The 48,044-nt window shown below is 35.1% G+C and carries 48 protein-coding genes and 1 tRNA gene; 30 read left to right on the top strand and 19 right to left on the bottom strand.

What is annotated here, in order from left to right; translation table 11 throughout:
• Window positions 1-177: 177 nt before the first annotated feature.
• Window positions 178-441 (bottom strand): hypothetical protein, encoded by a 264-nt coding sequence (locus tag CLV62_RS18315; protein ID WP_110312225.1) that lies wholly within the window; start codon window positions 439-441, stop codon window positions 178-180.
• A gap of 392 nt (window positions 442-833) precedes the next feature.
• Between CLV62_RS18315 and thrS the strand changes: the two genes are divergently transcribed.
• The 18 genes from thrS (at window position 834) to CLV62_RS18225 (ending at window position 18,197) form a co-directional block, all read left to right on the top strand.
• Window positions 834-2,780 carry a threonine--tRNA ligase gene (gene thrS / locus CLV62_RS18310; protein WP_110312230.1) on the top strand — a complete coding sequence of 649 codons (1,947 nt, stop codon included), beginning with the start codon at window positions 834-836 and terminating at the stop codon, window positions 2,778-2,780.
• A 176-nt stretch (window positions 2,781-2,956) separates the two neighbouring features.
• Window positions 2,957-3,622 (top strand): translation initiation factor IF-3, encoded by a 666-nt coding sequence (gene infC, locus CLV62_RS18305; RefSeq protein ID WP_394337213.1) that lies wholly within the window; start codon window positions 2,957-2,959, stop codon window positions 3,620-3,622.
• Between the two features lie 74 nt (window positions 3,623-3,696).
• A complete protein-coding gene (rpmI, locus tag CLV62_RS18300) occupies window positions 3,697-3,894 on the top strand; it encodes a 50S ribosomal protein L35 (protein WP_110312224.1) in 198 nt (65 codons plus the stop codon).
• A 112-nt stretch (window positions 3,895-4,006) separates the two neighbouring features.
• Window positions 4,007-4,351, top strand: coding sequence for a 50S ribosomal protein L20 (rplT, locus tag CLV62_RS18295; RefSeq protein ID WP_050708470.1), 345 nt, complete (start codon window positions 4,007-4,009; stop codon window positions 4,349-4,351).
• Window positions 4,352-4,672: 321 nt separating this feature from the next.
• A complete protein-coding gene (locus tag CLV62_RS18290; RefSeq protein ID WP_110312223.1) occupies window positions 4,673-5,350 on the top strand; it encodes a succinate dehydrogenase/fumarate reductase cytochrome b subunit in 678 nt (225 codons plus the stop codon).
• A 112-nt stretch (window positions 5,351-5,462) separates the two neighbouring features.
• Window positions 5,463-7,421 carry a fumarate reductase/succinate dehydrogenase flavoprotein subunit gene (locus tag CLV62_RS18285; RefSeq protein WP_110312222.1) on the top strand — a complete coding sequence of 653 codons (1,959 nt, stop codon included), beginning with the start codon at window positions 5,463-5,465 and terminating at the stop codon, window positions 7,419-7,421.
• 74 nt (window positions 7,422-7,495) lie between these two features.
• Window positions 7,496-7,861: a four helix bundle protein gene (locus tag CLV62_RS18280; protein ID WP_110312221.1), complete on the top strand. Its 366-nt coding sequence runs from the start codon at window positions 7,496-7,498 to the stop codon at window positions 7,859-7,861.
• 90 nt (window positions 7,862-7,951) lie between these two features.
• Window positions 7,952-8,707: a succinate dehydrogenase/fumarate reductase iron-sulfur subunit gene (locus CLV62_RS18275; protein WP_110312220.1), complete on the top strand. Its 756-nt coding sequence runs from the start codon at window positions 7,952-7,954 to the stop codon at window positions 8,705-8,707.
• A 99-nt stretch (window positions 8,708-8,806) separates the two neighbouring features.
• Entirely contained in the window at window positions 8,807-9,394 is a 588-nt protein-coding gene (locus CLV62_RS18270) for a Crp/Fnr family transcriptional regulator (protein ID WP_245904122.1), read from the top strand.
• Window positions 9,395-9,475: 81 nt separating this feature from the next.
• A complete protein-coding gene (locus tag CLV62_RS18265) occupies window positions 9,476-10,066 on the top strand; it encodes a hypothetical protein (protein WP_110312219.1) in 591 nt (196 codons plus the stop codon).
• A gap of 270 nt (window positions 10,067-10,336) precedes the next feature.
• The gene (gene ilvD, locus CLV62_RS18260) at window positions 10,337-12,166 is read left to right on the top strand and encodes a dihydroxy-acid dehydratase (protein ID WP_110312218.1); all 1,830 of its coding nucleotides are present in this window, start codon (window positions 10,337-10,339) and stop codon (window positions 12,164-12,166) included.
• Between the two features lie 15 nt (window positions 12,167-12,181).
• Window positions 12,182-13,108 carry a glycosyltransferase family 8 protein gene (locus tag CLV62_RS18255; protein WP_110312217.1) on the top strand — a complete coding sequence of 309 codons (927 nt, stop codon included), beginning with the start codon at window positions 12,182-12,184 and terminating at the stop codon, window positions 13,106-13,108.
• Window positions 13,109-13,118: 10 nt separating this feature from the next.
• A complete protein-coding gene (gene ilvB / locus CLV62_RS18250; RefSeq protein ID WP_110312216.1) occupies window positions 13,119-14,816 on the top strand; it encodes a biosynthetic-type acetolactate synthase large subunit in 1,698 nt (565 codons plus the stop codon).
• Between the two features lie 4 nt (window positions 14,817-14,820).
• Window positions 14,821-15,489: a class I SAM-dependent methyltransferase gene (locus tag CLV62_RS18245; RefSeq protein ID WP_110312215.1), complete on the top strand. Its 669-nt coding sequence runs from the start codon at window positions 14,821-14,823 to the stop codon at window positions 15,487-15,489.
• Window positions 15,490-15,562: 73 nt separating this feature from the next.
• Window positions 15,563-16,111, top strand: a complete 549-nt coding sequence (gene ilvN, locus CLV62_RS18240; RefSeq protein ID WP_110312214.1) for an acetolactate synthase small subunit — start codon at window positions 15,563-15,565, stop codon at window positions 16,109-16,111.
• 14 nt (window positions 16,112-16,125) lie between these two features.
• Entirely contained in the window at window positions 16,126-16,857 is a 732-nt protein-coding gene (locus CLV62_RS18235) for an acyl-[acyl-carrier-protein] thioesterase (protein WP_110312213.1), read from the top strand.
• Window positions 16,858-16,923: 66 nt separating this feature from the next.
• Complete coding sequence (gene ilvC / locus CLV62_RS18230; protein WP_110312212.1) at window positions 16,924-17,970, top strand: ketol-acid reductoisomerase; 1,047 nt, start codon at window positions 16,924-16,926, stop codon at window positions 17,968-17,970.
• 153 nt (window positions 17,971-18,123) lie between these two features.
• Window positions 18,124-18,197, top strand: a tRNA-Ile gene (locus CLV62_RS18225).
• A 655-nt stretch (window positions 18,198-18,852) separates the two neighbouring features.
• Here the strand turns inward: CLV62_RS18225 and CLV62_RS18220 are convergent.
• The 4 genes from CLV62_RS18220 to CLV62_RS18205 are packed head-to-tail and all read right to left on the bottom strand — an operon-like array spanning window position 18,853 to window position 23,131.
• Entirely contained in the window at window positions 18,853-19,587 is a 735-nt protein-coding gene (locus tag CLV62_RS18220) for a GLPGLI family protein (protein WP_110312211.1), read from the bottom strand.
• Window positions 19,588-19,602: 15 nt separating this feature from the next.
• Complete coding sequence (locus CLV62_RS18215) at window positions 19,603-22,197, bottom strand: carboxypeptidase-like regulatory domain-containing protein (protein ID WP_110312210.1); 2,595 nt, start codon at window positions 22,195-22,197, stop codon at window positions 19,603-19,605.
• Window positions 22,194-22,787: an HAAS signaling domain-containing protein gene (locus CLV62_RS18210; protein ID WP_110312209.1), complete on the bottom strand. Its 594-nt coding sequence runs from the start codon at window positions 22,785-22,787 to the stop codon at window positions 22,194-22,196. Before CLV62_RS18210 ends, CLV62_RS18215 begins: the two co-directional genes overlap by 4 nt.
• A gap of 17 nt (window positions 22,788-22,804) precedes the next feature.
• A complete protein-coding gene (locus CLV62_RS18205; RefSeq protein ID WP_110312208.1) occupies window positions 22,805-23,131 on the bottom strand; it encodes a PadR family transcriptional regulator in 327 nt (108 codons plus the stop codon).
• Window positions 23,132-23,276: 145 nt separating this feature from the next.
• Here CLV62_RS18205 and CLV62_RS21795 point away from each other — a divergent pair, with 145 nt between their 5' ends.
• From CLV62_RS21795 to CLV62_RS18180, 5 genes are all read left to right on the top strand, one after another.
• Complete coding sequence (locus tag CLV62_RS21795; protein ID WP_170120095.1) at window positions 23,277-23,450, top strand: hypothetical protein; 174 nt, start codon at window positions 23,277-23,279, stop codon at window positions 23,448-23,450.
• Between the two features lie 142 nt (window positions 23,451-23,592).
• Entirely contained in the window at window positions 23,593-24,528 is a 936-nt protein-coding gene (locus tag CLV62_RS18195) for a DUF6895 family protein (RefSeq protein WP_110312206.1), read from the top strand.
• Window positions 24,503-25,297: a hypothetical protein gene (locus CLV62_RS18190; protein ID WP_110312205.1), complete on the top strand. Its 795-nt coding sequence runs from the start codon at window positions 24,503-24,505 to the stop codon at window positions 25,295-25,297. Before CLV62_RS18195 ends, CLV62_RS18190 begins: the two co-directional genes overlap by 26 nt.
• Before the next feature lie 4 nt (window positions 25,298-25,301).
• Window positions 25,302-26,366 (top strand): M48 family metallopeptidase, encoded by a 1,065-nt coding sequence (locus CLV62_RS18185; protein WP_110312204.1) that lies wholly within the window; start codon window positions 25,302-25,304, stop codon window positions 26,364-26,366.
• Entirely contained in the window at window positions 26,344-28,065 is a 1,722-nt protein-coding gene (locus CLV62_RS18180; protein WP_110312203.1) for an ABC transporter ATP-binding protein, read from the top strand. Before CLV62_RS18185 ends, CLV62_RS18180 begins: the two co-directional genes overlap by 23 nt.
• 180 nt (window positions 28,066-28,245) lie before the next feature.
• On the opposite strand, the gene CLV62_RS18175 is transcribed toward CLV62_RS18180, so the two are convergent.
• Window positions 28,246-29,133 carry a HEPN domain-containing protein gene (locus CLV62_RS18175; protein WP_110312202.1) on the bottom strand — a complete coding sequence of 296 codons (888 nt, stop codon included), beginning with the start codon at window positions 29,131-29,133 and terminating at the stop codon, window positions 28,246-28,248.
• 222 nt (window positions 29,134-29,355) lie between these two features.
• Here CLV62_RS18175 and CLV62_RS18170 point away from each other — a divergent pair, with 222 nt between their 5' ends.
• Entirely contained in the window at window positions 29,356-29,751 is a 396-nt protein-coding gene (locus tag CLV62_RS18170) for a hypothetical protein (RefSeq protein ID WP_110312201.1), read from the top strand.
• Between the two features lie 59 nt (window positions 29,752-29,810).
• On the opposite strand, the gene CLV62_RS18165 is transcribed toward CLV62_RS18170, so the two are convergent.
• From CLV62_RS18165 to CLV62_RS18135, 7 genes are all read right to left on the bottom strand, one after another.
• The gene (locus CLV62_RS18165; protein ID WP_110312200.1) at window positions 29,811-30,503 is read right to left on the bottom strand and encodes a hypothetical protein; all 693 of its coding nucleotides are present in this window, start codon (window positions 30,501-30,503) and stop codon (window positions 29,811-29,813) included.
• Window positions 30,457-31,491 carry a relaxase/mobilization nuclease domain-containing protein gene (locus CLV62_RS18160; protein WP_110312199.1) on the bottom strand — a complete coding sequence of 345 codons (1,035 nt, stop codon included), beginning with the start codon at window positions 31,489-31,491 and terminating at the stop codon, window positions 30,457-30,459. Before CLV62_RS18160 ends, CLV62_RS18165 begins: the two co-directional genes overlap by 47 nt.
• A complete protein-coding gene (locus tag CLV62_RS18155) occupies window positions 31,457-31,834 on the bottom strand; it encodes a plasmid mobilization protein (RefSeq protein WP_110312227.1) in 378 nt (125 codons plus the stop codon). The genes CLV62_RS18160 and CLV62_RS18155 overlap by 35 nt, the downstream gene beginning before the upstream one ends.
• A gap of 398 nt (window positions 31,835-32,232) precedes the next feature.
• The gene (locus CLV62_RS18150; RefSeq protein WP_110312198.1) at window positions 32,233-32,574 is read right to left on the bottom strand and encodes a helix-turn-helix transcriptional regulator; all 342 of its coding nucleotides are present in this window, start codon (window positions 32,572-32,574) and stop codon (window positions 32,233-32,235) included.
• Between the two features lie 310 nt (window positions 32,575-32,884).
• Entirely contained in the window at window positions 32,885-34,309 is a 1,425-nt protein-coding gene (locus CLV62_RS18145; RefSeq protein ID WP_110312197.1) for an RNA-binding domain-containing protein, read from the bottom strand.
• A gap of 27 nt (window positions 34,310-34,336) precedes the next feature.
• Window positions 34,337-35,140 carry a hypothetical protein gene (locus CLV62_RS18140; protein ID WP_110312196.1) on the bottom strand — a complete coding sequence of 268 codons (804 nt, stop codon included), beginning with the start codon at window positions 35,138-35,140 and terminating at the stop codon, window positions 34,337-34,339.
• On the bottom strand, window positions 35,133-36,395 hold the full coding sequence (locus tag CLV62_RS18135) for a site-specific integrase (RefSeq protein ID WP_110312195.1): 1,263 nt from the start codon (window positions 36,393-36,395) through the stop codon (window positions 35,133-35,135). The genes CLV62_RS18140 and CLV62_RS18135 overlap by 8 nt, the downstream gene beginning before the upstream one ends.
• Window positions 36,396-36,821: 426 nt before the next feature.
• Between CLV62_RS18135 and CLV62_RS18130 the strand changes: the two genes are divergently transcribed.
• Together CLV62_RS18130 and CLV62_RS18125 are read left to right on the top strand one after the other, a co-directional pair.
• Window positions 36,822-37,187, top strand: a complete 366-nt coding sequence (locus tag CLV62_RS18130; protein WP_110312194.1) for a hypothetical protein — start codon at window positions 36,822-36,824, stop codon at window positions 37,185-37,187.
• 100 nt (window positions 37,188-37,287) lie between these two features.
• On the top strand, window positions 37,288-38,133 hold the full coding sequence (locus CLV62_RS18125; protein ID WP_110312193.1) for a hypothetical protein: 846 nt from the start codon (window positions 37,288-37,290) through the stop codon (window positions 38,131-38,133).
• A gap of 73 nt (window positions 38,134-38,206) precedes the next feature.
• Here CLV62_RS18125 and CLV62_RS18120 read toward each other — a convergent pair whose 3' ends face one another.
• From CLV62_RS18120 to CLV62_RS18105, 4 genes are read right to left on the bottom strand one after another with little or no spacing between them, the layout of a single operon-like run.
• Window positions 38,207-38,395: a hypothetical protein gene (locus CLV62_RS18120; RefSeq protein ID WP_110312192.1), complete on the bottom strand. Its 189-nt coding sequence runs from the start codon at window positions 38,393-38,395 to the stop codon at window positions 38,207-38,209.
• A gap of 5 nt (window positions 38,396-38,400) precedes the next feature.
• Entirely contained in the window at window positions 38,401-39,897 is a 1,497-nt protein-coding gene (locus tag CLV62_RS18115; RefSeq protein ID WP_110312191.1) for a glycosyltransferase, read from the bottom strand.
• Window positions 39,898-39,950: 53 nt separating this feature from the next.
• Window positions 39,951-40,949 (bottom strand): ATP-grasp domain-containing protein, encoded by a 999-nt coding sequence (locus tag CLV62_RS18110; protein ID WP_110312190.1) that lies wholly within the window; start codon window positions 40,947-40,949, stop codon window positions 39,951-39,953.
• A gap of 16 nt (window positions 40,950-40,965) precedes the next feature.
• Complete coding sequence (locus CLV62_RS18105) at window positions 40,966-41,937, bottom strand: PIG-L deacetylase family protein (RefSeq protein ID WP_110312189.1); 972 nt, start codon at window positions 41,935-41,937, stop codon at window positions 40,966-40,968.
• Between the two features lie 163 nt (window positions 41,938-42,100).
• Between CLV62_RS18105 and CLV62_RS18100 the strand changes: the two genes are divergently transcribed.
• Window positions 42,101-42,562: a low molecular weight protein-tyrosine-phosphatase gene (locus CLV62_RS18100; protein ID WP_170120094.1), complete on the top strand. Its 462-nt coding sequence runs from the start codon at window positions 42,101-42,103 to the stop codon at window positions 42,560-42,562.
• Window positions 42,563-42,685: 123 nt separating this feature from the next.
• On the opposite strand, the gene CLV62_RS18095 is transcribed toward CLV62_RS18100, so the two are convergent.
• Window positions 42,686-43,069, bottom strand: coding sequence for a helix-turn-helix domain-containing protein (locus tag CLV62_RS18095; RefSeq protein ID WP_110312187.1), 384 nt, complete (start codon window positions 43,067-43,069; stop codon window positions 42,686-42,688).
• Between the two features lie 434 nt (window positions 43,070-43,503).
• Between CLV62_RS18095 and CLV62_RS18090 the strand changes: the two genes are divergently transcribed.
• The 3 genes from CLV62_RS18090 (at window position 43,504) to menB (ending at window position 47,198) form a co-directional block, all read left to right on the top strand.
• Complete coding sequence (locus CLV62_RS18090) at window positions 43,504-44,610, top strand: isochorismate synthase (RefSeq protein WP_110312186.1); 1,107 nt, start codon at window positions 43,504-43,506, stop codon at window positions 44,608-44,610.
• 8 nt (window positions 44,611-44,618) lie between these two features.
• On the top strand, window positions 44,619-46,292 hold the full coding sequence (menD, locus tag CLV62_RS18085; RefSeq protein ID WP_110312185.1) for a 2-succinyl-5-enolpyruvyl-6-hydroxy-3-cyclohexene-1-carboxylic-acid synthase: 1,674 nt from the start codon (window positions 44,619-44,621) through the stop codon (window positions 46,290-46,292).
• Between the two features lie 81 nt (window positions 46,293-46,373).
• A complete protein-coding gene (gene menB, locus CLV62_RS18080) occupies window positions 46,374-47,198 on the top strand; it encodes a 1,4-dihydroxy-2-naphthoyl-CoA synthase (RefSeq protein WP_110312226.1) in 825 nt (274 codons plus the stop codon).
• Between the two features lie 226 nt (window positions 47,199-47,424).
• Here the strand turns inward: menB and CLV62_RS21790 are convergent, their stop codons facing one another.
• Window positions 47,425-47,601 (bottom strand): hypothetical protein, encoded by a 177-nt coding sequence (locus CLV62_RS21790; RefSeq protein ID WP_170120093.1) that lies wholly within the window; start codon window positions 47,599-47,601, stop codon window positions 47,425-47,427.
• Window positions 47,602-48,044 lie beyond the last annotated feature (443 nt).

Raw genomic sequence — 48,044 nt, 5'->3', positions numbered from 1 at the left:
CTAAGATACGTAAAATCAAGGTCTTTTCAAAATGAAAAATCACTTATTATCAATAAATTACCTGATTTATTGCTCTTTTTTTGTCATGTACTGAGCAAAAGTAACACTTTTTTGCCTGCTGTTTTTCTTGTTACCTTTTTCGTTGTTGTAAGTTGTTTATGCGAATCAGTATTTGGATTATACAAAACACTTTTTTCCTGCCGCACCCTTATCGGGTTTGTCTTTCATTTTGCCTTGATGCAAAACGAAACAAAAGATCAAGACTGTGCCTTTTGCCCGACCCGATAAGTGCTCCGAAAGCGAAAACAAAAAACTACTTTCGACTTTGATTACTTTTTGTTTTTTGCGCTTTCCTCTCACATCGGGTGCCCCGTGCAACCGCCAAGGTCGGAAGCCTGACGGGCGTAAGCAAAGCCGACGTTTACTTCGGGGGTGAGGCATCCGTTCAACGAAGCAGTCGAAAAGAATAAAATACAAAGAGTCCGACAGGACGGCTTATTTTATTCCGACGGCAAGTTGCTAACGGATCACCACCGTAGTGGTCGGCAAAGACTTTTTGGTTCCTTTTGCGGATTTGGGCAAAAGGAACACAAGCAATCTGTGATTGCGCGTAGTATAAATAACTTAAAAGAGCGTTTATTACAGACAATCCAAATACTGATCAACATAACTAATAACACCTCCTTTTATAGAATATAAGCACCCATATTTAAACAGAGGAATTACTTTTTTACGATAACCGATTGTAGAATCTATAAAATGTTTACTTTTGCAAGTTAAAATCATAAAACATTATCTTCGCTTGTATGGAGATAAATAAAACAAGTATACTAATGATTAAAATTACATTTCCTGATGGTTCTGTGAGGGAATTTCCCAAAGGAACAACTTCGATGCAGATTGCAGAAAGTATTAGCTCAAGATTGGCTCAAGATGTATTAGCATCCAGCGTCAACGGACAAACATGGGATTTAACCCGTCCGATAGAAGAAGATTCTACGGTAAGTCTTTTGAAATGGGATGATACGGAAGGAAAGCACGCATTTTGGCATTCTTCAGCACACTTAATGGCCGAAGCTGTACAGGAATTGTATCCTCATGCTAAATTCGGAATTGGTCCTGCCATTGAGAATGGTTTCTATTACGACATTGATTTTGGAGATACTCCCGTCAAAGATGCAGAGTTTGCTGCTATCGAAAAGAAAATGAAGGATCTTATCGCCCAAAAAGAAGAAATAGTTCGCAAAAGCATTTCTAAGAACGATGCTCTAAGATTATTTGGCGATCGTGACGAAGGCTATAAAGTAGAGCTTATCAACGATTTGGAAGACGGAACTATCACAACATATACACAAGGATCGTTCACTGACTTATGTCGTGGTCCTCACTTACCTAATACTTCTTACATCAAAGCTGTAAAAATACTAAGTGCAGCTGGTGCATATTGGCGTGGTGACGAAAAGAGAAAACAATTGACCCGTCTATATGGAATCACTTTTCCAAAACAAAAAATGCTGGATGAATATCTGGTATTATTGGAGGAAGCTAAAAAACGTGATCATAGAAAAATAGGAAAAGAACTTGAACTGTTTGCATTCTCTGAAAATGTAGGAAAAGGGCTACCTCTTTGGTTACCTCGCGGCACACAGTTACGCCTGCGTTTAGAAGATTTCTTAAAGCAAATACAAAAGAAATTCGATTACCAACAGGTTATGACTCCGCATATCGGAAGCAAACAGCTATATGTAACATCGGGTCATTACGCTAAATACGGAAAAGACTCTTTCCAACCGATAAATACTCCGGAAGAAGGAGAAGAGTTTCTTCTGAAACCGATGAACTGCCCTCACCATTGTGAGATATACAAAGTAGTACCCCGTTCATACAAAGATTTACCTCTTCGCCTAGCTGAATTTGGTACAGTATACCGTTACGAGCAAAGCGGAGAGCTTCATGGCTTGACCCGTGTAAGAGGGTTTACTCAAGACGATGCGCATATTTTCTGTACCCCCGATCAGCTTAAAGCTGAATTTTTGAAAGTGGTGGATATTATCTTTATCATTTTCAAGGCTCTGGATTTTGAGAACTTCGAAGCTCAAATCTCATTGAGAGATCCAAATAATAGAGAAAAATACATCGGGACTGACGAAAACTGGGAAAAAGCAGAACGCGCCATCATAGAAGCTTGCGAAGAAAAAGGTTTACCAGCAAGAGTTGAACTGGGAGAAGCTGCATTCTATGGGCCAAAACTAGACTTCATGGTAAAGGATGCTATCGGCAGACGCTGGCAGCTTGGAACAATACAGGTAGACTACAATCTACCCGAACGTTTCGGACTTGAATACAACGGAGCTGATAACCAAAAGCACTGCCCTGTAATGATTCACCGTGCACCATTCGGTTCTATGGAACGTTTCATTGCTGTACTTATAGAACATACTGCCGGAAAATTCCCTCTTTGGCTTACACCCGATCAGGTAGTGATTTTAGCGATCAGCGAAAAATTCAACGACTATGCACACAGAGTATCTGCATTTTTGAAAAGTAAAGACATTCGTTCGCAAGTTGATGACAGAAACGAAAAAATCGGTAGAAAAATTCGCGATAACGAGTTGAAAAGAATCCCATATTTACTCATTGTTGGAGAGAAAGAAGCAGAGAGTGAAGAAGTTTCAGTAAGAAAACAGGGTGAAGGTGATAAAGGTTCAATGAAATTTACTACCTTTGCCGATCAAATTACTGAAGAGGTTGATAAAATGATGAATGCATGGAATCATTGATTCATTGATTCACTGGTAATTACAAATAATTTTAATTATTTATTGCTACATTTCAAACTATAACTTACTATTGTTGTTATAGTTACCAAAGCAATAAAAAGGTCTTAGACCTTAAATAAACAGATAATCGATAAGATAAAATAAGAAATAAAACAGAAAGGAAATAATCTTTTTTAATGAGGAACAACAGAATAAATAACAACAAAAAAGAAGAACTTCACAGAATTAATGAAAAAATTCGTGTGCCTCAAGTTCGTCTGGTTGGAGAAAACATTGAGCAAGGAGTTTACTCAACACATGAAGCTTTGAAAATAGCCGATGAAAAAGGCTTAGACTTAGTCGAAATCTCTCCAAGTGCAGATCCTCCTGTTTGTCGAATCACTGATTATCAGAAGTTCTTATACCAACAAAAGAAAAAACTGAAAGAGCAAAAAGCAAAAACAGTTAAAGTGGTGGTAAAAGAAATTCGTTTTGGTCCTCAAACTGATGATCATGATTTCAACTTTAAATTAAAACATGCCAAATCTTTTTTGGAAGAAGGTTGTAAAGTAAAAGCTTACGTGTTTTTCAAAGGTCGTTCGATCTTATTTAAAGAACAAGGAGAAGTTTTACTACTACGCTTCGCTACTGAATTAGAAGATTATGCAAAAGTGGATCAACTACCTCAATTAGAAGGTAAGAAAATGATCATCATGCTATCTCCTAAAAAAGTGCAGCCAAAACCAAAGCCTGTAGAAGATAAGCCACATAAGGTGAAAGAGGCAAAGCCTAAAACCGAGGAGCAAGCAACAGCTGAACCCGAGGGAGAAACTCAGACTCAGGATACACCCGCAGCAGAGTAATCTCAAAGAAAAGAGAATAGAGGAAAACACCAGACAATGGTGCTATTTTAAATAATTAAATTAAGTTTAATAAGATGCCAAAAATGAAGACTAATTCCGGTGCCAAAAAAAGGTTCAGCCTTACCGGATCAGGAAAAATCAAAAGAAAACATGCTTTCAAAAGTCACATCCTGACTAAGAAAACTAAAAAACGCAAAAGAAATCTAACTCACTCAGCTACTGTTCACAAGTCTGACGAGAACAATGTTAAGCAAATGCTTAGATTGAAATAATTTCAACGTTTTTTAAAGCAAATTTTCAATTAGGTTTATTAACCGAATGTACGCATCAAAAGAGTTCTTATTATAAAAGGAGAACCGCTAACATTCAAAACATCTTACAATTATGCCAAGATCAGTCAATCATGTTGCCTCGCGCAACCGCAGAAAAAAAGTATTAAAACTAACAAGAGGTTACTACGGTGCCCGCAAAAATGTTTGGACAGTTGCCAAAAATACTTGGGAAAAAGGTCTGACATATGCATTCCGCGACCGTCGTGCTAAAAAACGTAACTTCCGTGCACTTTGGATACAACGTATCAACGCTGCTGCACGTGCAGAAGGAATGTCTTACTCTCGTTTAATGGGTGCTCTTCACAAAGCAGGAATCGAGATTAACCGCAAAGTTCTAGCTGACCTTGCCCTTAATCATCCGGAAGCATTCACAGCTATTGTAAATAAAGTGAAATAAGGCTGGTCTTTTTTCAACTTCTTACATATAAAAAAGCCGAACATTCATTTGTTCGGCTTTTTTATTGTTCAAAATTTATCTATTATGGTAAATAGCAAACTCCATTTTCCATGTTGTTACATTTCGCATCTATTATAGATGAAAAAATAATTAACCCTGATAACACACAAGCACACACAAAAAAGTCTCATTTTACTTTCTTTACTAGGTTATTTACTCTATTTTTGCACTTCGGATCATTGATAAAAAAGATGCACTATTACTTTTATTTATAAGAGTCTAATCAATAACCATTAAATAACTAAAAAACTATTAAATCTTATGAGTTGGTTACTTAATTCTTCTATTGGCCGCAAATTCATCATGGCTTTGTCCGGCTGTGCGTTGATTTTGTTCCTACTATTCCACATGAGCATGAACTTAGTTTTGATCTTTTCGGTCGAAGCCTATGACATGATTTGTGAACTTCTCGGAACAAACTGGTATGCGATTGCAGCTTCTATGGGTTTAGCTGCCTTGTTTATCGTACATATTCTGTATGCAGTTGTACTAACATTGCAGAACAGAAAAGCACGTGGTAGCGACGTATACGCATCATCTAACCTTTCTCCTGTAGAATGGTCCTCTAAAAACATGCTGGTATTAGGGCTGGTAATTGTTGCTTTCCTTGTATTGCACCTTTACGACTTCTGGTACAAAATGCAATTCTCCGAACTTTTCCATTTAGAAGGCGCTGAACCTCACGGATCGGTAATCGCCATCGATTTGTTCAGTAATCCTGTGCACGTGCTTATCTACCTTATCGGTATCACAGCACTTTGGTTTCACCTTGCACATGGTTTCTGGAGTATGTTCCAGTCAGTAGGTATCAACAACAGAATATGGTTACCTCGTTTCAAAGTTATCGGATATGCAGTAGCAACTATCATTTGTGTAGGCTTTGCTATAGTACCGATTTTCTTCCTGGCGAAGCATTTCCTTTGTTCTTCTTGTATGTAAGTAGGTAAAAAAAACGTATTTACATCTAAAAATATAACAGGTTTTAGCTTTTATAATTACCAAAGAAATAAAAAGGTCTGAGACCTTAACCGCTAAAAGAAAAAAAACAGATATGGCTACTATATTAGATCCAAAAAAAGATTCTAAAATTCCTGACGGCCCTTTGGCTGATAAATGGAAAAACTATAAAGACCATCAAAAACTGGTGAATCCTGCTAACAAGCGTCGTCTTGATGTAATTGTTGTAGGTACAGGTTTAGCAGGAGGTTCTGCTGCTGCATCTCTTGGAGAAATGGGATTCAATGTCCTTAACTTCTGTATTCAGGATTCTCCTCGCCGTGCACACTCTATTGCTGCTCAAGGTGGTATTAACGGGGCGAAAAATTATCAAAATGACGGTGACTCCGTTTACCGTTTATTCTACGATACAATCAAAGGTGGTGACTACCGTGCACGTGAGGCAAACGTATATCGTATGGCTGAAGTGTCGAATAACATCATCGACCAATGTGTGGCTCAAGGTGTACCTTTTGCTCGCGAATACGGAGGTCTGCTAGACAACCGCTCATTCGGAGGATCTCAGGTATCACGTACTTTTTACGCTAAAGGACAAACAGGGCAACAACTTTTACTTGGCGCATACTCTTCACTGAGCCGTCAGGTACAAAAAGGTTCTGTAAAACTATACACACGTTACGAAATGCTCGACCTTGTTATCATTGATGGCAAAGCTCGTGGTATTATCGCACGTAACTTAGTAACAGGTAAGATCGAACGTTTCTCGGCTCACGCAGTAGTTGTTGGAACAGGTGGATACGGAAACGCATTCTTCCTTTCTACAAATGCAATGGGATCTAACGGTTCGGCTGCTATCCAATGCTACAAAAAAGGAGCTTATTTTGCGAATCCTTGTTTCGCGCAGATTCACCCGACTTGTATTCCTGTTCACGGAGAATTCCAATCAAAATTAACTTTGATGTCAGAATCTCTTCGTAATGACGGACGTATCTGGGTACCTAAGAAAAAGGAAGATGCTGAAGCTATCAGAGCAGGTAAACTTAAACCTACTCAATTGAAAGAAGAAGATCGTGACTACTATTTGGAAAGACGCTATCCTGCGTTTGGTAACCTTGTACCTCGTGACGTTGCATCTCGTGCTGCTAAAGAAAGATGTGATGCAGGTTTCGGTGTAGGTGGTACCGGTTTAGCTGTGTACCTTGACTTCTCTGACGCTATCAAGCGTTTAGGTAAAGATACTGTAGAAGCTAAATATGGTAATTTGTTCCAAATGTATGACAAGATTGTAGATGACAATCCATACGAAACTCCTATGATGATTTATCCTGCTATCCACTATACTATGGGTGGTGTTTGGGTTGATTATGAATTGATGACTTCAATCCCCGGATGTTTCTTCATCGGAGAAGCTAACTTCTCGGATCACGGAGCTAACCGCCTTGGAGCATCAGCTCTTATGCAAGGTCTCGCTGATGGATATTTCGTATTACCATATACTATTCAAAACTATTTGTCGGATCAGATTACTGTACCTCGTTTCAGCACTGAACTTCCTGAATTCCAACAAGCAGAAGACGATGTAAATAAAAAGATCGCTAAGCTTATGAGTATCAAAGGAACTCGGTCTGTAGATTCTATACATAAGGAACTTGGTCTTATTATGTGGGATTTCGTAGGAATGGGACGTACTAAAGAATCTTTGGAAAAAGCTATTGAGGATATCAAGAAAGTGAAAAAAGAATTCTGGAGCAATGTACGCATACCGGGTGAAGCTAGTACGTTAAATGTTGAATTAGAAAAAGCTCTTCGTGTAGCTGACTTCCTTGAAATTGGCTATTTAATGGCAATTGACGGATTGAGCAGAAACGAATCTTGTGGTGGACACTTCCGTGAAGAGTACCAAACACCGGAAGGTGAAGCTCTTCGCCGTGATGATGAATACGCTTACGTTTCATGTTGGAAGTTTACAGGTGAAGATCAAGAACCTGAGTTAATTAAAGAACCTCTTGACTACGAATTTGTAGTTAGACAACAACGTAACTATAAAGCGTAAAATCAGTTACGAGTTACTAGTTACGAGTTACAAGATAACAAGTTTTGACTAGTAAATTTAGAAAATAATTAGAGATGAATCATCGTGATCTGACCATTTGGCAAAAAGGTATTGTTTTAGTAAAAAAGATTTACGAGCTAACAAGCCAATTTCCACAATCTGAACAATTCGGGTTGATTTCACAAATGAGAAGATCAGCAGTTTCAATCCCCTCAAATATAGCAGAGGGTTGTGGTCGAAATTCGCATAAAGAACTGATACAGTTTTTGTATATAACTTTAGGTTCTGCTTCCGAATTAGAAACACAGGTTATTATATCCGTCGAACTGAGTTTTCTTTCTAAAGAAAATGCTGATTCGGTTCAAAATATAATAAGTGAAATAATTAAGATGGCGTCGTCATTAATAAAATCTCTAAAAGCTCGTATTGAAGTTATTTGATTTATAAATAAAGTTATAGTATTTACTAATAAAAGATTACAGCATACAGTTCTTGTAACTCGTAACTCGTAACTTGTAACTTATATAAAAATGGATAAGACAATAAATATAACATTAAAGGTTTGGCGTCAAAGAGGTCCTAAAGAAAGAGGAGCTTTTGAATCATACAAATTGGACGGAATATCGGTAGACACTTCTTTTCTTGAAATGTTAGACATTCAAAACGAAATACTTATCAATCAAGGACAAGAGCCAATCGTATTCGATCACGATTGTCGCGAAGGAATCTGCGGTATGTGTAGTTTGTATATTAACGGACACCCTCACGGACCAGACGAAGATATCACCACATGTCAATTACACATGCGTAAATTTAAAGATGGCGAAACTATCACAATCGAGCCTTGGCGTTCAGCAGGATTTCCTGTTATCCGCGATTTGATGGTAGATCGTACTGCTTTTGATAAAATTATTCAGGCAGGTGGATATACTTCAATCAATGCAGGTGGCGCACAGGATGCTAATGCAATTCCAATTTCGAAAGAAGATGCAGACGAGGCTATGGACTCAGCATCATGTATCGGTTGCGGAGCTTGTGTGGCAGCTTGTAAAAATGGATCGGCAATGCTATTCCTTTCGGCTAAAGTAAGTCAACTTGCTTTATTACCTCAAGGACGTGTAGAGGCTGCAAAACGTGCAAAATCAATGGTTGCTAAAATGGATGAATTAGGCTTCGGTAACTGTACCAATACAGGTGCTTGTGAAGTGGAATGTCCTAAGAACATTTCAATCAGCAATATCGCTCGTTTGAATCGTGAATTTATCACAGCTAAATTCAAAGATTAATAAATATCTTAAGATATCTCTTATAAAAGCGGCTACTTATTGAGTAGCCGCTTTTATTTGTAGTATATTCGTTACCACAAATAAACTCAATAAAATATTTTGCAAAAAGTCATTGATATACAAGAATATATTAATTCGATTATCTCACTAGAAGATGATCAATGGAAGTTAATATTGGAAGTATTGGAAAGCAAAGTATTAACTAAAGACACTTATCTGCTAAAAGAGGGAGAGGTATCCGATTCTATTGCTTTCATAAGTAGTGGAGCGCTGATTTATTATAAGGATCTGGAAAATGGAGATCAGATGACTACCGATTTTGCCTTTGAAGGCGATTGGGTAACTGATAACTACAGCCGATTGAACAATTGCCCTTCACTAATGAATATCAAAACTATAGAAGAATCTCACTTATACATTCTAAGAAATAAAGACTTAACAAAACTTTATAATAAAATTCCACCATTAGAGAGATTGGGACGGATAGCCATAGAACGTTTCTTTTTAAAAATGGTAGAACATAATATTGATTTGCAAACACTCTCAGCAAAAGAGCGATACCTGAAGTTACTTAAAAATCATCCTGAGATATTTCAACGAATACCTCAATATCATATTGCCAATTATTTAGGCATAGTTGCCAAATCACTGAGTAGAATTCGGGGCGAAATTTTCAATAAAGACTAATTAGGTAACAAATGTGGATTAATTGATCTTCATTCTATTCTGACCTTTGCAGAAACAATAACTGTAAAATTCAGAATAAAAATGAAACTTAATTTATTATCTCTTCTTTTATTTTTCGCACTACCTACCACACTGTTCTCGCAAGATCAATCAACACCAATAACTAAGCCACATAGCTACGACGTAAAACAAGCTTTTGAAATAGAAAGCCTTGTACCTATGTTTTTCACTGGAGGTTATCACTTCGCTGTTGGATATCGATATGGAAAATTCAGAGTACGGGCAAGCGTTATAAACGGCGGAACCTACGACGCAGAAACGGCAGGTATAAATAACAACTCTTCCGAATTCAAGCGTTTTTACAAAACATCACCGGGAATCTTCTTTGGTTATAGTGTATGGAAAAATCTCGAACTTTATGGTTTTGCCGAATTCCACACATTCAGCATAGAACAAAAAAGCACCAAAATAGAAAAAGATATTCATAGTATTGACCTTGGAGGAGGCCTAGGCTATCAATTCTTCATCGGACGGTATTTTTACATACAACCTGCTCTGCATATTTATTGTAGAAAAGATCATAGTTTAAACTTTGAAGGTCGTAAATACAATATTTCGAATATTGACTTCTCTCCTGTCCTTCGTTTGGGTGTAAGGCTTTGGAGTAAATAGAAACCTCTATTTTTAAAAGCAAAGAATAAAATATTATCCAAATAGCTTGTTTATAAAAAAACATTTATATCTTTGTGAAATACACAGTATCAATATATATGTCAAATTGTATTTTACATGTCCTCATTCTTGATATTCTGCTCGTCGGACAGAGTAAATGAGGAAGGTATGTATAACGATAATCGTGTACTAAAATAGCTAAATGTAATCACTAGATATAAACCTTTCTCATTAGATGAGAAAGGTTTTTTTTATCAAAAAACTATCAAGATGGCAATAGAATTAAGAAGTTCTACCAGCACACAAGGCAGAAGAATGGCAGGAGCCAGAGCTCTTTGGAGAGCAAACGGTATGAAAGAGGAACAGTTGGGTAAACCAATCATTGCGGTGGTGAACTCGTTTACTCAGTTCGTACCCGGGCATATGCATTTACATAATATAGGTCAGCAAGTAAAAGCGGAAATCGAAGCATTGGGTTGTTTTGCAGCCGAATTCAATACAATAGCCATTGACGATGGTATTGCAATGGGACACGATGGTATGCTTTACTCACTACCCTCTCGTGATTTGATTGCAGATAGTATCGAATACATGGTAAATGCTCACAAAGCAGATGCTATGGTATGTATAAGCAATTGCGATAAAATTACTCCCGGAATGCTTATGGCAGCCATGCGATTGAATATCCCGACGATATTTGTATCGGGTGGTCCAATGGAAGCCGGAGAATTAGACAACAAACATCTCGACTTGATAGATGCTATGATAAAGGCCGCAGACAGCAATGTTTCGGATAAAGAAGTATCAGCTATCGAACGAGCAGCCTGTCCAACGTGCGGATCGTGCTCAGGAATGTTTACTGCAAATTCGATGAACTGCCTAAACGAAGCCATAGGATTAGCACTACCCGGAAACGGAACTATTCTTGCTACCCATGCAAACAGATTGAAACTGTTTCAGGATGCAGCCAAAAAGATTGTTGAAAGCACTTACAAATATTATCGTGATGGCGATGATACTGTACTTCCTCGCACAATAGCTACAAAACAGGCCTTCCTTAATTCAATGACATTGGATATAGCCATGGGAGGTTCTACTAATACAATACTTCACTTACTGGCAATAGCTCACGAAGCTGAAGTAGACTTCACAATGACCGATATAGACCAACTTTCGAGAAAGACTCCATGTCTTTGTAAAGTAGCACCCAACACCGACAAATATCACATACAGGATGTAAACAGAGCCGGAGGTATTATGGGCATTATGGGAGAATTGGCAAAAGCCGGTTTAATAGACACTTCTCTACCTCGCGTAGATGGTCTTACTCTTCAACAAGCCATTGAAAAATACGATATAACATCGGCAAACCCAACGGCAGAGGCTCTTGAGCTCTACAAATCAGCTCCCGGAAACAAACCCAATTTAGTAATGGGGTCGCAAACAAACATGTATAAAGAAGTTGATAGCGACAGGGCAAACGGATGTATCCGTGATTATGAGCATGCATATACTAAAGACGGCGGCTTGGCTATTCTGAAAGGAAACATCGCTTTAGATGGTTGTGTGGTTAAAACCGCAGGTGTTGACGAAAGCATATTCAAATTTTCGGGTACTGCCAAAGTATTCCATTCTCAGGATGATGCTTGTGATGGTATTTTAAGAGACAAAGTTAAAGCAGGAGACGTAGTTGTTATCACATACGAAGGCCCAAAAGGAGGTCCCGGCATGCAAGAGATGCTCTATCCTACTTCATATATAAAATCAAAACATTTAGGAAAAGAATGTGCTTTGATTACCGATGGTCGTTTTTCAGGAGGTACTTCAGGGCTTTCGATAGGCCACGTATCACCCGAAGCAGCAGCAGGCGGAGCAATTGGTCTGATAAAAGACGGTGATATTATAGAAATAGATATCCCTAACCGATCTATCAATGTAAAAGTATCGGATGATGAATTAGAAAAACGCCGCCAAGAAGAACTTGCCAAGGGAAATGAAGCGTTCAGACCTAACCGCGTAAGAAATGTATCTAAAGCTTTAAGAGCATACGCAAGTATGGTAAGCTCTGCTGATTTAGGTGCAGTTAGACTGATAGACTAAAACGAGGTAAGACCTATGATTGAAATAGCACTTTGTCCGGACAATAACTATATCATGCCTTGTGGTATCACAATAATATCGTTACTGGAAAATAAGAAGGATACAGAGATAAGAATTCATATAATCGGCTCCGATTTAGGTGAAGATAATAAAAGCACCCTCAAAGGAATTGCTGAAAAATATGAAACCGAAATCTTATTCTATGATATTGAAAACAAATATCTGGACAAATTTGATATTATACAAGATGAACTGGAATACATAACAGCATCGACTTATAGCAGGCTGTTTTTACACAATATTCTATCTGATCAGATTGAAAAGGTAATATATCTGGATTGCGATTTGATGGTATTGGGCACCCTTTCAGAAATGTGGAATATCGATATAGAAGGGTACTCCGTAGGTGGTGTTGTAGATTTCCCGGCCTTCATGCCTCGCACCTATGAAGAATTAAAATATTCAGATCAGTATTCTTACATTAATGCAGGAGTACTGCTTATAAATCTAAAATATTGGAGAGATAATAACATATTGAATCGTTGCTTTGAATATGCCCAGACAAATCACGAGAATTTGCGGTTTAAAGATCAGGATATTATAAATGGAGTGTTACACGACTCTGCTTTATTGCTTCCTCTTCGGTACAATGCACATCTTCATGTCTTCGTCAAAAGCACTGATTTTGGTAAATATGAAGAACAACGAGCAGATGCTCTAAAATATCCGGTAATTATCCATTTTACCAGTTCGATGAAACCTTGGCTTAGGGAGTCGATACATCCGATGACAAAAAAATACCGTAAGTACAAAGCCATTTCTCCTTGGAAAAACACTCCTATAAAATGGGGGGATATGCCGTTAAGGAAAAAAATAAGACATTACAAAAGAGCTGTTCTGTACAGTCTTGGTATAAGAAAGAGAAATATAGCAATAAAATAACAACAGAGATATGAATAACGAAATTACAGGAAGTGAGGCTCTTATACGATCATTGATAAATGAAGGCGTAGACACTATCTTCGGATATCCCGGAGGAGCTATTATGCCCGTATTTGATGCTATATATGATTATAAAGATAAGGTAAGCCACATATTGGTTCGTCACGAACAAGGTGCAACCCATGCTGCCCAAGGTTATGCACGTACATCGGGAAAAGTTGGAGTAGCATTTGTTACCTCAGGACCCGGTGCAACAAATGCCATAACAGGTATAACCGATGCTATGATGGATAGTACTCCTATGGTGGTTATTGCAGGACAGGTAGCTTCTACCTTACTGGGTAGTGATGCTTTTCAGGAAGCCGATGTTGTAGGTATTTCGCAGCCTGTAACCAAATGGGCCCACCAGATAAGGTGTGCGGAAGATATCCCTGCAGCAGTAGCACGAGCGTTTTATATTGCATCGTCGGGTCGCCCGGGTCCCGTATTGTTGGATATAACTAAAGATGCCCAATTCGGAAAAATAAAATATGAATATAAAAAAGCAACTTTTATAAGAAGCTATATTCCAAAACCGGAAATAGATCCTGAAGAAATAAAAGCTGCCGCTGAATTAATCAGCAAAGCTAAAAAACCTCTGGCATTAGTAGGACAAGGTGTAATACTCGGATCTGCCGAAGAGGAGCTTAAAGTTTTTCTGGAGAAATCGGGCATTCCTACAGCTCTTACCGTACTGGGACTATCTGCTATTCCAACAGATCATCCTCTTAATGTGGGAATGTTGGGAATGCATGGAAATATCGGGCCCAATCTAAAGACAAACGAATGTGATGTACTTATAGCTATCGGGATGCGTTTCGACGACCGCGTAACAGGCGATCTAAAAACATATGCTAAGCAAGCAAAAGTAATTCATTTCGATATAGATCCTGCTGAGATTGACAAAAATGTAAAAACAACAGTTCGTGTATTGGGTGATGTAAAAGACACTCTTGCAGAAGTGACTAAATTGATGGACACTACAACTCACTCCGAATGGTTAGCTGAATTCAAACCTTGCTCAGACAGAGAATACAATGTAGTTATCCAAGAAGAACTATTCCCCACTTCGGGAAGTTTGAAAATGGGTGAAGTAATTCACAAAGTATCTGAAGCGACTAATAACGATGCGGTACTGGTAACAGATGTAGGTCAGCACCAAATGATGGCTGTTCGTTACTTTAAGTATAAACAATCGCGCAGTGTTGTTACATCGGGCGGTCTTGGTACTATGGGATTCGGTCTACCGGCAGCCATTGGGGCCAAAATGGGTGCCCCTAACCGCACGGTATGCTTATTTGCAGGTGATGGAGGTATCCAAATGACTATACAGGAATTAGGTACAATCATGCAATATGATGTGGATGTAAAGATTATCATACTGAACAACCATTTTCTGGGCATGGTACGCCAATGGCAGGAATTATTCTTTAGCGAAAGATATTCCGAAACTACGATGAAGAATCCTGACTTTTGTATGATTGCCAATGCCTACAATATTAAATCAAGAATTGTGGACAAACGCGAGGAGCTGGATGATGCTATTGCCGAAATGATAAATCATAAAGGTTCTTACCTTTTAGATGTACAGGTAGAAGCAAAAGGAATGGTTTACCCGATGATTCCTTCCGGAACTTGTGTGACAAACATATTATTAGGAAACGAATAATAGAATGACTGTAGAATCACAATTCAATTCGATTGCCCGGCTTTATGACAGACAGAGACCGTCTCTGATCCCATGTTTTTCCGATTTTTATGGAGTAGCAATTGATAATCTCAATGTATCGACACCTTCTCCCGAAATTCTGGATTTAGGTGCCGGCACCGGATTATTCTCTCAGTTTGTTCTACAAAAGTTTCCTGATGCAAAAATCACTCTCGTTGATATATCTGAAAAGATGCTGGATATTGCTCGTAAAAGATTTTCATCAAACGAAAATATAAGTATAATCCAAGCGGATTTTACTACTTTTAAGGGCGAAAAACAATATGATGCTGTAATCTCTTCATTAGCCATCCATCATCTGGAGGATAATGCTAAAGTCGAATTATATAATACTATTTTCAAACTTCTGAAACCAAATTGTATATTTATCAATGCCGAACAAGTTGCAGGAGAAAGTGATTATTTCAGTCGCTTATACGACAAGGAATGGCGCGAAAAAGTAGAAACCAGTGATTTAACCAGAGACGAAATAGATGCATCTTACGAAAGGATAAAGCTTGATAAAAGGACTCCTGTTTCAACTCAATTACAATGGTTAAGGAATGCAGGTTTTAAAGAAGTCGATTGTTTGTATAAATACTATGACTTTGCAGTTCTTTATTGTCAGAAATAACAATTAAAGATTATATATATTCAGATGGATAATAAAAAGGTCTTAGAGCTTAAATTTTAATTAATTTGAAATTATGGAAGATAAAACATTATATACCGTTACAATATTTTCAGAAAACACAGTAGGTCTGTTAAGTCAGGTAACCAGTGTTTTTACCCGTCGCCAATTAAATATCGAGACACTTTCGGTATCTCCATCAGCAATAAAAGGCATTCATAAATTTACAATTACAGTATATTCCAACAGAGAAGATATTGTAAAGGTTGTGAGGCAAATAGACAAACGTGTAGACGTTCTCAAATCATATTTCAATACCGACGATGAGCTTATACATCAGGAAATTGCTTTGTATAAACTTTCTACACCCGAATTTATAAAAATAGGATCTGCGGAAGCTCTCATACGTAGATTTCATGCTCAGATTTTGGAGATCAACGAGAATTGTGTTGTTATCCAAAAAACAGGACATTATGCAGAAACCCAAGCTTTGTTTGAAGAGTTAAGCGAACTGATCGGTGTCCTTCAATTCATCCGTTCAGGACGGGTTGCTATCACCAAATCCAAAATTGAACGGTTAAGCGATATGTTACAAGAACGTGAGAGAAAGAATTCATCGCTTTGAAGTTTAATAAGCAAATGACATCCAAAGAAGGAATATATACATATACAATTGATGCTTACCTGAGTGACTTCAGAGGGAAAGCAACATTGCCAATGTTGGGCGGATTTATGCTCCAAGCTGCAACACGCCATGCTGAGGAACGAAATTTCGGATACTCTTTTATGAGTAGCCAACAGCGGGCATGGGTATTGATGCGTATGTCTATTGAATTATCCGAATATCCGAACAATGACACATCTATAAAATTGCACACATGGGTATCGGACATCAATAAATTATTCTCTGAAAGATGTTTCGCCTTCGAAGATCAGGACGGTAATTATATTGGTTATGCCCGATCTATGTGGGCGTCGATTGACCTTGAGACAAGACATCCAACCAATATTTTGGATTTGGAAAGAATGACGGAGCTAAAATCGGATAAAGTTTGTCCTATTCCGGGTGCAGTCAAAATACCATTCCTAAAAGATGGAGAGTCCGCAGCATCCTTTACAGTGAAGTACAGCGACATTGACATAAATAAACACCTGAATAGTATGAAGTACATAGAGCACTTCATAGATATATTCCCTATCGAAATGTTTCAGGAAAAAGAAATAAAGACCTTCGAGATGAATTATCTTGCAGAGGGACAATATGGAACTACTCTCGATATTCTAAAAAAAGAAACAGAGCTTGATACTTCGGTTCTGGAGATGAAGCATAACGATAAAACTATTTGTTTAGCAAGAGTCACATGGCAATAAGATTGCAAACCTTTATATATCAGATTAATTAATAATACTATTTACATATATAACAAAAAAAAGAAAATGGCAGAAATGAATTTTGGAGGAGTAGTAGAGCAAGTTGCTACTCGTGAAGAATTTCCTTTGGAAAAAGCAAGAGAAGTATTAAAAAACGAAACAATCGCTGTAATCGGTTATGGAGTTCAAGGTCCCGGTCAAGCACTTAATCTTCGTGACAATGGTTTCAATGTAATCATCGGTCAACGCAAAGGTGGTAAAACTTGGGAAAAAGCTATCGCTGATGGTTGGGTACCGGGTGAAACTCTTTTCGATATCGAAGAAGCAGCTGAAAAAGGAACTATCATTCAATATCTTTTATCAGATGCAGCTCAAATAGAAGTATGGCCTCGCCTTAAACCTTATTTGACAGCAGGTAAAGCATTATATTTCTCTCACGGATTTGGTATTACATACAAAGAACGTACAAATATCATTCCTCCGGCAGATGTTGATGTAATCCTTGTTGCTCCTAAAGGTTCGGGAACAAGTCTTCGCCGCATGTTCTTAGAAGGACGTGGATTGAATTCCAGTTATGCTATCTTCCAAGATGCTACAGGACGTGCTAAAGAACGTGTAATCGCTCTTGGTATTGGTGTAGGTTCCGGATATTTATTTGAAACAGATTTCAAACGTGAGGTATATTCTGACCTTACAGGTGAACGTGGTACTTTAATGGGTGCTATTCAAGGTATTCTTTTGGCTCAGTACGAAGTTCTTCGTGAGAATGGACATACTCCATCAGAAGCATTCAACGAAACTGTAGAAGAGCTTACACAATCCTTAATGCCTCTTTTCGCAGAGAAGGGTATGGACTGGATGTATGCAAACTGTTCAACTACTGCTCAACGTGGAGCTTTAGACTGGATGGGACCTTTCCACGATGCAACTAAACCTGTATTTGCAAAATTATATGCTGAAGTAGCATGTGGAAATGAAGCTCAACGCTCTATCGACACAAACTCAAAACCAGATTACCGTGAAGGTCTTGAAAAAGAACTTGAAGCTCTTCGTGAAAGCGAAATGTGGCGTACCGGTGCTGTTGTTAGAAAACTAAGACCAGAAAATAACTAATCACCAATTAGTCTTATTATACTGAAAACCTGCATATACCATGCAGGTTTTCTTTTTTACTTAATTTTTGATGACGCTTTTTTTGGCCAAGACTTGCATATATAAACAAAAAGCAGTAATATTGCATCCGATTTAGAGACTACGTCTCAATCAGGTCCTATAGCTCAGTTGGTTAGAGCATCTGACTCATAATCAGGGGGTCCCTGGTTCAAGCCCAGGTGGGACCACTTAAAAATCAAGCAGTTAAGCACATTTCGCTTAACTGTTTTTTTATTTGCACCATAAATTTGCACCACAGGTGTTTTGAAGATAAAGTACAAAAAAATACTGTTTCAAAAAAGGTAGTGCTCCAGTATATCCGACACTGGATACTATTTTTAAATAAGAACGTTATATATATAAGTAGCGTTTTTATTTCATGTCCCACGTGTTCGCACAATATGTTACTATAACAAGAAAGCAACTGTATACCCACCTGCTCGGATTAGATGTCCTAGTATACCCGAGAAGCGAACAAGGCAGAGCCACGCCATACAACAGAATACTGCACAGATCTCCTCATTCCTCTAAAAATTTACAAGTTTCGTAATTTAACGCTGATGTATATTGAAAACAAGGTAACAATTAAAGCACCTCAGCTTTGGTAGTATTCAATATAATTTATCAAAAACTATTGAAATGAATTTCAATATTCCGCTCCCTCCAGTTGAATATTCAAGATAAAATAGTTACAAAAATTGAAATTTTAAAAATAAAAGATAAGAAAACGAAAAAAGATATTGGTAAACCATCTAAATTCATTCAAAGAAGAATATAAGTAAAAACACCTGCATCATATAGTAAATGACAGGTGTTTTCATTTGTTGAAAAAAGTCAATATTCTTATTTTGATTTGTTTCTTATGGTATTAAATATATTTGCTTTTGAAGCTAAAACTTCTTTTATAGTTATTGCTTTTCCCTTAGATTCTTCACTATATTTCGCAACTAATTCGCTAAAAAAGTTGTTATCATCAAGATATTCAAAAGCTGAAATTGTCACATTTCCAAAAAAATCACTTCCTTCCAAAACTAAGCCCAATAAGCCTTGAAAATAACCAGGACCTCTATTAATGGGGATTTCAGGTGTAAACCATACAGATATATCCGTATGGTTTTTAATTGTTGCATTTTTACATATATATCCATTAATTTCTTTTGTCTGGTCTGTAATAATCCACTCCATTGCTTTTATATCTCCACTAAATAACTGCGTAGAATTCATGATGGTTTCTTTGCCAGTCATTATACCTGAATGATCCGTATAAACAAACTCAATGTTGCCAATAGGCATTACTTTTTTCTCCACATGTATAGAATCTATCTTATAAACAGATTCATGTGTTTTAGTATTAATATATAATGAATAGAAGAATTTATACTTTAAAATTCTATTAACAGCATCTTGATACTCATTTGGTGACGGAATCTGCTCTTTTAAAAGAGATAAAATATTAGGAGACAATGAATTTGAAATATAAGATACTTTCATTATATCTTTTTTCTCTGACTGGGCACTAGCTTCGCCACCTAATAAAAATACAAGAAGAATCAGATAAGAATAAATAATTGTTTTCATTTTGTTTGATGTTAATTAATAATTATATTTTATTTTAAAGATTAAATAGTTTATAGCTTGATTTGAAACCGTCGTCTGATTTATTCCGTTCAGAATGGAAAATTTTGTGTTATATGCTTTGTTATTAAAGATAGAGAAGAATTGATCTACATTTTCTCCTTCAATTAAAAATGTTGCTTTTTTTAATTTATAAGATATATTCAAATTAATGTTTTGCCTGTTATATGTTTTACCAATTATATAATCATTAAAGAGAATGTATGTGACCTCAGACCTGATTTTTCCATAATCTAGTTTTATAGTAAAGCGGCTTTTGAAATATTTCGCATTGAAACTATCAGATCCCACCCTATTTATCGATGATGTGAGATCCAACGAAGTTTCAAAATTTATGATCTTGTCAGTTATGCTTTCAAATTTCATGAACCCATTCACTTGATTATTCGTAATATTATATAATGTTTCAGCAAAATAAATTGGAGCACTGTTCCATCTGTAGCTAAGTCCTAAATCTGTTTTGATAGGATATCTTCCATATTTAAATATAAGCCTGGAAGCTTCTCCTGATATTTTATATTCTTCGGTCTTGGGTATAGCTGATAAGATAAATTTGCGAATACCATATTGGTCTATATCGAGAAAGACCTCAGTTAATTGATCCTTATATCTTTGATGGCTAATTGAGATACCATATCTTTTACCCATAAAAAAATTATTATAAACATAACCTATCTCTTCTCTTTGTTTTACATAAGATTTAACGGGATATTTCTCATTGCCCAATATCAAGTTATTATTATTGAGATACTCTATTCCACTTTCAACAGGGTTTAAGTTCTGTGAAGAATATAATGAAATATTCAATCTATTCAATCTGTTTTCATAATTGAAATTTAAGTTGTACGGTATAAAATAGATGTCATTTTTTAATTTACCGAAGCTGACAGATTGCTTTTCAGCACCTAAAATCAATTTGTAATTGATCTTATTCATCACCTTTTGACCTGATATAATAATATTTAAATTAAGTTTAGAGGAATTTCTTTGATTATCAATATGAGGTATCTGATCTAAAAGAGATTCATTGGATAACATGGCAATTCCTTCTAAATAGATATTTACAGCATTATTTTTTTTGTATTGAATTGAATTATTTGTGTTTATATATTTTTTTTCATATTTAAAACTTTGAATATATATATCTGAAGAGTCGTTGACTTCAGTTATTGAATTTTTAAGTTTTGTTTTTTCATAGTAAGAATCAGCACCAAGAAATAGGAAAAGGTGTGAGTTTATTTTATTTGAATAAATTATCTTGTTGAATAAATTATAGCTGTCATTGATATCCTTTGAATAAGTTTCAATAGTAGTCGGTATTAATTGAGTATCCTTTATTGTGTTTACAACATGAGAAGATGTTGTTGGCTTTAAAATGATCAAATTGGAAGCATAACTTAGAATCTGATTCTTCTTTAGGAGATAATCAATCGTGATATCAGAAAAAAATGAATTCGATTCATAAGAAATATCTTGATCTTTTATCAAAAGACTTTCGCCATTTTCATCTGTATTTTTAGAGAAGATATCATTCTCTCTATTATTCTTAAAGTAGTAAAAAAGTCCATTTATTTTTATTTTGTCTGTTTGCTTTCTTATTGTCAGATTGGTTGTTGAAATCATATCCTTTTTCCGGTCTTCCATGCGGAATAATTCATTTATAGATTCTATTTGGAATGTAGAAAAAGGTTGTTTGTTACTAAATAAATTTTGGATTTCTCTTAGCTCGATTGTTGGTCTTCCAATATTATTATTACTATTGATTAAGAAGAGATTATATAAGGACGAAATTTTTAATGCAGAGCCTTGCAAGTCGAACTTATCTTTAAATCCATAGCCAGCAATTAACGACCCGGTAATTACATTTTTAAATTCTTCTTTTGAATTAATATTCAATACCGTTTCCTCAGGTTCATCATCATCTAAGGAGAATGAATTCCGATAATTATTTACAACTTGTAGCTGAGAAATCATTCTGTTTTCTATTTTACTCAGAGCAATACTGTTTTGATAGGTGAAAAAGTCTTTACCATTTACTAATATTCTGTCAATACTCTTCCCTTTATATAATATTGATCCATCATCACCTACATTAAAATTTGGGTTTTTTTTAAGAATGGCTTCAAGATTATCATCTTCTTTTAATTTATATTTGTTTAGGTCAAAACTGACAGTATCAGGTTCAATATTTTCAGGTTTTATGATAATTTCGGGTAGTTGAAGACTTTCTTCTAAGGAAAAATCTTTATTTATAATACCATCTTTTATGATAAAATCAGAAATATCAACCACTACCCGTTTAAAACCAATATGAGTGACACTTAACTCTAAATTAGATGAATTAGGGAATGAAAGACTATAAAACCCATTTGCTTGGCTAAAGGTATAAGCTATAATTGTTTGATTTTTGTCAGAAATAATAATATTGGCATCTTGGCATCCTATAGAATAAGCATCGAGAATAATACCGCTTATTGTTATATTCTGAGAAAAAACACTTGTTTTAAAAGGGTTTATTAATAGTAGTAGTATAATGAATATCCGGTAATTCATTTTCTCTTTCTTAATACTATTTTTCTTAACAAATATGTGGTTATCAGATAAAAGATTATAATTAGAATAATCATTAGTGGGATTATCCAATAACCTAATAAATCAGTGGCTTGCGCATTAATCTTCGAGAAAAAACCTAGTCCGATTATCTGCCCTTCTTCAACAAAGAAACCGGTTTTTTGAGGATAGAAGATCTTTGCAATAATAACTATTCCAAATCCTAAAGTGAATAAATAAAGGATTGAAAGTAAAAAGTATTGTCCTCCAGTCTTAAATATCCCAAAAATTGCTTTTAGAATTTCTACCAAATTATACTTTTTGATGGCATGAGTTAATCTTTTCTCTGCAATTAAGGGTGCTAAGTACGACTCGGGGCTACCCAGCTTATCCAAAACAGTCTTGATTCTCTCTTCTTCCGAAATTATTATTGAAGTATCTGCATGCAAAGATTCAAAGATATGTGAATCCAGTTCTTTCATTAATTCCAATGCATCTTCATCAGGTAAAACTGAGATTATTCTTTTTACTTTTTCAATATATGATGCATAATTGATGTAGGATTGCTCTGATGTAAAATTGCTTTTGTTCATAATCTTCTTTATTAATTTTATATTTTGAAAGTTGCGTTTATTTTATTCCAATGTTGCTTTAATAAGTCCAGAGTATTCTGTCCTTCTGCTGTCAGGGAATAATATTTTCGAGGGATTCCTGTTTTTTGTTCTACCCATTTGTATTCGATCAAACCTTCTGTATGGAGTCTGTTCAGTATTGGATAAATTGTTCCTTCAGATATATCAAATCCTGTGTGATCTTTAATCATCACAATTAACAAGTAGCCATAACAATCTTTCCCTATAAGTAAATCTAAAATGATTAAGGGTAGAACGCATTTTTTGAATTGGACAATCCAATTAGAGATATAATCTTTTTCCATAATCTTATTTTTTTACAAATATAGCAAATACATTGTAATACGATGTATTTTATCAAATTAAAATTAACAGTATGCTGTTTTTTTAATTTAAAATGTATTTATTTGAATGTCTTAAATTAATAACACTTACAAAATGAAAAAAATTATGGTTTCAAATCGCGTGCAGAACTTTGCAAAATTTACCCAAGGAGATTCTAAATTAGTATTTTCACCCCTCACAGAGGAAGTACAAAACTTCACGTCTGAAACAGCTTGCTCTGATTGTGATGATATTGGAGCATTCATCAGCAAAGATCATGGTCTTCTTGTTTGGTGGTAAGCAAATTAAGAGTGTTTCATCTAGAGAATATTTTAGCTTTAACTTCTAATATTCAAAAGTTAGCATTCTTAAATTTAACAACAATAAGTGGAAAAGGTATTTTCCACTTATTGTTTATTAATCTTATATGATTATTATAACTATGAATATAATTGAAAGTCAGCGATTGGCATTAAAATGGATTTATGAAAGTTTAAAGTATTTTAGTCCGTTAGATAATGGTGCTATTAATGACCCCAATACTAACAAGATGTTTAATGAGTTGCATTTGTTCTTATTTTTAGCATATCGCAATAGGAGGCACTTTACAATAGAGAATTTTGAGATTGTTGAATTAATTAGCCAATTTACAGAACCAATCTTATTGAATCCTCGATATTATGAGCAAATACAAATAGATCCCCACTGTTTTAGAATAAATGGAAGTTCTATTATATTTTACCTTAACTATAAGAATAATCGAAAATTAGAATCTATTATAAAGAGAACTTATAAAACAGCTCGGGATATAACGCCTGAGATAATTCCTTTTAGAAAGATGGACTTAGAATATAATTTATATTTGGCATCGTCCTATCTTAATAAAGATGGAAAAGACTATGCTAAAATGCAAAATATATCGAAAACATCCATATTAGCTTCAAAATTCGATTTGATAAATTTTAGTATTAGTGAAGAATATGCGTTGACTCATTCTTTATTTTACTTAAGTGATTTTGGAGAGCGGCCTATATTTACAGATAATAATGATGAAATTGAGCATAGCCTACTAACACTTACCCTAAAGAATATATTAGCAAATGATATGGATCTACTGGGAGAGTATATTATAAACTTATGCAATTTAAATATAAATAATGAAGTTTGTGACATTGCCAGTAAAACCTTATTTAAAAGCCAAAGGAAAGATGGTTCTTTTCCTGCACCAAAAAGAAGTAAAAGGCTACAGCATGGTATAAACCATAGAGTAAATCAAAAGGATTATGTAAATCAAAATTACCATGTTACATTGGTTGCTCTGATAGCAACAGTATTTCTAATAAAATCAAAAAATGGAGACGGACAAAATATTAAATAATTATCACAAATGGTTGTCGACCATTATAACCGAATATCAATTGAGTATTTTAGATAGACTTATAATATATAATTCAGTAAAATCATTCAGCTATTCCGACCAAATAATTGGCGAGGACTTTCTTGCCGAGACCGAAAAAATTGTAGATAATCTTGTTTTTGAAGAGTTGAATCAAATACCAAAGTTTCATATATTATTATATATGATGCTTAATAACAATAATAGCCCGACCAGTCTTTTTATAAAAGAATGGTTACTATATTTAAAAAGTGATATTGGCGAAGAAAGGTATGATTTCCCTTATTGCTTTTTATCTTACAAGGTGAAGAACATTGATCTAATTTCAAGTTTTAAGAATTACGATTTACTAAAATCAAATATCGAAACCTACACATCCTTAATCAACATAGGAACAGATTTTGGTAAAAATAAAGAATTTACATTTTCAGAAAAGTATAATACGAATCTATTAGAGGCACTTATGCTTCAGTTGTACAAAAAAGAGTATAACCTACTATTAGGAAATTTAGTATTTCGATCATTAATATATCTTGGACAAAACTCTAATAATACGGTTGTATCATGTGCAAACTATATAGGCCTTCAACAAAATATAAATGGATATTTTGGAAACTATCTTAAAGATCAGTTTTCAAAAGATGAAATAACTGCCATATTAAATATAAGTTTTGATTGTATCTTGACTATCCTTGAGTTTCAGGATGAATCCCTAAGAATAAACAATAAGATCAAAAACACTTTTTTTTAATATTATGGATAGTTTAATTATCGCTGCATTTATAATATCTATTCTTTATTTAACTATTTCAAGAAACATATGCTCATATAACTCAAATAAAGACCTTCAATTTCGAACAGATATAGCTAAGTATATATATTTAAATATAGTATTACTCATCCCTTTTCTCAATAGAGAAGTTAATTACGTCTATGGCTTCGTTATCTGCTTTTTGTTCTTTACGATTTTAAGTATAATTCCTTTAATTATAAATATTAATAATCGAAGCCAAACCAATAAAATTCGTTTAACGAAATTATTATTAGATATAACACTTAAATCAATAGGGCTATCATTTAGTCTGTTTTTAATAGAAAAAATAAGTGCAGAGTATACCTTATTGCTATTCGCAATCCTGTATATTATAGTAGATGTTTATTCGAAAATTAAAAAAAACAGAAAAAATGAATTAAAGAAATATAATAATATATATCCTCTACCAGAACCTTTAAAAAGTCAAATAGAAAATCATTTATCACCTCACATGTTGATGGAAGGGGTAATTTCATACTATGACAATGAGTTAATAAATGCACACCTTTTAGCGGGGAAAAATGGTAAAAACAACATAATAGTTACTAGTAAAGCAATAAACACATTAAATACAGAAGAAATAATAGCAATTATAGGGCATGAAATAGGGCATGAAATAGGTAAACATAGCATGATTTACTTAATAAAAATGCTGAGTAATTTACTCTTGCTTTTATTTATGTACCTGGTTGTCAAATTTTGTATATTAAATAGTATTAATCTGTTTTTAGGATTTGTCTTTATTGTGTTGTCTATTGATTTTCTTATGCTATTTTTCAAGTTTTTATACAATACAATTTTAAGACAACAAGAGTATTTAGCTGATAAATATTCTTCCTTAACATTTTCGAGTACAGACCTTATAAATGCTTTAAGAAAAATAGAATTAGTAAATGATCCAATTTCTCAAACTAAATTAGGGTATTATATTAATTCTCCCCATCCTTTTAATAAATACAGAATAAAAAAAATCAAATCTTATCATGAGTTTATTCAAAACAATTAAAAATAGTAACATTTTTGCTCTTAAAGATGCTTATTCTCCTTTTAAACGTTATTTTATTTTAGGAGTCGTATTTATATTACTTACAAGCTTAACACAGGTTTCTTTGCCTTATCTGTTTGGTCAATTGATAGATGGAGCGACAAAAAACACGACGGGTATTTTTTCTAATTTAAAATACATATCTTTCGCTATCTTCTTAGCATTTCTTCTGAATAGTATCTTTAAACTGATAAAGAATTATCTTTTTTTTATTTTCGCAGAGAAAACTACTTTCAGAATTATGAATCAGGTATTTTCAAAATTAATTCGTCAACCACTAAAGTTTTATGATACAAATTTAGTCGGGGATCTATTTAGTCGAATTAATACAGATATAGCATTGATAAAGAGTATATTTTCTGAACAAATTGCATCGGTTATTTATCAGCCTTTTATTATTATATTTTGTTTTGTAAATTTATTTTCGATCAATTACAAATTAACTTTTTTACTTATTCTTGTTTTTCCTCCTGCTGTATACTTTTCACTTAAACTAGCCATGAAGGTGAGAAAACTGTCAAGAGAAACTCTTAATTATTATTCGTCTGCCAATGTAATTCTTCAAGAATCTTTACAGTTAGTGAGAACAATCAAGACATTTAATAATGAACATATAGAAGAAGAAAAATACTCCAAAGCACTTGATAATATTTTAAGAAAATCAATATCTACATCAATAGCCAAAATTGCAATTGAAGGTGTTGCTTCATTTGTTTTGCTATTAGGGATAATAATAATAATTTGGTACGCAAGTGAACTAGTCGCAACTGCTACCATAACAACAGGTAAATTAATCGAATTCATTGTTAATGCTGTTTTTATAGGAAGTGCTTATTCAGCTATATCTATTGCTTTTGGCACAATACAGAAATCTATAGGAGCTACAGAACGCATCAATATATTATTAAATGAACCTGCCGAAGATATAACACAAGTAGCTATCGGTGATGAGTTGGCAGATTTTAACGGTAGTCTAAAATTTAATGATGTTTGTTTTAATTATCCTTCCAGAGAATCTACAGTGGTACTGGATGGCTTGAATTTAGAAATAAGAAGAGGAGATAAAATAGGAATTATAGGGGAAAGCGGTGGAGGAAAATCGACTATTTTGCAATTATTACTAAGATTTTATCATTTATCGAATGGACAAATTACTATCGATGGACTAAATATAAATGAGATACCTTTATCGAGTTATAGGCGACTCTTTGGTGTAGTATCGCAAGAAATAAAATTATTCTCCGGGACAATTAATGACAACATAAAATACGGCAATCCTGATGCTACTGATTCAGATATTATTAAAGCAAGTAAAATATCTAATTCATATGATTTTATTCAGAAATTACCAGATGGATTTAATTCTTTAGTAGGAGAAAATGGTGTCACACTTTCAGGTGGACAGAGACAGAGGATTGCCATAACTCGAGCTTTATTAGTGAATCCTAAAATCTTAATTTTAGATGAAGCTACGAGTGCTTTAGATAACGAATTAGAATCAATCATAAACGAATCGCTTGTAGAGTTTATGAAGAATAAAACGACAATCGTTTTATCTCATAAATTATCGATAATAATGAAGATGGATAGAATTTTCAAAGTTGAAAATGGAAAGCTTATAGAGTTGAATAAAGATGTATTTAGAGAATTTAAAGTTTGAGTTTGGAAGAAACTGGTACTATCCACTAATTTGTGTAAATGAAAAACTCAGGGTTCAGGTTTTATACTTGGATCCTGTTTTCAAATATAGCTAAAAACTGATTAAACAAACAGTGTCCCAAATATTGTGTAAGAATCTAGATAATCAAAACTCTGCCTAATTAACTATTAAGTGCCAGCACTAAATCATCTCCCCATACTCCACAATCCTCTCCTCACAAATACATTTAGTAATATCTCTCAATAATTCCACTTTCGGAACAAGAACATCAATATCCTCTTTTGTAACTACAAAATCAGGATCGTAGCGACCATTTACATAAGCAGCTTTGATAAGCTCAAATAGCCGTTTTTCTTCTGGAGTATCCTGTGGAAATACTTTTACAAAATCAGTAGAATATTTCTTTACCGAGTTTAGTAACTTGGTTAAGTTATGCTGTTTGCTATTCTGCTGAGTATAAACCAAACGTATAGTATAAAAATAGTTTTCGCAGGCTTGATGTAAATAAAATGAGGATTGTTTACAATCTTCACAAGAGTAAGCATATTTCGCATCACGTAAAAAGCTATTTGCTCTTGTAAACTTATCATCGAAATATTCTTGTGCCTGTTGCTGTATCTCTTTAAAGTTTAGTTTACGTCTACGAGGAAGCTTAAACTTCTCACTATCATACAAGATTACACCTTCTTGTTTTATCTGAGTATAGAAATAGCGACCTTCAGTTAATTCCTTACTCAATTTTTTCATATCAATATTAATAAATTGAACAGGAGGTTGCCTGTCAGGATCTTTTGCCCGATTGTAGTACTGAACCTCTATATTATCCAGTGCTTTACCTGCAATACCATCAGATATACCGCTTGTAACAACCAATATATCGTAATCGCTTACATAAAACTGTATTTTGCCAAACTCATATTTTTCATCATATACAACAAAATCGTTACGGGCATAGCTACCAAATAGAATTATCATTTCGGTTTGCTTAACACGGCTTAAAATAGATTCTACAAGATAATGCAAATCCCTTTGGTTTGTTGACGGTAAATGTAATATAGACTTTTTCATCGGAATCTTATTAATAACTATAAAGTTAAGAGTATAAAGGTATAGAAAAAAGAGAAATAGAAATTAACTTTTCAAGTAAAATCATATCTTTGTAATAACATCCTGCCATTGTTGGTTTATCACTCCATACGAACTGACAAATAAAGACCGCAGTGATATAAACTATTCATTTTAGTATTTATATCGGCTTGATTAACTAATCAGGCTTAAAAGCGGATATTTATGAATCAGAAAAAGAATGATTTCAAATACTTGATTGAACACGCATGTTCAGCCCTTCCCCTCTCTCACTTAGCAATAAAAGAGAAGTACAGCAACTATCCTGTATGTCTTATAAGATATACAGAAAAAGGTAATCTCTTGGATTATGTGGAAGTCAGTTTTGACAAAGAAAATGCCTCCCTAACCTTTATCATGGACAAAGAAGATAACTGCTATTCAGCATCTATCCATTTTTATGAACCCAAAGATGAAACCTTGTTTATCATCTTTCTACGTCAGTTCTCGAAATATTATAGTTACAGAAGAAAGTGCTGGATATTGAAAGACTCTATTTATTGTAAAATAGAAGAGAATGAAGGGACACACTTCTATTTTTATAAAATGCCAACTCCATAAAAATTGGAACAGCATCTTAAACCAAAGGCAGTTTTGCTGCCTTTGGTTTAATTGGTCAATCATTGCCCTTTAAGCATTTTAATCTCACTATCCAGTTTCTCATTCTCCCTCATATTCCTGTCAATCAGCTCCTGCTTCTCGATCTGCTCCCTCAGCTTCATTTCATAATCAAGGATCTGACCCTTCAAACCCTTTACTTTCTTTACACTGTCGGGAGAACCAAACATACGCTCCAGATGAAACACATCATCCGTATAAATACCACCGTTCATCTTCACAAAACGGTATTTCCAATCAGCATCCGTCAGCTCATTATTACTTTGATACTGATTATAATTACACAATAAAGAACACAATAAAGCGAGTGAAACAAGAACAATAGCAGTAAAAGTCCTGCTTGATTTAAAATCAATCGAATATCTTCTTTCAATGATAGTCGGTTGTTTTGCAAGCTCTTTGAGTTCCGCTATTTTCTGATTCAGAAACTCGGCAGATGCTTTATTGGCTTCTTCCTGCAATTGGGTCGTAACACTAATTACAGCATTAATAAACTTTTTCAAGTCTTCTTCATCTATTGCTTTCTTAGCCTGCCCGATCGTATCAGATATCCTATTCAGCAGATCGATGCTCAAAGATGCTTCGGGGCTATCCTTATTCTTCTGATTAATTTTTAACAGCTCGTCTCTTATTTCGGATAGTATTCCTTCAAGACCATCCATAAACATATTCAAATCCTGATTTTCTGTTTTCATACTTATCTGCTCCTTCCTTTTTACGATTAGTTTTGTTATTAATTTTCTCCTGTTCATACCTCATCCGTCTGGCGAACTCATCTTCCTCGGCATCATTCCCATGTGCTATAAAGCCAGTACCCCATGAATCGGACTTAGACAATAAAGCAGCATTATTGTTATCTGCTTCCTGAGATGGTTGGATAGTTCGCTGAGTGGTTTGCTCGTTACTCGGTCTGCTACTTGGTTGGTTTGTTTGCCTTTGCTCTGCTTTCTGTTTCAGTTGTCTTTCCTGTAAGAGTTTGTCTATTTTGGAATAGCTGAAACTGCGATCCAGATCAGAACCTTTGAAGCTGACAGTACCTGTTGTAAAAGATATGCCCTGTACTTCACTCGTCTGTCCCTTGTATTTGAGATTTACAGCGATTCCTTTTTCTTTCAACAGCCTGTTAAAGTCATTCCAGTTGGCAGACTTATCCAAAGCTCCTTTAACAGCACTATATAACTGATACTTGGTTTTATCCTTCCCTCGCAATCGGTGCTGTTTGACTTTCTCTTTGCCCTTACCATAGGTTAAGCCGTATTTATCCTTTAGTTTTTTACATACAGCTTCATTTCGGTAACGGTCGTTTTTATCGCTTATCACTTTACCGTTATTGTCAATACGGTTATAGACTAAATGCACATGGGGAATCCCATTGTCAAAATGACGGACTAGTATATACTGGGTATCTTTTATATTCATACCTTCCATATACTCTTTAGCCAGTGTTACCATAACTCCATCACTTAAGCGGTCTTTATCCTCTATCGAATAGCTCAAAGCAATATGACCTACAGGATGCTTTATTTTCGGTTTCATCAACCGTTGCGTATGGAAACTCTGTACAATGCTTTCAATGCTACCCAGCAATACACCCTCGACAGCAATAAGCTTGGCTTCCTCTTTATTCATTACATAACGGACACATCCGTTAAAAGCTGCTCTTTTCATAACTTTTCCAATCATGTGACAGTTGATTTATGATGTTTACGATTACGGCTTTTAAACTAACCAGATCTTTAGCGACATTCGTAAAGCCGTCCTTATTGGCGGCACGTGCCAGTTGGTTCAGGTTATTGGCTTCCCCTGAGAGCTTACGAAGCGTTTCCGCATCGCTTTTGCTGATTCGCTGAACAATCTTCCCAGAGAGTAAAACAACACGTGTAAACTTGCTTAAAGTCACTCCTGCGTCTTTGGCTCTTTTCTTTAATGCCTGATATTCTATTTCAAGAAAACGGGCACTCAGCACTTTCTTTTTGGTCTTTTTTCTGACCGAAGATTCATTTGATTTAGATTTATTTTGATACATAATAATTACTTCAATTTTTAATAAAAAAATACTCACATGATAAACCCTCCGAATAAAATTGCCGACCATCGGGAGCAATTTTCCTCTTTGGCGACAGCCAAAGCAAGGTGGGAAATGTATACATTTCCATAACCTTGCCATGAGCTGTCTTTAAGGGGGATAGCTGCTGCCCGAATCAGCAGAAAAGGATAAATATACAGCCGAATAGCTGCTGTTCGGACAGAGGCAAAGGATCAGGATTCAGGAAACCCGGCACACTGAACAGGATGTTTTAACTGAGGTCAGTGCAATGAGTATTTCCTTTCAAGGGACACCACAATAATTCATCGGTCGGGGAGCGCCCAACGGCTAGGGGGGAGACCACTCCTCCCGACGAGTGAAAAACGGATACTGTAAAATCATTGTTGTGTATCCTCCTTTAGCTTTCTTAATCCCAGATCGACAATCTTGGGTTTGCCTGCTCTCATCCATGCGTCCAGTTCCTCCAAGTCGAACCGTAATGATTTACGAACTCGTATAAACGGAATAGCATTTTGATTTACGAGGTTGTAGATGTACTTTTTCTCAAAACCTGTAAATTCACTGGCTTCTTTCAGCTTGACTAATTTCTTAGGATTTACTTCTTTCTCTTTTTCTCTGAGAAAGGGAAAGACTTTGGGTATAAGCTTTTCATCAATAACATCACTTACCCATTTCTTAATGAGCTGTTCCAACGATTTTTTATTAAACAATTCTTCCATAAAGCAAATAATTTTGGTGATACAAAAAATTTCTATGGAGCAAATATCTTAATAATCAAAAAGTTATGGAATTAGAAGTATTTATATGTGTAATGCAATGAAATACAGCGAATTATTACACTCTGAGATAGCGTAGTATTTCCTATATTATTCATAGTATTTGATTTTAGAATACTATTGTTCAGTTTCGACCGAAAATAAACAATTTGAAGCATGAAAAATTGCGTGTTTTGCTCAGTATTAATAGAAAAAGCCCCCCTATAATAGAAAGTTTCCATTATAGGGGGACATTTATTCGAGAAATAATATATTATTTCTTTTCTTGATCTATAATTTTCAAGAAAGTGTTTCCTCTTTTTGTTATTTGGAATTTTTGAGATGGATGATTTATGTTATTAGGGATAGTATGCTCAATAAGTTTGTCATCAATAAGTTTTGTGATTATTTTATTGAGCTGTCCTGAAACTTGTTTCTGTCCTAGTTCTACCGATAATTCCTTTCTCGATAAAGTCTTGTTTGTAAGTATTAATAGAATTTCCGCATATAATGATTTGTTTTGTAACTCTTGCTGTTTGATAAACTCCTTTTTTATAAACTGAACCTGAAACGATAATCCTGTTTCTCTCCACTTAAATTCTATATCGGGATATTCTTTCAATTCGTCAGCAATCATCTTTAACCCATTTCCCCACTGGTCAATAATGCCCAGACGTTTGAAAACAGGTGCTATTATTTTATTCTTTGCATCAGACTGACGGCTTTCCATTGCCGAATAGTCAATAGATGGAGGAAGTAGTCCGGGGCTTGTAATCTCAATCATATCGTCATAGATGGCGACTTTTATATCTTTCCCTGTCAATGAATAATCACGATGGACGACCGCATTTCGTATAGCTTCTCTAATGGCTTTAAGCGGATATTCCCAACGAGATATCGTATAAACGCCTTCAACTGTAGCCCCTTTATTGATATGGCGAAGAACAAAATTGTAGGCTTCTTCGGCTTGCATCGAAATGTCTGTGTTTATAGTTTTCTGATCTATAAACGTTTCGGACTTAGTGCCCTTAAAACGTGCACATTCGATTTTGGCAAAATGGAATAAAGAATTACGTAGATTATCATCCGAAAATAATATAAGTGCCTGAGTTGGATATAATACCCCTTCAACGTCTTTTATAAGTTCTAGCTTTTTCAGAGCTTGGAGGTCTAAATCTTCATTTGTCTTATCCTTGTATATTTGCTTGAAGCTGTCATATTTAAGTGCACTCAAAGGTTTATCAAGTACAATCTCACTATCAAAAGACAGATTTCGTTTTCGTCTTTCAAGTTCGCCAATAATATTTTCATCCGCTTGACGATTGGTTGAGCCGACACGTATAAAAGTACCGTGTAATTTCCCTAAATCCTTCACATAATAAGGAGGGGTATTTCCTCTGTATATAGTTACTCGTATCAGATGCTTGTCTCCTTCGGATAAGAATGTTATGTCAGGAATTATTGTCGGATAACATTTGGTATAAATAATATTACTTATCTGCTCCTCGATGGAAGTCAAATCATCTTCGGACAAACCAACCACTTCATGAGGATTATCTTTTATACCTATGAAAAGTTCGCCACCTGCGTCATTTGAAAATGCCACTATTGTTTTTGCTAAATCTGAGGTTTTAGGCAATTGTTCCTTAAACTCTAATCGGCGACCCTCTGGTTGAGATAATATTTCTTTAAAATTCAGATGTTGCGTATATCTAAATTCTATGGTCTAATCAAAAACGAAAAACTCTTTTATCCTATCTTTCGGCTTTATTTTGAGAAATTCATTTTGTGCGGTTTTTATTCTTTCACTCGTGTAATGCTCTAGTTTCTGATTCGGTATATTGGGATTTGGACGAAAGTTGGAAGTAATATATTCCATTATAAATTGATCTTTACCATCAAAGCCCTGACGATATATTTTACCTATTTCAATCCCCTCCTCAACAAATTGAACCAATTTTATCAGCCCTTTACTCCAAATAAGTTTATTGACTGGGGTAGCTCCCATCATTATTAAAACAAAATCACTTTTATATTCAAACAGAACACATTTATATGCTAATAGATTTTCCCAGACTCTTGTTATCCATTCGGGTTGTCTTCTTGAAACATGGGGTATTTCTGTTTCTTCTTCTTTTTGTGCTCTGTATTTAGTAAATAAGTAGTCTAAAGATTTCTCTGCTTTTGATTGCTTTTCCTTTGTAATAACATTCCTATATATGTATTCTTTCAATTTTATTTCTTGTTCGGTCAAAAATTTAATCGCTTCATCAGCCGTAAATCCTCTTGCCTGTATTTGGAAATCCATGTAATGAGCATCAAAAGCAAAGTCGTTAAATTTCCATGAAAGGTATTCCCCATACAGACAGATGCCCAAAAAGCCTTTTATGAGAAATGTAATTATTTTCCAACCGTACCTAATAAGAAAGTTTTTATCAGCTACATTTTCATTATTCCGATTGAAATAGTCGTTCAGCCGAGAAAGTTTCTTCCTTAAAAGTATTTTTCGATATGTTGCTAATTCATCCATTTGCGAGTTTAGTTAGTATTTCTGCAACATCTTTTTTCTGGTCTTGCGTAAAACCTCCCAAATATTGCTCTGTGGTAGCAAAAGAAGCATGCCCGAATCCTTTTGAAATATATGCTGTTGATACCCCATTTCGTAAAAGTGTTGTCGCCCACGAATGGCGTGCTACATACGTTGTGACTTTTGCTTCTATGCCCAAACGTTTAGCTATCCGTTTCATATAAGCATTAATACTACGGATGGTTATATGAGTTGTATGATAGATATCATCGGGGGTCATAGTACTATTTATTACATCAAATATATGATTTTTATTCAAACGTTCTTTATTTCCCCATCGTTTAATTATAGCTGCTACTGGTTCGGATATAAATATTTCGAGAGGTTCTTGTATTTTTCGGGTTCGGATAGTTTTCTTACGATGAAAATAAATAAAATTACCATCTATATTTTCATATTTCAAAGCAAATATATCAGCCATATTCATTCCGTTACAATAGAAACTGAAAAGCCATAAATCACGAGCTTTGGCTTCTTCCTCTGTTAAAGGTTCGTACTTAACTATTTTGGTAATTGCAGATTCTTCTAATGCTTTTTTGATATTGTTTGCTTTAGGAATTTCATATTTGCGATGGCTTTTCATACCGAAGGGGTATTGATCTTCGCTGATTATTTTATCGGCTTTAGCTATGTTTATGATAGCTCTTAATGATCGCAGATAAATTCCAATAGTTGTAACCGATCTTCCATTCTCTAGCATATGCCGTTCATAAGAATTGAGAAAATCTACGGTTACATTATTAAATTCCAGTTTAGGCGAAAAGGAGCGTAACGATTTTAAAGCATCAATATAGGATCTGGCTGTGCCAATTCGTTTTTCATCTTCCAGTTTTCCAATGTATACTTCAAAGCTGCTATAAACATCCTGTTTGTCTGCCCTTTGTTTTATTTGCTTATCGTAGAACAGTATCTCAAAAGTTTCAAAAGAAAACGTGTCGCCTAACAATTCTACAGTTTTCGTTGCTTTAACCCTTAAAGCCTCCATATCCGTTTTCAACTTCTTCAATACTTTATCTTTCAATTGAACAGAATTTAGCCTATCCCAATCTTCGGAGGAGAGAGAAAAATCCGTATTATATCTTTTCTTTTGCTTATTGTAATAAATTACGAGTTTAACAGGACACCGCCCATCCTTTAAAATTCTGCGAGTGTCAAAGAATAATGTTGCTGTCGGTTGTTTTGAATAAAAGGTACTCATGGCATTGTCAATTGAAGTTTTTTATAGCTCGTGGTGCAAATTAATTTGCACCAAAATTTGCACCACAAGTGTACAAAATATAATGATAACTTGCACCACGGTTAATGTTCATTAACATTTTAGATGTTTTTAAATATCTGTATACCAATCATTAATGAATAATTCTGAAACAGAATGAAATGGCTAAAATCTGACTCATAATCAGGGGGTCCCTGGTTCAAGCCCAGGTGGGACCACAAAAAAGACTTACAATTATTTGTAAGTCTTTTTTTGTTTTGATCATATACACATCAACTCTTTGCTTTTTATATTAAAAGTATACCGATAAGACTTTATTGTAATAATTTCTTATAAACAACGCAAGTAATAAGATAAATTTATATCTTTGAAGTAGTGGTATTTATATTTTTACTCATCTCAATTTGTATGGAATATATCAGTATTAACGAAAAAGATTTAATAGAATTATACGGAGGCTCAGATAATGAAATGGTAGATAAAATGATGAGTTTGATGCTAGAACAGACTTTTCCTAAAATTACGAGTTTTCTAAGTAGCGGTAAAGAAGAAAGTATAGCTTCGAAAGTTGATTTTTTCAGTAATTTCATTTCATCTTTCAGCATGGTAGGACTATCGGCTATCTCGGCAAAAATAGAACTTATTGATGAGAAAGTAAAAAACAACACAGACTACCTACTTATCAATGAAGCTATTTTAAATTTGGAAGAAAGTATCTCTCAAAGTGAAATTCTAATCAAAGAGTATAGAGAAAATATAAAAAAGACAAAGTAACCTGACTGGCTAAAAACAGAAATCAATAACTACGATTATAACGTAGAGATATTGCTGTTTTGGTTTAAGAAAGAATCCTTTAAGCAAAATGAGTTCTAACATGAGAAACTTCTACATACTACTGTTATTATTGGTTCAGGTGTTTTGTTTTTCTTCACATCAAACCCTTAAAGCTCAAGCACAGTCCTTGATTGGAAAAGATCTTGCAACAAGAACAGTTGACAGTACGCATCTATATATTAATGCACAGCAACAGTATACAGACTTCTCCGGCATAACAAGCCTCAATCAATCTTCGGCAGGCATAAAACTAAAGAAGGCACAATACACGCTTATCAGTAACCTTCAGATGGCATACAATAGTACTAAAACGGGATGGCAATCAGCCAATGAGTTTTATTATACCCCCAAAAAAAAGAAAACATATCAGTACGCAGCCTTTTCGTTCTCGAATACGAAATGGTATCCTAATCTTACTGCTGCCTTTTCAAACTATTACATAGGGATAAAACAACTAGAGATCGAAAACGGGGTTAAATATATATCCCTTTCAGGACAGAAAGATATCTGGATGATAAATACGGGAGCGAGTTATGCCTTGCATAAAAGTTTATTCCTTGCTAAATGGACATATCTTAACAATGGCATATCTAATAACGATTTCATTCTGGGATACAGATACTATTCCAATGAGGATTCAGTTATAGCTCTTAACTTACTAATGGGTGACAACAACGTGATCCCTGAGTTTGGAAACCTTCCGGCTGTAACAACGCTCAAGCAATACCAGAAATACTACGGGTTTAATTTCAATACCTCATTCCCTATTTCTAAAGACATGTATTTAGGAGTTAACTACACCTATAATCATTTCAACAAGAATGACAAGGTCGATAGTTGGAATTTACATATAGTAAGCTTAGGCTTTACTTACAAGTTGAAATAACCGGTATTTTTATGAAAAATATATAGGGGTGTATTGTATACACCCCTATATATTTTTCATACAAGCTCTACTGTTACTGCTTGCCAAACAATTTCCTTATCCATACTGCTATATAGGCAGTATCATCTGAAAAAACAGCTAATAAAATACCGAGAATTAAAAGAATTATAATTGAAAGAATCTGATAGTAAGATATTTTCCTTTCCCTCGCCAATTCTTTTTTAGTATCATCGTCTGTCCTATTTTGTTCTTCTTTTTTCATTTTAATCAACCGTTTGTTTTTAAATTCCCTGTTTTATGGGTTTTATCCCATTTCATATCCGAGTTGGTTATTTCTTTTATGTAAGAAGCAAATGTGATAGCACAAAGAAAAGGTCCGTAACCACCAATGAGTAACAAGGAACGTGAAATAAAAAATGGACAACCTTTTTTCTCGGTATAATATGCCAGATAAGACACAATCATACACAAAGAAACCCATAAATAAAGGAATAAAACTACGATGAATGATTTCATATCAAGTCCGAAATAAGAATAATTTCCACTGGAATTAAGAACCGCTATATCCAGTAATCTATCCAGAAGATTAGGATAGACGGAAAGGATAATCAGGCACAAGGATATTATACCCGGAAATAAAAGTCCCTCAAGTCGTGTTCGTTTTGCCGTTTTCGGATCTAAAAAATTACAGGTTAAAATAATAAATAAATCCGTAAAAGTGTTTAATATCCAAAACTGTTTAAATATTAACCATGAATAAGGGAAATCCAGAAAGAACAAGCCCGTAAGCCCTATAGATGATAATATCATTAATATAGGCATGAGCATAATTGTAAACCAAATGAAAGAAAAGCCAAAAGAACCCAAGTTTCCAACTTCCTTATTTAGCCATATATGTTTAAAAGCTTTGGTCACATGAAGATTACCTCTTGCCCACCTCAGCCTCTGCTTCCATAGTGCCACCAAACAATTGGGTTCTTCTGCCCAAACAATAGCATAAGGGTCAAAAATTGTTTTTCGCCCTGTCAGCTGAGTCCTGAAGGTAGTAAAAGTATCTTCGGCCAGAGATGAAGTATCTATTCGTCCTCCAATAGCTATCAAGTTCTCTTTTGTTAACAACTGTGCTCCTCCTGCCAGACAGGCAGTAACCCCTAATACATTCTGTGCCCGCCGGCTGGCAGCTTGTGCACAAATGTATTCAAATGCCACAAATTTATGAACCAGAGTATTAGATGTCGATCCTTCTTTTATATAGGCCATCACAGCCCCTACCTTCGGATCTGCAAGATGGCGGGTCATTTTCCTTAGAGTAGTTTCCTCAAAAAGAATATCCGCATCTATTATTAAAATAGCTTCGGCCCAATCCTCTTCCAATATTACTTTAATTCCTGCATTGAGCGTATGAGCCTTGCCTTCACCACCTTTTTCCCGCTTTATATAACGTATATTATCAGGATATAATTTACATTTTTCTCCCACTATTTCAAAAGTGTTGTCCGTACTTGCATCATCTACTATATAAAGTTTTAAAGACTCATGCGGATAGTCCATAGACAATAGATGTTCTATCGTATTTCCTATTACACCTGCCTCATTCCAACAAGGAATCACCACCGCTACGGCAGGCGTAATAGGTTTTGCCAATTTATAATGATTAAGTTTTGAATGAAAAATAACCAAAATAAACTGATACAAAGACGCAAATAACGGAAGTGCACCCAACAGTACGAAAATAGTTAAAATAATTTTTACAGCTGTAATCATATCTATAATTTACATTAGGCCTGAAGAGGCTTCCGGGTTTGTTGTTTTCATACTTATGCCTCTTCCGTAGAGGATACTTTGTTATGCTTGATAAGCTCTGAACCGGACATATATATTTCCTCGTAATAACGAACCATCGCCAACTCTTTATAATCGACATAAGGTATTGGTTTACCCGAAAGGGCGTGTTCAACACACATAGCGGGAATATTGGGGCCACTTTCTACGACTAAACTCAATCCTCCCGAAAATCTCGGGTTGATTTCGAGTAAATAAGGATTTCCCGAATCATCCACGATTACCTGAATGTTAACCCCATAGGTAACACCTACGGCTTGAGCTATCTTTATACAATAATCCTGTATTCGTTTATTTTTGATAGTTCTGGAGGCAATAACCACTCCCGAATCTATTTTGAGGCGCTCCCTAACCACTGCCGCCGCTACCGATCCATCTTCATTAAGCATTAGATCGATGCTATATTCCGTACCTCCAATGAACTCCTGAACCATATAATTTTCCATCTTGAGTTTCTCCAAAACATTCCTTTCAGGAGAAGAGGTAATAATGATTCCTCTCGAACCGCTGCCACTACGAGGTTTGAATACAAGTTTCTTTGAGCTGATTTGTGGATTTATCAAATACTCTTCCAACGACTGAAACTCAGGTAAGAGAACTATTCCGCTGCACTTTTCCATCAGTCTGAGCTTATCCAAAATCGTGTACAACACGTCTTCACTACAACTGACCATGCGACAGCCTATTGCATCAAACGCCCCTTTTATTCTCATCAAAGGAATCAATTCCACATCGACTGTAGGAATAAGTATATCTATCTGTTGCTCCTCACATAACCTCAAAATAGCTTGGTTAAATTCAGGTTTTACACCTCCCGGAATAACAAATCTTTTAGCCGGTTCTACAAAATAAAGACCTGTTGCCAATGGATCCATATCGGCCATAAAAAAGTCGTAACCTTTATCTTTTAAAGCCTTATAAGCACAAATTGCAGCAGGGCCTCCGGCGCCTGTAATTAATATTTTCACAGCCATATTTTAAATTACTTACTTACGATCTGATAATTTCAAAAGGTTCTATCGATTTATAATTTGCATAGCGCCCCCAATAGATGGCAGTAGCTTTGATTATGTCGTCTTTCAAATAAACAGCTTTGCTTTTCTGGGTTTCATGAAAAGCGATAAGCTGTAATTTCATATCCACAAAATTGTCAATAGATTCAAATTTCTGAGGATGAAAATTTATATTGGTAGAGGGTGCCTGATACGCATATATTTCATCTATCTTCCGGGCAGCTATTATAGTTGCCAAATGTGCATTCCTATGATCCTGATGGTTGTCGTTTATACTGTGAGTATAAATAATATCCGGTTGGAAACTATGAATAACTTCTTCTATAACCCGAATGGTTTTAGGCCCATCTGAAACAGATGTGTCTTCCAGATTACTGATTATTAAACGGGCATGTAAGAATTCACACGCAGCTTTTGCTTCCAGAAAACGCTTCTCTGTATCACCTCCTATGGCACCTCTGGTTAAAGTCAGGATCAACACCTCATCATTTTTTGAAATATGTTTAAGCATCGTTCCTCCACAGCCAATTTCCACATCATCGGGATGTGCTCCGATAGCGAGTATTCTTTTTGTTTTTTTCTGCTGATCGAGTATTCTAAGCTGATCTAAAAGCTTATCTCTGATACTTTCGCTGATTACAGTAAGCACCCAGAAATTATTTACTCCATACTCCAACGCGGCACTCATTAGTTCCATATCTTTATCTTCCGCAAGTAAGATAATATAAGCCGAAGGTTTATGTGTTTTTATATATGCCAAGGCATTTACGGCTGCTTGAAAAGATACCTTTCGGGCTGCAAGGATAAAAACCTGATTGGTATTCGGACAAAAATTTTGTGACAAAATACTTTCAAAATTTATCTGCAAACCTTTTAAATACAACTCTTCGTCTATAATCGACGACAGCCTTTGGGTGTCATCCTGACTGCCAACTAAAATAATTTCCATCTATTTCTCAATAAAATTGTCTTAATAATACCAAACACACTAATTTAAATAAAGTTTTAAATTAGTACATCTAAATTAGTCAATTATCCGGCTTATACAAAAAAATGTTACATTTACTATGATTTTAGATACTCTACAATGTAATAAGATTAAAAACATAGGAATGAAGATATTAATGGTGTGTAAAGGGAATATCTGCCGCTCACCTCTAGCGGAAGGAGTCTTAAGAGAATTATCAACAAATAATGGACTCGATTGGGAGCTCGATAGTGCTGCTATTAAAGCATTTCACATTGGCAAAGCTCCTGATTCGCGTGCAATTTATACAGCTGAAAAGCATCATATAGATATTAGCGACCATAAATGCAGACTATTAACTATAGAAGATTTTGAAAATTTTGATATTATTTATGCCATGTCGCAGGATATACTTGATTTTATGCAAGAAATGGCTCCGAAAAACAGGCATCATAAATTGAAGTTATTAATGAGCGAGGTTGATCCTTCCATCAGTCAGGATATCCCTGATCCTTTTCATGGTGAAGAGAAAGATTTTGATTATGCTTATGATCTGATCGTATTGGCTTGTGAAAAGATTATTGAGAAACATATTAAAGACCAATAAATCATACACTATTCGAGAATCAAAAAAAGCACTTGCAATTATTAATAACAGGTGCTTTTTTCTATTAAGTGTAGTGGATGGTTTTGCTAAGTTGTAATTATGAAGCAATGAAATTCTGAAAATTCACTTTCTCCCATTCAATATTTCTTCAAGCAATTTTACTTTTTCTCTTTCGGTTTCCAGAAGTTTATCGTAAAGTTCAATGATTTTATCAATCGGATTGAAAGTTGGAGAATAATTTATAGAACCAGAATTATCATAAGCATTAACAATGCTAATAGAAGAGCCTTCTCCTATCTCAGTAATAGCTTCCACAGGAATATCTAAGGCTTTGGCTATTTTCACCAAGATCTCCTGATCCAGTTTGTCTTTCTTCTCATAACTCGACAGTGTAGCTTGTGATACGCCTATACTATCAGCCAGAACATCCTGTTTTACATTTCTCCATTCTCGCCAGCGTCTTACATTTGCTCCGTGATTATTTCCTTTAACCGTAATTGCTTCCATTGTTTTAATTATAAAGTTTACTCTATTACAAAAATAGGAAAATAAATTTATCAATAGCATGTTTTTATATTCCCGATATTTTACCATAAATCAGAATAATAATATCGGCGCCTTTTCCCTACATTAAGCACTCATTTATCTTTAGGAATAATTTATTAAGCAAAAAAATACAACTTTCAGTAGAATAAACTCTAATTTAGCATGTTTTTACGGATCGTACTAATCCAAAGGATAAGTAAATGAAAGTATTTAAGGTCTCAGACCTTTCTATTTTCTTTCCAAGTATAATAGCCATAGACTGTTATGATGATAAAACATCGCATTAAATATTTAATGTTACTTAAAAAATATCCTTTTAGATTATAACAAGTTGTATTTATCATTTGCTACCAAAGCAGCAAAAAGGTCTGAGACCTTAGTTTTAATTTTTAATCATGGAATTTAGAGAACATATAAAATATCGTTTTTTTGATTTACTGATCGATAAGAATATTAGTTTCTCGCTCTATCGTTTACCGGGCGAACGTGAGATATGTTTAGTATTACAGACCTCCGACCAGTCGGAAACCTTTGATAGTCTGTCAGATTTGAATAACAGAAAAGGGTTTGTTATTGCCCCTTTTCAACTATCGAGAGAAACCCCGATAGTATTAATTCAACCCGATATTGTATTAACAGGGGAAGGCATAATTTTCGATTTTTTATATAAATCATCCTTCACGAATACGCAATCTTCTATATTTTACAAGGAATCAAAAGCGACTACATTCGATCATTATCAAAAAGGGTATACTAAGTTTCACGAAGCATTAGTTGATGGAGCATTTAAGAAGCTGGTACTTTCCCGCACATTCGAAATTAGCCGGAATGAGCAATTCTCTGCGGGGCTGTCTTTTCAAAATGCATGCAATAAATATCCCGATAATTTTATCTTCCTATGTAATAGTCCCGAATCGGGAACTTGGCTTGGATGCTCTCCCGAAATACTTGTTTCGGGACAAAATGGAAATTGGACAACGGATGCATTAGCAGGTACAAAGAAAACATCTGATATAAATAATAACGTGATTTGGGATAATAAAAACCGTCTCGAACAGCAAATTGTTATTGAATATATGCAGGAACAATTGCTAAAAGCCGATATCAAATCAACCTATAGCGAACCCAAGACTATTCGGTCGGGAAACCTTGCTCATCTCAAAAGTGAATTTACTTTTCACATAGATGATTCTTCCAAAATAGGAAACTTATTAAACCTGCTTCATCCAAGTCCTGCGGTTTGCGGTTTTCCGAAGAAAGAGGCATTTGATTTTATTATCGAAAACGAAGGATATGACCGAAAATATTACTCCGGTTTTTTAGGATATCTGGATGTAGATAACAAAACAGATTTATTCGTAAATTTGAGATGTATGCAGATATTCAAAGATAACCTGAGATTATTTGCAGGAGGAGGAATACTTCCTTCATCAGAACTTATATCCGAATGGAAAGAAACGGAATATAAGTTACAGACCATATTGTCAATAATAAACGAATAGCACAGCATATGTTCTCAGTAAAGAAAAATGTATTACAAACAGTGGCTTTACTCAAAGCTTATGGCGTAAAACAGATTGCACTTTCGCCCGGATCGCGTAATGCTCCCTTGATGCAAACCTTTTCTCAGGATGCATTTTTTGAGTGCCATACGATTGTGGACGAGCGAAATGCTGCATTTTATGCTTTAGGAATAATACAAGCCTTGCAACAACCGGTTGCTATTTGCTGTACATCGGGCTCTGCACTACTAAACTATGCTCCGGCAGTAAGTGAGGCGTATTATCAACAATTACCCTTAATAGTGGTTTCTGCCGACCGCTCACCCGAATGGATCGGACAAATGGACGGACAGACTTTACCTCAGACTGGTGTATTCGGTTCGTTATCGAAAAAATCGGTTCAATTGCCCGAAATTAATAACGAAACAGACGAATGGTATTGCAATCGCTTAATCAATGAAGCATTGATAGCATGCACAGCCGATGCTTCGGGTCCTGTACATATAAATATACCTTTATACGAACCTCTTTTTGATTATTCGGAAGAGTCTCTTCCCGAAGTGAGAAAGATAGACTACGCAAGACCTCGAAAGTCAGTTGATATAATTCCTTTTATTGATAAATGGAACAAATTGCCTAAACGCTTAATTGTTGTAGGGCAACTGTTTCAAAGTCCTGAACTAACCAGATTACTTGAAAGCTTAGCAACAAAATCCGACTGCATAATCTTTACCGAAAATCTATCGAATAGCGTTTCACCTTTATTTATAAGTAATTTCGACGCATTATTATATGCAATATCCGAAGATCAGAAAGAAAATTTCTCACCTGATCTGGTTATCACACTCGGTGGACATATAGTTTCAAAACGATTGAAACACTTTATCAGACAACATAAACCTAGGAGTCATTGGCATCTGACGGAGTCGGGCAAAGTGGTAGACTTATTTCAATCATTGACTGATTTAGTAGAAACAGACGCTCTTGATTTCTTTTCTAACTTATTGGCTGATATATCGGATAATAAAAAAAAGCCATTCTTCGATTTATGGAAGAATGCTTCTCAACAAATACCCGAACCAACAGACGATATACCTTTTTCAGATATATCGGCTACAGGAGATTTCTTAAAGGCATTACCAAAAAACTCGGCTCTCCATCTTGCCAATAGTTCTACAGTAAGGAATGTACAGTTATTTCAACTGGATAAATCGATTAAAGTATATTGCAATAGAGGTGTCAATGGTATAGAAAGTACTCTACCCTCTGTTGTCGGATTTGCATCCGTTCATAAAGAGCCTGTTTATTTAATTATAGGTGATCTTAGTTTCTTTTACGGGCTGAACGCTTTGTGGAATATACAACATATCAAAAATCTGCGAATACTTTTAATCAATAACGGTGGTGGTGGTATTTTTCATCTGCTTCCGGGATTAAATCAAGCACCTTCTTTAAAGGAATATGTATCGGCAGAGCATAATATACAAGCAAGAAACTGGGCTTTAGCAGCAGGATTAAACTATTTATCGGCAGAGAGTCGGGAAGAACTCGAGAATAATCTAAAAGCATTCACAGAAACCAAAACCGACCAATCGGTTTTATTGGAAATATCTACAAATATGGAGATTAGCAAAAAGGCTTTTCAGGAATATTATCATAGAATAAAAGTTACAAGTAATTAAGTTAAGAGTTACAAGTAGAGACAGACACATAGGTTCGCCCCTACAAATAAAATGCATCATAAAACTAAAAACAAAAAATATATGTCAACAACAAGACAATGGGAAACCATCAAAGAATACGAAGATATTCTATTTGATTATTTTGAAGGGATAGGTCGAATTACCATCAACCGTCCACGCTATCGTAACGCATTCACTCCTACTACCACTATGGAGATAAGTGATGCCTTACGTATCTGTCATGAGAATCAAGAGATTTATGTAGTAGTTCTTACAGGTGCAGGCGACAAAGCATTTTGTGCAGGTGGAGACCAGAACGTAAAAGGTAAAGGCGGATACATCGGAAAAGATGGTGTACCACGCTTACAAGTTCTTGAAGTACAGAAACAAATCCGTTCGATGCCTAAACCTGTTATCGCTATGGTAAACGGCTTTGCTATCGGTGGCGGACACGTTTTACAAGTGATTTGCGATATATCAATTGCTTCCGACAATGCTATTTTTGGACAAACAGGTCCTAAGGTAGGCAGTTTCGATGCTGGATTCGGATCTTCTTATCTGGCTCGTATTGTGGGGCAAAAAAAGGCGCGTGAAATATGGTTCCTTTGCCGTCAGTATTCAGCTAAAGAAGCTTTGGAAATGGGTCTGGTAAATACAGTGGTTCCTTTCGACCAACTGGAGGATGAGACTGTAAAATGGGCACAAGAGATGATGCAACACAGTCCGATGGCTTTGCGAATGATAAAAATGGGATTAAATGCCGAACTTGATGGTCAGGCAGGTATACAGGAACTTGCCGGAAATGCAACACTTCTTTATTATCTGACAGACGAAGCTCAGGAAGGTAAGCATGCTTTCTTAGAAAAACGTAAACCCGATTTTAAGAAGTTTCCTAAGTTCCCTTGAGTTTATCAGATATGGTATGTAGGGGTTAAAAAATTTCACCTATCTTATTATCGGGCTTGTAATTATATACCTCTGCATGAAATACTTTATCTATATATAAACAATGCCAATCAGTAGTTGAGTTGTTAGTGAAAAACGCTCTTTTTTTACTGACACACCTCTATCGAGGTTTGTCTTTCATTTTGCCTTGATGCAAAACGAAACAAAAGATCAAGACTGTGCCTCTTTACACGACCCGATAAGTGTTTGAAAGCGAAAACAAAAAAATACTTTTGACTTTGATTTCTTTTTGTTTTTTACGCTTTCCTCCCACATCGGGTACCCCATGCAACCGCCAAGGTCGGAGAGCTTGACGAGCGTAAGCAAAGCCGACATTTACTTCGGGGGTGAGGTATCCGTTCAACGAAGCTGTCGGTAAGAATAAAATACAAAGAGTCCGACAGGACGGCTTATTTTATTCCGACGGCAAGTTGTTAACGGATCACCACCGTAAGTGGTCGGCAAAGACTTTTTGGTTCCTTTTGCGGCTTTGGGCAAAAGGAACACAAGCAATCTTTGATTGTGCATAGTATAAATAACTTAAATGAGCCTTTTACATACTCCAACTTCCGATTTGCATTAGTTACAAAAAGTAGACATAAAGGTGACAAAGGGCTACAAAAAGGTGACAAAATATATAATTTACCTTGTTTGCTTAAATTGCTGGTTATGAGTGTTAAGCGATATTAGAAGGTAACAAAAGTAACAAAAGTGCTCAGTACATGACAAAAATTTACACGGGTCTATATTCTGCTTGTAATAAGCCTTGTAAAGGTATTCAAAAATATAATCGAGTCCATATTTGAA

It is taken from the genome of Indolivaga alginatilytica (assembly GCF_003201355.1).
Taxonomy (GTDB): Bacteria; Bacteroidota; Bacteroidia; order Bacteroidales; family Dysgonomonadaceae; genus Dysgonomonas_A; species Dysgonomonas_A alginatilytica.
Note: the sequence above shows the minus strand (reverse complement) of the source record. Positions and strands in the feature narration are given on the sequence as shown.

Bases quoted from the DNA above. Each gene is read 5' to 3' on its own strand.
- CLV62_RS18190 (WP_110312205.1), top strand. From the start codon at position 24,503: ATGGAGACGGACAAAATATTAAATAATTATCACAAATGGTTGTCGACC.
- CLV62_RS18245 (WP_110312215.1), top strand. From the start codon at position 14,821: ATGACTGTAGAATCACAATTCAATTCGATTGCCCGGCTTTATGACAGA.
- rpmI (WP_110312224.1), top strand. From the start codon at position 3,697: ATGCCAAAAATGAAGACTAATTCCGGTGCCAAAAAAAGGTTCAGCCTT.
- CLV62_RS18095 (WP_110312187.1), bottom strand. From the start codon at position 43,069: ATGGAAGCAATTACGGTTAAAGGAAATAATCACGGAGCAAATGTAAGA.
- CLV62_RS18280 (WP_110312221.1), top strand. From the start codon at position 7,496: ATGAATCATCGTGATCTGACCATTTGGCAAAAAGGTATTGTTTTAGTA.
- CLV62_RS18185 (WP_110312204.1), top strand. From the start codon at position 25,302: ATGGATAGTTTAATTATCGCTGCATTTATAATATCTATTCTTTATTTA.
- CLV62_RS18315 (WP_110312225.1), bottom strand. From the start codon at position 441: ATGCCTCACCCCCGAAGTAAACGTCGGCTTTGCTTACGCCCGTCAGGC.
- CLV62_RS18105 (WP_110312189.1), bottom strand. From the start codon at position 41,937: ATGGAAATTATTTTAGTTGGCAGTCAGGATGACACCCAAAGGCTGTCG.
- ilvC (WP_110312212.1), top strand. From the start codon at position 16,924: ATGGCAGAAATGAATTTTGGAGGAGTAGTAGAGCAAGTTGCTACTCGT.
- CLV62_RS18195 (WP_110312206.1), top strand. From the start codon at position 23,593: ATGAATATAATTGAAAGTCAGCGATTGGCATTAAAATGGATTTATGAA.
- CLV62_RS18180 (WP_110312203.1), top strand. From the start codon at position 26,344: ATGAGTTTATTCAAAACAATTAAAAATAGTAACATTTTTGCTCTTAAA.
- CLV62_RS18135 (WP_110312195.1), bottom strand. From the start codon at position 36,395: ATGAGTACCTTTTATTCAAAACAACCGACAGCAACATTATTCTTTGAC.
- CLV62_RS18160 (WP_110312199.1), bottom strand. From the start codon at position 31,491: ATGATTGGAAAAGTTATGAAAAGAGCAGCTTTTAACGGATGTGTCCGT.
- CLV62_RS18255 (WP_110312217.1), top strand. From the start codon at position 12,182: ATGATTGAAATAGCACTTTGTCCGGACAATAACTATATCATGCCTTGT.
- CLV62_RS18120 (WP_110312192.1), bottom strand. From the start codon at position 38,395: ATGAAAAAAGAAGAACAAAATAGGACAGACGATGATACTAAAAAAGAA.
- ilvD (WP_110312218.1), top strand. From the start codon at position 10,337: ATGGCAATAGAATTAAGAAGTTCTACCAGCACACAAGGCAGAAGAATG.
- CLV62_RS18220 (WP_110312211.1), bottom strand. From the start codon at position 19,587: ATGAAAACAATTATTTATTCTTATCTGATTCTTCTTGTATTTTTATTA.
- CLV62_RS18150 (WP_110312198.1), bottom strand. From the start codon at position 32,574: ATGGAAGAATTGTTTAATAAAAAATCGTTGGAACAGCTCATTAAGAAA.
- CLV62_RS21795 (WP_170120095.1), top strand. From the start codon at position 23,277: ATGGTTTCAAATCGCGTGCAGAACTTTGCAAAATTTACCCAAGGAGAT.
- CLV62_RS18155 (WP_110312227.1), bottom strand. From the start codon at position 31,834: ATGTATCAAAATAAATCTAAATCAAATGAATCTTCGGTCAGAAAAAAG.
- CLV62_RS18275 (WP_110312220.1), top strand. From the start codon at position 7,952: ATGGATAAGACAATAAATATAACATTAAAGGTTTGGCGTCAAAGAGGT.
- infC (WP_394337213.1), top strand. From the start codon at position 2,957: ATGAGGAACAACAGAATAAATAACAACAAAAAAGAAGAACTTCACAGA.
- menD (WP_110312185.1), top strand. From the start codon at position 44,619: ATGTTCTCAGTAAAGAAAAATGTATTACAAACAGTGGCTTTACTCAAA.
- CLV62_RS18170 (WP_110312201.1), top strand. From the start codon at position 29,356: ATGAATCAGAAAAAGAATGATTTCAAATACTTGATTGAACACGCATGT.
- CLV62_RS18110 (WP_110312190.1), bottom strand. From the start codon at position 40,949: ATGGCTGTGAAAATATTAATTACAGGCGCCGGAGGCCCTGCTGCAATT.
- CLV62_RS18205 (WP_110312208.1), bottom strand. From the start codon at position 23,131: ATGGAAAAAGATTATATCTCTAATTGGATTGTCCAATTCAAAAAATGC.
- rplT (WP_050708470.1), top strand. From the start codon at position 4,007: ATGCCAAGATCAGTCAATCATGTTGCCTCGCGCAACCGCAGAAAAAAA.
- CLV62_RS18140 (WP_110312196.1), bottom strand. From the start codon at position 35,140: ATGGATGAATTAGCAACATATCGAAAAATACTTTTAAGGAAGAAACTT.
- CLV62_RS18285 (WP_110312222.1), top strand. From the start codon at position 5,463: ATGGCTACTATATTAGATCCAAAAAAAGATTCTAAAATTCCTGACGGC.
- CLV62_RS18115 (WP_110312191.1), bottom strand. From the start codon at position 39,897: ATGATTACAGCTGTAAAAATTATTTTAACTATTTTCGTACTGTTGGGT.
- CLV62_RS18265 (WP_110312219.1), top strand. From the start codon at position 9,476: ATGAAACTTAATTTATTATCTCTTCTTTTATTTTTCGCACTACCTACC.
- menB (WP_110312226.1), top strand. From the start codon at position 46,374: ATGTCAACAACAAGACAATGGGAAACCATCAAAGAATACGAAGATATT.
- CLV62_RS18175 (WP_110312202.1), bottom strand. From the start codon at position 29,133: ATGAAAAAGTCTATATTACATTTACCGTCAACAAACCAAAGGGATTTG.
- ilvN (WP_110312214.1), top strand. From the start codon at position 15,563: ATGGAAGATAAAACATTATATACCGTTACAATATTTTCAGAAAACACA.
- CLV62_RS18165 (WP_110312200.1), bottom strand. From the start codon at position 30,503: ATGAAAACAGAAAATCAGGATTTGAATATGTTTATGGATGGTCTTGAA.
- thrS (WP_110312230.1), top strand. From the start codon at position 834: ATGATTAAAATTACATTTCCTGATGGTTCTGTGAGGGAATTTCCCAAA.
- CLV62_RS18290 (WP_110312223.1), top strand. From the start codon at position 4,673: ATGAGTTGGTTACTTAATTCTTCTATTGGCCGCAAATTCATCATGGCT.
- ilvB (WP_110312216.1), top strand. From the start codon at position 13,119: ATGAATAACGAAATTACAGGAAGTGAGGCTCTTATACGATCATTGATA.
- CLV62_RS18235 (WP_110312213.1), top strand. From the start codon at position 16,126: ATGACATCCAAAGAAGGAATATATACATATACAATTGATGCTTACCTG.
- CLV62_RS18210 (WP_110312209.1), bottom strand. From the start codon at position 22,787: ATGAACAAAAGCAATTTTACATCAGAGCAATCCTACATCAATTATGCA.
- CLV62_RS18130 (WP_110312194.1), top strand. From the start codon at position 36,822: ATGGAATATATCAGTATTAACGAAAAAGATTTAATAGAATTATACGGA.
- CLV62_RS18090 (WP_110312186.1), top strand. From the start codon at position 43,504: ATGGAATTTAGAGAACATATAAAATATCGTTTTTTTGATTTACTGATC.
- CLV62_RS18100 (WP_170120094.1), top strand. From the start codon at position 42,101: ATGAAGATATTAATGGTGTGTAAAGGGAATATCTGCCGCTCACCTCTA.
- CLV62_RS18215 (WP_110312210.1), bottom strand. From the start codon at position 22,197: ATGAATTACCGGATATTCATTATACTACTACTATTAATAAACCCTTTT.
- CLV62_RS18125 (WP_110312193.1), top strand. From the start codon at position 37,288: ATGAGAAACTTCTACATACTACTGTTATTATTGGTTCAGGTGTTTTGT.